Origin of the sequence: Paenibacillus sp. SSG-1, assembly GCF_002224835.1 — a bacterium.
GTDB lineage: Bacteria > Bacillota > Bacilli > Paenibacillales > Paenibacillaceae > Paenibacillus_AQ > Paenibacillus_AQ favisporus.
Genome location: NZ_MBRK01000001.1, coordinates 724,005 through 781,400, shown reverse-complemented (window position 1 = coordinate 781,400; position 57,396 = coordinate 724,005). Strand labels below are relative to the sequence as shown.

General features: G+C 54.3%; 56 protein-coding genes and 1 other RNA gene (2 of these 57 running past the window's edge). 22 read left to right on the top strand and 35 right to left on the bottom strand.

The genetic code is table 11. From position 1 onward, the window contains the following. Positions 1-154 carry the 3' portion of a YhjD family protein gene (locus BCV73_RS03825; protein ID WP_256992728.1) on the top strand. 308 nt of this gene lie to the left of the window's left edge, so only the last 154 of its 462 coding nucleotides appear in the window; its start codon lies beyond the left edge, outside the window; it ends in the stop codon at positions 152-154. Positions 155-212: 58 nt separating this feature from the next. Here BCV73_RS03825 and BCV73_RS03820 read toward each other — a convergent pair whose 3' ends face one another. The 4 genes from BCV73_RS03820 to BCV73_RS03805 form a co-directional block, all read right to left on the bottom strand. Beyond that, positions 213-428 (bottom strand): hypothetical protein, encoded by a 216-nt coding sequence (locus tag BCV73_RS03820; protein WP_076170212.1) that lies wholly within the window; start codon positions 426-428, stop codon positions 213-215. 373 nt (positions 429-801) lie between these two features. Continuing rightward, positions 802-1,131, bottom strand: coding sequence for a hypothetical protein (locus tag BCV73_RS03815; RefSeq protein ID WP_076170213.1), 330 nt, complete (start codon positions 1,129-1,131; stop codon positions 802-804). Positions 1,132-1,249: 118 nt separating this feature from the next. Further along, entirely contained in the window at positions 1,250-1,822 is a 573-nt protein-coding gene (locus BCV73_RS03810; protein ID WP_076170214.1) for a xanthine phosphoribosyltransferase, read from the bottom strand. A gap of 91 nt (positions 1,823-1,913) precedes the next feature. Beyond that, on the bottom strand, positions 1,914-2,504 hold the full coding sequence (locus tag BCV73_RS03805) for a DedA family protein (protein ID WP_089546078.1): 591 nt from the start codon (positions 2,502-2,504) through the stop codon (positions 1,914-1,916). Between the two features lie 183 nt (positions 2,505-2,687). On the opposite strand from BCV73_RS03805, the gene BCV73_RS03800 reads away from it, so the two are divergent. Further along, entirely contained in the window at positions 2,688-3,716 is a 1,029-nt protein-coding gene (locus BCV73_RS03800; RefSeq protein ID WP_089546076.1) for a YkvI family membrane protein, read from the top strand. Between the two features lie 76 nt (positions 3,717-3,792). On the opposite strand, the gene BCV73_RS03795 is transcribed toward BCV73_RS03800, so the two are convergent. Further along, a complete protein-coding gene (locus tag BCV73_RS03795; RefSeq protein WP_076170217.1) occupies positions 3,793-4,920 on the bottom strand; it encodes a glycosyltransferase family 4 protein in 1,128 nt (375 codons plus the stop codon). 134 nt (positions 4,921-5,054) lie between these two features. Here BCV73_RS03795 and BCV73_RS03790 point away from each other — a divergent pair, with 134 nt between their 5' ends. Then, positions 5,055-6,221: a GGDEF domain-containing protein gene (locus tag BCV73_RS03790; protein ID WP_089546074.1), complete on the top strand. Its 1,167-nt coding sequence runs from the start codon at positions 5,055-5,057 to the stop codon at positions 6,219-6,221. 43 nt (positions 6,222-6,264) lie between these two features. After that, positions 6,265-7,662, top strand: coding sequence for an RsmB/NOP family class I SAM-dependent RNA methyltransferase (locus BCV73_RS03785; RefSeq protein WP_089546073.1), 1,398 nt, complete (start codon positions 6,265-6,267; stop codon positions 7,660-7,662). 85 nt (positions 7,663-7,747) lie between these two features. On the opposite strand, the gene BCV73_RS03780 is transcribed toward BCV73_RS03785, so the two are convergent. The 5 genes from BCV73_RS03780 to BCV73_RS03760 all read right to left on the bottom strand — a co-directional run bounded on the left by BCV73_RS03780 (position 7,748) and on the right by BCV73_RS03760 (position 13,121). Then, complete coding sequence (locus BCV73_RS03780) at positions 7,748-8,548, bottom strand: Cof-type HAD-IIB family hydrolase (protein ID WP_089546071.1); 801 nt, start codon at positions 8,546-8,548, stop codon at positions 7,748-7,750. A gap of 78 nt (positions 8,549-8,626) precedes the next feature. Continuing rightward, the gene (locus tag BCV73_RS03775; protein ID WP_089546069.1) at positions 8,627-9,388 is read right to left on the bottom strand and encodes a pseudouridine synthase; all 762 of its coding nucleotides are present in this window, start codon (positions 9,386-9,388) and stop codon (positions 8,627-8,629) included. Further along, positions 9,385-10,947, bottom strand: coding sequence for an RsmB/NOP family class I SAM-dependent RNA methyltransferase (locus BCV73_RS03770; RefSeq protein ID WP_089546068.1), 1,563 nt, complete (start codon positions 10,945-10,947; stop codon positions 9,385-9,387). The genes BCV73_RS03775 and BCV73_RS03770 overlap by 4 nt, the downstream gene beginning before the upstream one ends. A gap of 206 nt (positions 10,948-11,153) precedes the next feature. Beyond that, positions 11,154-12,002, bottom strand: coding sequence for a GTP diphosphokinase (yjbM, locus tag BCV73_RS03765; RefSeq protein WP_076170223.1), 849 nt, complete (start codon positions 12,000-12,002; stop codon positions 11,154-11,156). Positions 12,003-12,026: 24 nt separating this feature from the next. Beyond that, a complete protein-coding gene (locus tag BCV73_RS03760; RefSeq protein WP_089550081.1) occupies positions 12,027-13,121 on the bottom strand; it encodes a quinone-dependent dihydroorotate dehydrogenase in 1,095 nt (364 codons plus the stop codon). 188 nt (positions 13,122-13,309) lie between these two features. On the opposite strand from BCV73_RS03760, the gene BCV73_RS35655 reads away from it, so the two are divergent. Beyond that, positions 13,310-13,444, top strand: a complete 135-nt coding sequence (locus BCV73_RS35655) for a hypothetical protein (RefSeq protein ID WP_256992727.1) — start codon at positions 13,310-13,312, stop codon at positions 13,442-13,444. A gap of 63 nt (positions 13,445-13,507) precedes the next feature. On the opposite strand, the gene BCV73_RS03755 is transcribed toward BCV73_RS35655, so the two are convergent. The 3 genes from BCV73_RS03755 to BCV73_RS03745 all read right to left on the bottom strand — a co-directional run bounded on the left by BCV73_RS03755 (position 13,508) and on the right by BCV73_RS03745 (position 16,820). Continuing rightward, the gene (locus tag BCV73_RS03755; RefSeq protein ID WP_256992726.1) at positions 13,508-14,959 is read right to left on the bottom strand and encodes a L,D-transpeptidase; all 1,452 of its coding nucleotides are present in this window, start codon (positions 14,957-14,959) and stop codon (positions 13,508-13,510) included. 127 nt (positions 14,960-15,086) lie between these two features. Next, on the bottom strand, positions 15,087-15,329 hold the full coding sequence (locus BCV73_RS03750; RefSeq protein ID WP_089546064.1) for a ferredoxin: 243 nt from the start codon (positions 15,327-15,329) through the stop codon (positions 15,087-15,089). A 168-nt stretch (positions 15,330-15,497) separates the two neighbouring features. Next, entirely contained in the window at positions 15,498-16,820 is a 1,323-nt protein-coding gene (locus BCV73_RS03745; RefSeq protein WP_256992725.1) for a DNA polymerase IV, read from the bottom strand. Positions 16,821-16,975: 155 nt separating this feature from the next. On the opposite strand from BCV73_RS03745, the gene cimA reads away from it, so the two are divergent. Further along, positions 16,976-18,595 carry a citramalate synthase gene (gene cimA, locus BCV73_RS03740; protein ID WP_076170226.1) on the top strand — a complete coding sequence of 540 codons (1,620 nt, stop codon included), beginning with the start codon at positions 16,976-16,978 and terminating at the stop codon, positions 18,593-18,595. Positions 18,596-18,724: 129 nt separating this feature from the next. Here cimA and BCV73_RS03735 read toward each other — a convergent pair whose 3' ends face one another. Further along, a complete protein-coding gene (locus tag BCV73_RS03735; protein ID WP_076170227.1) occupies positions 18,725-19,276 on the bottom strand; it encodes a TlpA family protein disulfide reductase in 552 nt (183 codons plus the stop codon). A 239-nt stretch (positions 19,277-19,515) separates the two neighbouring features. Between BCV73_RS03735 and BCV73_RS03730 the strand changes: the two genes are divergently transcribed. Continuing rightward, positions 19,516-19,971: a Mov34/MPN/PAD-1 family protein gene (locus tag BCV73_RS03730; protein ID WP_179231871.1), complete on the top strand. Its 456-nt coding sequence runs from the start codon at positions 19,516-19,518 to the stop codon at positions 19,969-19,971. Here BCV73_RS03730 and BCV73_RS03725 read toward each other — a convergent pair. The 3 genes from BCV73_RS03725 to BCV73_RS03715 are packed head-to-tail and all read right to left on the bottom strand — an operon-like array spanning position 19,957 to position 23,269. Next, entirely contained in the window at positions 19,957-20,697 is a 741-nt protein-coding gene (locus BCV73_RS03725) for an exonuclease domain-containing protein (protein WP_089546058.1), read from the bottom strand. The two genes, BCV73_RS03730 and BCV73_RS03725, sit on opposite strands and share 15 nt — an antisense overlap. Beyond that, positions 20,694-21,773, bottom strand: a complete 1,080-nt coding sequence (locus BCV73_RS03720; RefSeq protein WP_076170230.1) for a DUF294 nucleotidyltransferase-like domain-containing protein — start codon at positions 21,771-21,773, stop codon at positions 20,694-20,696. The genes BCV73_RS03725 and BCV73_RS03720 overlap by 4 nt, the downstream gene beginning before the upstream one ends. A gap of 50 nt (positions 21,774-21,823) precedes the next feature. Then, positions 21,824-23,269 (bottom strand): ammonium transporter, encoded by a 1,446-nt coding sequence (locus tag BCV73_RS03715; RefSeq protein ID WP_076170231.1) that lies wholly within the window; start codon positions 23,267-23,269, stop codon positions 21,824-21,826. A gap of 264 nt (positions 23,270-23,533) precedes the next feature. Here BCV73_RS03715 and BCV73_RS03710 point away from each other — a divergent pair, with 264 nt between their 5' ends. Continuing rightward, on the top strand, positions 23,534-23,968 hold the full coding sequence (locus BCV73_RS03710; protein ID WP_076170232.1) for a MerR family transcriptional regulator: 435 nt from the start codon (positions 23,534-23,536) through the stop codon (positions 23,966-23,968). Between the two features lie 31 nt (positions 23,969-23,999). Next, the gene (locus BCV73_RS03705) at positions 24,000-24,686 is read left to right on the top strand and encodes a zinc metallopeptidase (RefSeq protein ID WP_076170233.1); all 687 of its coding nucleotides are present in this window, start codon (positions 24,000-24,002) and stop codon (positions 24,684-24,686) included. Positions 24,687-24,739: 53 nt separating this feature from the next. Here the strand turns inward: BCV73_RS03705 and gltC are convergent, their stop codons facing one another. Next, on the bottom strand, positions 24,740-25,657 hold the full coding sequence (gltC, locus tag BCV73_RS03700; RefSeq protein WP_076170234.1) for a glutamate biosynthesis transcriptional regulator GltC: 918 nt from the start codon (positions 25,655-25,657) through the stop codon (positions 24,740-24,742). A 48-nt stretch (positions 25,658-25,705) separates the two neighbouring features. Further along, positions 25,706-26,323 (bottom strand): rhomboid family intramembrane serine protease, encoded by a 618-nt coding sequence (locus BCV73_RS03695; RefSeq protein WP_076170235.1) that lies wholly within the window; start codon positions 26,321-26,323, stop codon positions 25,706-25,708. A gap of 121 nt (positions 26,324-26,444) precedes the next feature. Between BCV73_RS03695 and tpx the strand changes: the two genes are divergently transcribed. Then, a complete protein-coding gene (gene tpx, locus BCV73_RS03690; RefSeq protein WP_076170236.1) occupies positions 26,445-26,963 on the top strand; it encodes a thiol peroxidase in 519 nt (172 codons plus the stop codon). 71 nt (positions 26,964-27,034) lie between these two features. On the opposite strand, the gene BCV73_RS03685 is transcribed toward tpx, so the two are convergent. The 3 genes from BCV73_RS03685 to BCV73_RS03675 all read right to left on the bottom strand — a co-directional run bounded on the left by BCV73_RS03685 (position 27,035) and on the right by BCV73_RS03675 (position 28,715). Continuing rightward, a complete protein-coding gene (locus BCV73_RS03685) occupies positions 27,035-27,427 on the bottom strand; it encodes a DUF1499 domain-containing protein (RefSeq protein ID WP_076170237.1) in 393 nt (130 codons plus the stop codon). A 187-nt stretch (positions 27,428-27,614) separates the two neighbouring features. Continuing rightward, a non-coding RNA gene (gene ssrS, locus BCV73_RS03680) (6S RNA) lies at positions 27,615-27,806 on the bottom strand. Between the two features lie 75 nt (positions 27,807-27,881). After that, the gene (locus tag BCV73_RS03675; RefSeq protein WP_076170238.1) at positions 27,882-28,715 is read right to left on the bottom strand and encodes a YesL family protein; all 834 of its coding nucleotides are present in this window, start codon (positions 28,713-28,715) and stop codon (positions 27,882-27,884) included. Positions 28,716-28,890: 175 nt separating this feature from the next. On the opposite strand from BCV73_RS03675, the gene BCV73_RS35345 reads away from it, so the two are divergent. After that, on the top strand, positions 28,891-29,010 hold the full coding sequence (locus BCV73_RS35345; RefSeq protein ID WP_208629305.1) for a YjcZ family sporulation protein: 120 nt from the start codon (positions 28,891-28,893) through the stop codon (positions 29,008-29,010). Positions 29,011-29,069: 59 nt separating this feature from the next. On the opposite strand, the gene cshA is transcribed toward BCV73_RS35345, so the two are convergent. Further along, entirely contained in the window at positions 29,070-30,635 is a 1,566-nt protein-coding gene (cshA, locus tag BCV73_RS03670; RefSeq protein ID WP_089546056.1) for a degradosome RNA helicase CshA, read from the bottom strand. A 323-nt stretch (positions 30,636-30,958) separates the two neighbouring features. Here cshA and BCV73_RS03665 point away from each other — a divergent pair, with 323 nt between their 5' ends. The 4 genes from BCV73_RS03665 (at position 30,959) to BCV73_RS03650 (ending at position 35,220) form a co-directional block, all read left to right on the top strand. After that, a complete protein-coding gene (locus BCV73_RS03665) occupies positions 30,959-31,783 on the top strand; it encodes a YitT family protein (protein WP_481855774.1) in 825 nt (274 codons plus the stop codon). A gap of 187 nt (positions 31,784-31,970) precedes the next feature. Then, complete coding sequence (locus BCV73_RS03660; RefSeq protein WP_076170738.1) at positions 31,971-32,165, top strand: hypothetical protein; 195 nt, start codon at positions 31,971-31,973, stop codon at positions 32,163-32,165. Positions 32,166-32,512: 347 nt separating this feature from the next. Then, entirely contained in the window at positions 32,513-33,685 is a 1,173-nt protein-coding gene (locus BCV73_RS03655; RefSeq protein ID WP_089546052.1) for a putative glycoside hydrolase, read from the top strand. A 176-nt stretch (positions 33,686-33,861) separates the two neighbouring features. Continuing rightward, a complete protein-coding gene (locus BCV73_RS03650) occupies positions 33,862-35,220 on the top strand; it encodes an MATE family efflux transporter (protein ID WP_076170242.1) in 1,359 nt (452 codons plus the stop codon). A gap of 135 nt (positions 35,221-35,355) precedes the next feature. Here the strand turns inward: BCV73_RS03650 and pfkA are convergent, their stop codons facing one another. Further along, positions 35,356-36,324: a 6-phosphofructokinase gene (gene pfkA, locus BCV73_RS03645; RefSeq protein ID WP_076170243.1), complete on the bottom strand. Its 969-nt coding sequence runs from the start codon at positions 36,322-36,324 to the stop codon at positions 35,356-35,358. 17 nt (positions 36,325-36,341) lie between these two features. After that, positions 36,342-37,373, bottom strand: a complete 1,032-nt coding sequence (locus tag BCV73_RS03640; protein WP_076170244.1) for a tetraprenyl-beta-curcumene synthase family protein — start codon at positions 37,371-37,373, stop codon at positions 36,342-36,344. A 327-nt stretch (positions 37,374-37,700) separates the two neighbouring features. Here BCV73_RS03640 and BCV73_RS03635 point away from each other — a divergent pair, with 327 nt between their 5' ends. Then, on the top strand, positions 37,701-38,894 hold the full coding sequence (locus BCV73_RS03635; RefSeq protein WP_076170245.1) for an MFS transporter: 1,194 nt from the start codon (positions 37,701-37,703) through the stop codon (positions 38,892-38,894). A 169-nt stretch (positions 38,895-39,063) separates the two neighbouring features. On the opposite strand, the gene BCV73_RS03630 is transcribed toward BCV73_RS03635, so the two are convergent. Beyond that, positions 39,064-39,261, bottom strand: a complete 198-nt coding sequence (locus tag BCV73_RS03630) for a cold shock domain-containing protein (RefSeq protein WP_068694440.1) — start codon at positions 39,259-39,261, stop codon at positions 39,064-39,066. A gap of 278 nt (positions 39,262-39,539) precedes the next feature. Here BCV73_RS03630 and BCV73_RS03625 point away from each other — a divergent pair, with 278 nt between their 5' ends. The 4 genes from BCV73_RS03625 (at position 39,540) to BCV73_RS03605 (ending at position 43,454) form a co-directional block, all read left to right on the top strand. Beyond that, a complete protein-coding gene (locus BCV73_RS03625; RefSeq protein ID WP_076170246.1) occupies positions 39,540-39,773 on the top strand; it encodes a hypothetical protein in 234 nt (77 codons plus the stop codon). 401 nt (positions 39,774-40,174) lie between these two features. Continuing rightward, on the top strand, positions 40,175-41,965 hold the full coding sequence (pepF, locus tag BCV73_RS03615) for an oligoendopeptidase F (RefSeq protein ID WP_076170248.1): 1,791 nt from the start codon (positions 40,175-40,177) through the stop codon (positions 41,963-41,965). Between the two features lie 84 nt (positions 41,966-42,049). Beyond that, positions 42,050-42,379: a LapA family protein gene (locus BCV73_RS03610; RefSeq protein WP_076170249.1), complete on the top strand. Its 330-nt coding sequence runs from the start codon at positions 42,050-42,052 to the stop codon at positions 42,377-42,379. 37 nt (positions 42,380-42,416) lie between these two features. Continuing rightward, complete coding sequence (locus tag BCV73_RS03605) at positions 42,417-43,454, top strand: M42 family metallopeptidase (protein ID WP_076170250.1); 1,038 nt, start codon at positions 42,417-42,419, stop codon at positions 43,452-43,454. A 195-nt stretch (positions 43,455-43,649) separates the two neighbouring features. On the opposite strand, the gene BCV73_RS03600 is transcribed toward BCV73_RS03605, so the two are convergent. The 9 genes from BCV73_RS03600 to hemE form a co-directional block, all read right to left on the bottom strand. After that, the gene (locus tag BCV73_RS03600) at positions 43,650-45,668 is read right to left on the bottom strand and encodes a M56 family metallopeptidase (RefSeq protein WP_089546051.1); all 2,019 of its coding nucleotides are present in this window, start codon (positions 45,666-45,668) and stop codon (positions 43,650-43,652) included. 2 nt (positions 45,669-45,670) lie between these two features. Beyond that, complete coding sequence (locus tag BCV73_RS03595; protein WP_089546049.1) at positions 45,671-46,060, bottom strand: BlaI/MecI/CopY family transcriptional regulator; 390 nt, start codon at positions 46,058-46,060, stop codon at positions 45,671-45,673. Between the two features lie 196 nt (positions 46,061-46,256). Further along, positions 46,257-48,200 carry an ABC-F family ATP-binding cassette domain-containing protein gene (locus tag BCV73_RS03590; protein ID WP_089546047.1) on the bottom strand — a complete coding sequence of 648 codons (1,944 nt, stop codon included), beginning with the start codon at positions 48,198-48,200 and terminating at the stop codon, positions 46,257-46,259. Positions 48,201-48,403: 203 nt separating this feature from the next. Beyond that, positions 48,404-49,213: a DUF92 domain-containing protein gene (locus BCV73_RS03585; protein ID WP_089546046.1), complete on the bottom strand. Its 810-nt coding sequence runs from the start codon at positions 49,211-49,213 to the stop codon at positions 48,404-48,406. Positions 49,214-49,219: 6 nt separating this feature from the next. After that, a complete protein-coding gene (locus BCV73_RS03580; protein WP_076170255.1) occupies positions 49,220-49,843 on the bottom strand; it encodes a fumarylacetoacetate hydrolase family protein in 624 nt (207 codons plus the stop codon). A gap of 82 nt (positions 49,844-49,925) precedes the next feature. Next, a complete protein-coding gene (locus BCV73_RS03575) occupies positions 49,926-50,654 on the bottom strand; it encodes a glycerophosphodiester phosphodiesterase (RefSeq protein WP_089546045.1) in 729 nt (242 codons plus the stop codon). Between the two features lie 29 nt (positions 50,655-50,683). Beyond that, positions 50,684-52,174, bottom strand: coding sequence for a CapA family protein (locus BCV73_RS03570; RefSeq protein ID WP_089546043.1), 1,491 nt, complete (start codon positions 52,172-52,174; stop codon positions 50,684-50,686). Positions 52,175-52,327: 153 nt separating this feature from the next. Next, positions 52,328-53,278, bottom strand: a complete 951-nt coding sequence (hemH, locus tag BCV73_RS03565; protein ID WP_076170258.1) for a ferrochelatase — start codon at positions 53,276-53,278, stop codon at positions 52,328-52,330. Between the two features lie 54 nt (positions 53,279-53,332). Continuing rightward, positions 53,333-54,373 (bottom strand): uroporphyrinogen decarboxylase, encoded by a 1,041-nt coding sequence (hemE, locus tag BCV73_RS03560; protein ID WP_089546041.1) that lies wholly within the window; start codon positions 54,371-54,373, stop codon positions 53,333-53,335. 201 nt (positions 54,374-54,574) lie between these two features. On the opposite strand from hemE, the gene BCV73_RS03555 reads away from it, so the two are divergent. Both BCV73_RS03555 and BCV73_RS03550 read left to right on the top strand, forming a co-directional pair. Then, on the top strand, positions 54,575-55,786 hold the full coding sequence (locus BCV73_RS03555; protein ID WP_089546039.1) for an MFS transporter: 1,212 nt from the start codon (positions 54,575-54,577) through the stop codon (positions 55,784-55,786). Between the two features lie 446 nt (positions 55,787-56,232). Then, positions 56,233-57,396: the 5' portion of an asparaginase gene (locus BCV73_RS03550; protein WP_089546038.1), read on the top strand. The gene runs 99 nt beyond the window's last position; only the first 1,164 of its 1,263 coding nucleotides appear in the window; its start codon is at positions 56,233-56,235; the stop codon falls past the right edge of the window.

Here is a 57,396-nt window from a genome sequence, read left to right as displayed (position 1 = left end):
GGCTTTTCGTAACGAGATGCTCGTTCGGATGAGAGTGTATCTCGGGCTGGATCCTTTCTCTCCCGAAGACCGTTCTCTCCTTCCCGTCTCTTCTTTTACTCACCATATGGACCATCCCGCTGCTCCCTATTTTCAGGAGGGCTCCAAACCATAAGAGCCGCCTGGAGTCCCCCCATATGAACCAAGGGGAACCGAACCAGACGGCTCTGCTATTATTCCAGAGGGCTTTGACGCGGAGCGCTCGCAGGCTGGAACAAGTAGTTCCGGTCCAGCTTGACCACTTTGCGGTTGCGGCGGCGGATCAGCACCTGGCTGCCGTCCCAAGCCACAACAATCCCTGTCACATCATTGCTTTCGATGCCGTCGCGAACCACCCGGACCTGCTCTCCGGATTGGCGGTACGCATCCAATTCCTCATCGCTGATCATCTCCAATCCTCCTTTGGTTTTGAAGCAATCTCTTCATGTAGTGAACATGGATAAGTATATGCTTTTCCCGCATATCTTACAATGGAATCGGTGTGTACCGACCTTTATTAGACACAAGACTGAGCGGGTTCAATGGCATTTTTCGTTAAAGTCATCCGGCATGATTAAGAAAAACGTCTATCGACGTACCTTCAAAGAAGACAGACCGCGTTTAAAGGTAATTTTTCTTGCAATATCAGGAAGCAATGCTCTGGCGTTTATACTTTTCTGATATTATAAGAAAGGACCAGCAGCCAATCGGCCGCTGATCCTGAATGTGTTGGTATAAAGGTGTGTATATTAATCAACTGAACCTCTCGGTGACGCTCAGCAATTAACGTTGTGCGTGTTCTTTACTGTCGTTCTTCTCGTACCAATAATCGAGCACCGTCGACGACATCACTCGTTTTTCCAGATATTCAACTTGATGAGGGGTAAACAATTCCTTCCAGGAGAAGTCTAGCTCATCACACATGCCCACGATGGTCAGCAGTTCTGACCAGGCCACGTAACGTTTATACCAAAAAAACTGAGGATGCTCTATAATATAGGGATAGAGGTCATCGAATTCGGTATGCTTGCAATCAAGCGCTCTTTCAAAGTGATCCTTTGCTTTGGCCAATTTATCAATGAAATACTGTTCGGTTACCGGTTCTTTCCCCATTGTGCTGCCTCCCCTCATGATCATCTAATACATATTATAAGCCAAAAGACGGCCGGTTGAAAGAAATTGTTTCGATTTATCCGCGGAAAATGCGGCGAAACGGGCTTTCATCCCGGGCTTAATCGGCAAAAGTGATGACGCCGCCTTCAAGCGACTGGATACGGACGAGCGGTTCAATACTTATGCCCTGCTCCCGGATGGTCCGGGCCCCTGCCTGAAAGCACTTCTCTATGACGACACCAAGGCCGACCAATTCCGCGCCGGAGCGTTCGATAATTTTGATAAGCCCCCGCGCAGCATCTCCGTTTGCAATGATGTCATCGATAAAGAGCACTTTATCCTGTTCGCTGATATAATGACGCGACAGCATAATATCCGTCACGATCCCTTTGGTAAACGAAGGAACCCGTTCGCAAAGAGCGTCCGGATCGGCCAGCAGCGTCTTCTTGCGGCGGGCGAACACCAGCGGCACGCCAAGCTCGTAAGCCGTCGCAAAGGCCACCGCAATCCCGGACGATTCCACGGTAACGACCCGGGTCACACCGGCTTCGGCAAACCGGGATGCAAACTCTTTTCCCATCTCCATTGTCAACTGCGGATCCACCTGGTGATTAAGCAGACCGTCCAAGTTCAGCACCTGATCCGAAACGATGACGCCTTCTTGTAAAATTCGTTCTTTTAACTTATCCATTTCAATAGCCCCCCACGCCGTTCCTTTGACGTAAAAGTAACATATCTTGGGCTCCCACTTCAAGGGGAAACTCCATACATAACTTCAAATGTCAGCGTTTCTTCCACAGAAGCAAACCAATGGCCGCTCCGAGTGCAAGAAGAGCCGCAAGCAGCGCGATCCGGATCGTGGTGTGCGTCATCCTCCCGGCAATTTCGTTCCAATGATATCCAACGGCATGTCCGATCAGCATAAAGATGGTGCACCACAAGGCGGCACCTGCTCCCGCATACACCACATAAGCCCTGACAGGAAGTTTCGTCGTCCCCGCGATATACGAAGATAAATGCCGAAGTCCAGGCACGAAGTAGCCGACGATAATGCTTAGTGATCCATAACGCCTGAACCACTTCTCCGCCCCAGCCAGCCGCTCCGGAGTCATTCTTACCCATTTTCCATACCGGTGAAGCAGGGGTTCCCCGACCAGACGTCCAAGAGAATAGCTGATCATCATCCCGGTCATGCTTCCCAGAAAAGTGACGGCCAGCGCGCCGGCAAAGTTGAACTCCCCCCTCGCGGCCATCCCCCCGAAAGCAACAATCAGCGTTTCGTCAGGCACCGGAATACCCAGAATGCCCAGGGCCAGCAAAAAGTACATGGCGGCATACCCGTAATGGGCAATGTAAAAGGTAATCCCTGCCATACCAAAGCCTCTCTTTCCTATCGGTGTCTATTCGTCCATTCGAACGCAGCCGCTCACGGGAACCGCCTGATGGACTGCCTTCATGAGACATGGACAGGTTCCAGTCATGTCCTACCTCTAATCATCATAACCTGTAGTACAGGCAGGACACAAACCGGACTGCCTGCAGCAGGGAGGAGAACGATGAAGAACGCGATCAGGGTGCTTCAAATTGCTTTTACATATATCGGAACCATTGTGGGTGCAGGCTTTGCGACCGGACAGGAGATCCTGCAGTTTTTTACCCAATACGGCAAATGGGCGACGCTGACGATTCTGCTGTCTACCGCCCTGTTTATTTGGCTTGGGACCAAGATTATGATCATTTCACGGCGGATATCGGCCAGATCCTATGAGGATTTCAACAAGCATTTGTTCGGGGACCGGGCCGGGGGAGTGATCAGCATCGTGATGATGTTCGTGCTCATCTGCGTAAACAGCGTCATGTTGGCGGGAGCCGGCTCCGTTTTCGTCGAGCATTTACACCTTCATTATCAGACAGGCCTGATCATCACTCTGGTCGGATCCTATGTCTTGCTCACCCGGGGAATGAACGCCATCGTGCAGATGAACAGCATTGTTGTCCCCTTGATGCTGACTTTGTCTTTGGCCATTATTTTCAATACGATCCGCATGCCGGGGGCAGACAGCTTCCTGCGGATTACGACCGACCATCATTTTACGGCGGTATGGACCTCTCCGCTCCTGTATACAGCCTTCAATCTCGTTATGGCGCAAGCGGTGCTGGTCCCCCTTGGAAGCAAGACGGACAGCCATACGGTGGTTAAATGGGGAGGCATTCTGGGGGGCGTCGGCGTCGGGTTCATGCTGCTGGCCGCGCATGTTGCCATGTCTGCCCACATGCCGGGCATCCGGCAGTACGAAATCCCGATGGGCAGCATCGCCAGCAACCTGGGCACCGCGATCCAGCTGATTTATGTGATGCTGATCTTTTTAGAGATCTTCAGCACCTTCGTCGCCGACATCTACGGGGTCACCCTTCAGCTGCAGCAGCATCTTCCTTTGCCGCCAAAGCTTCTGATTGTCTGCGTCATGTTCATCTGCTTTCTGCTGAGCCAGATCGGATTCAGCTCCCTGCTGTCCGTGCTGTACCCGATTATCGGCGCGCTGTGCCTGATATTGGTGCTGAAGCTGATGTTCATATCCAAATGACAGAGCCATGAAATAGAAAAAAAGGCGGGAGCTGAAAATCTCAGCACCTGCCTCTTTGTGTTGAACGGCCAGCACGCTACACCTTTTGATAAGATAAATAAATTTTCTTCAGTTCATTCACCGCATGCGTCAGGGAATATTGGCTCTTCGCCTTATCCCAGGCCGTCCGGGCGAGATCGTAGCGGTACATCGGGTCGGTGATGACCTTCTCAAGCGCTTCGCAGAGCGCGATCGGGTCCTCCGGCGGCACCAGCAGGCCGTTCACTCCGTCTTCGATCTGCTCCGGAATTCCGCCCACGTCGGTTCCTACCAGGGCCAGGCAGCTGAGCGCCGCTTCCGCAAAAACCGAACCAAAGGCTTCCGCTCTGGAAGGGAGCACGAAAATATCAAAAAACGGCATAAACTCTTCCGGATGCAGCGTGTATCCATAGAAAATAGTTTCGTTATAGATGCCAAGCTCTTTGGCAAGGCTCTCCAGCTCCGTGCGGAACGGTCCGTCTCCGATGATATGCAGCACGTAGTCATGACCCTTCTTCTTAAGCTCGGCGCAGGCCTTCAGCAAAATATCCAGCCCTTTGGCGGGTACCAGGCGGCAGACCGTAATCAGCTGCGGCACCTCGTTTTCATGGGGAACCGGCTTGAACCGCTTTTCGTCAAAACCGTTCGGAATGACCCCAATCTTATCCGGATGGTCCACATAGTCCGACAAATAGCCGGCGAACGACCGGGAAACCGTCAGCATGCGCTGGCTCTTCTGCTCCAGCTCCCGATACAGCGATACGAGGAACCGATGCTCCGGCCCACCGTTCTTAATGCGTCCGTTCAATATTAATTCCCGTTCATAACTGGAGTGAATGGTCTGAATTAACGGCGTATCGGGAAAAACCTGCTTGGCGGCAAGCCCGGCGATGGGATGGTGCGCATGGATCAGGTCATACGGCTTCTGGATCCGCAGACGCGTCCACCACAAGTAATCCTTGTACGTCTGAATATATTTTTGAACGACAGGGGAGTCCTTGAACTCGGTCCAATCGAAGGTGTCAAACACGACCTCCTCGTGCCCCTTGTTGCGGATCCGTTTAGGAAGCCAAAACAGCTCCATATCCCATCTTGATGATTGGAATCGCTCCTGCATATACGGAATCATGGAGGATACTCCGCCCGGCTGCTCGGGTGGGAAAAAGAGGGCCTGTAACAATCTCATAATGGGAAAACCACCCCTTTCTGTAGGTCTCTTAGCTTTTCGGCATCTTGTAAATTATGATATATTAGAACATATGTTTCAGTAAAGTAAAACCGCTGATCCAAAGAATATTCAAGAGAGCAGGAGAACGATCCATGCCCTACTCTTCATTCTTATCCCCCATTGTACCGGGGATTGCCGCCGCATCAGGTTTATATATCATACTCATCATGCTGCTGATTTGTCTCACGATGTACAGCAGGCAGCGCAAAAAAGCCTATCTCTACATGGTGGCGGCCTTTCTGTTCATTATGGCATACGAAGGGGTGAACATCCATTTCGCCTTCTCCGGATCGCTGAGGCAAGGGAATTATCCGGAAGGTGCCGATTGGCTCCAGGCCTTCTCCCTCCTCCTCCTCAACTTCGCTGTGTACCAGCTGTACCACCGGATGAACCGCAGGCTGCGGGCGCTCCTGATCGTCATGGCGCTTCTGTATGTCGTTCCGCTCCTGTCTCCCGGGTTTCTGGAAGGGGCCGGAAGCTGGCAGGCGGGTTATATAGACCTGTGCCAATTGGGCACCGTAATGATAGGGCTATTCGGCATGGCGCCGCGGGTCGGCCAGCGCAAGAAATATACCGCCGGATTGGCCGTCTATTTCATCTACATTTCGGTCCATCTGCTGAACAACCTCATCCCCCTGGAAAAGACTTGGATTCCGGCGATCTGGATCTGGCTGCCGCTCTTGTTTTACACGCTCCTCTTTTTTATTTTGTTTACGCGGATCGTGGAGCAAATGCAGTCGATCTACCGCTCATCCATTACCGACGGCTTGACCAATTTATACAACCGCCGCTTCTTTACGAGGCAGCTGAACCGTTACGTGGACCAGGGGCTGAAGGTCTCGCTGATCTTCTGCGACATCGATAATTTCAAGAAGCTGAACGATACCGAAGGCCATGCCAGAGCGGATCAGGTGCTGAAGCAGGTGGCCGCTATTATCGAGGAGGAAGTCGACGAAGCAGGCCTGGCCGGGCGGTACGGGGGCGAAGAACTGGTTGCCCTCATCGTGGACAAAAGGGCCAAAGTCAGCCGGATCGCCGAGCAAATCCGGGCCCGGGTCGAAGCCGAAACGATCGTGACCCTGAGCGTCGGATACAGCGTCCTTCGCGCCGGCACGAACGCCGGTACGCTCATTTCGCAGGCGGATCAGGCAATGTACCGCTCGAAGACGACAGGCAAAAATAAAGTGACCGCATACCGGTCTTCAAATCCGCCGGCAGCCGCCGGGACGGCCCCTTCGGCGGAAAGCGCGAATACATAGAAACCGCATCCATGATGATGTTGAATAAAGGAGTATGTAACGAATGGGTAAACAGGAACTCCCCGCAGCTTTTGTCAGACAGATGGAATCCCTGCTGGGAAGCGATACCGAAGCATTTCTTGACAGCTACGAGCAGCCGAGAACGCATGGGCTGAGGTTCAACGGCTTAAAGCTTGCGGGCGTGCCGCAGCTCAAGGAGGCCGTCATCCGGAAGTTTGGCTTGACCCCGGTTCCTTGGTGCAGCACCGGCTACTATTACGGGGAGAACGTCCGGCCCGGCAAGCATCCGTACCACACGGCCGGCTTATATTACATCCAGGAACCGTCCGCTATGTCGGCTGTGGAGCTGCTCGATCCGCAGCCCGGCGAGACGATCCTGGACCTGGCCGCGGCGCCAGGCGGCAAGAGCACCCATATCGCCTCGAAAATGAAGGGCGAAGGGCTGCTCGTCTCGAACGAAATCCACCCGGAACGGGCGAAAATTTTGGCCGAGAACATCGAGCGTATGGGCGTTACTAACGCTGTGGTTACCAGCGCGGCGCCGGACGAGCTGTCGCGCCGTTTCCCGCAGGCTTTTGACCGGATCATGCTGGACGCCCCTTGCTCGGGCGAAGGTATGTTCCGTAAAGACCCTGGAGCGATCGCGGAATGGACGCCGCAGCTGGTCGAGCTGTGCGCCGCCCGGCAGTGGGATATTTTGCAGGAGGCATACGCCATGCTGAAACCCGGCGGTACGATGGCTTATTCAACCTGCACGTTTAACCGCAGCGAGAATGAAGACATGATTCAGCGCTTTACGGCTCATTATGCCGATATGGAAATCATCGCCATGAAGCGGCTGTGGCCGCATCGCGAGGCGGGGGAAGGGCATTTTGTCGCCCTCCTCCAGAAACGGGGCGAACCCAGCGGTGGCGGGCACACCCTGGAGGCCTCGCCAAGCGAGCGGCAGCGGCAGCGAAGAAAAGGCCGCAGCGGAAGCGGCAAGCCGGGAGCCGGCCTCCAGGACGCCCAGTCTGCGCTGAAGGCGTTCCAGGCTTGGGCGGATGAGGAGCTGCCGGACTTCGCGCTGCCGGCGGGTACGCCGATTCTGTTCGGCGAATCGCTGTACCTGCTTCCAGGCGGGGAGCTGCTGCAGGAACAGCAGCTCCAGGGCCTGAAAGTGCCGCGGGCGGGCCTCCACCTGGCCCACCTCAAGAAAAACCGGATCGAGCCGGCGCATGCGCTCGCCATGGCTCTCTCCCCGCAGCAGGCGGCCAAGCGCATCACGCTGGCCGCGGAGGACCCGCAGGTCTCCGCCTACCTGCGGGGCGAGACCCTTCAGGTCGATGCCTCCCTGAAGGGCTGGGTGCTCGCGGCCGTGGACGGCCTGCCGCTCGGCTGGGGCAAAGCCAGCAGCGGGCAGCTCAAGAACCACCTGCCCAAAGGCCTGCGGCAGCACTAGCCGCCCCGTACCGGCCATCAACAGCAAAGAGCCTTCCTACGCCAGCGTGTACCAAGCTGAAGCTGTAGGAAGGCTCTTTTTTTCATTACGACAAACAGTATTTCAGCAGCGCCGCGTGCACGCCGTCCTCATTGTTCGAAGCCGTCACCTCATTAGCTGCGGCCTTAACCTCCAGCGGCGAGTTATCCATCGCCACGCCAAGGCCGGCGTAGGTGAGCATCGTAATGTCGTTATAATAGTTGCCGATTGCCAGAATCTCCTCCTGCCGGTAGCCGCGCCGCTCAGCGAGCTGCTTTAGGGCGTTCCCTTTGGACGCTTCCGGATGCATCAGGTCGACGAAGTATTCGCCGCTCCGCAGGATGTTAAATTCCGGCGTCCACGCCGCGATGTCCTGATGTACCCGGTCCATCGTGTCCGGCTGCCCAAACGCGGTGACCTTGACGATCGGATCACTCAGGTCATGCAGCGGCGGCAGAACCGACGGCAGCATCAGATAGTTTTCATACATGCTGCGTACTTCCACGGCCAGTCCCTCAACGTCGTCGACAAACATCTGAAACGCCGTATTAACGTCAAAATGCACGCCTTCCTTCCGGAAGTAATCCAGGTAAGGCACGATCGCCTTGGCGTCCATCGCGTATTGGTGAACCACTTCCCGGGTGTCCACCTTCACCGTCGCTGCCCCGTTATGGCTAATAACGTAGCCGGAGAGCCCCATCTGTTCCATAAACGGAATGGAATTTTGCGGTCCTCTCCCGGTGCACAGCACGATTTCAGCGCCTTGACGCGCGGCCTCCTGAATCGTCCTCTGCGTCTGTTCGGTTACTTCATGCTCATCATTAAGCAGTGTGCCGTCGACATCCAATGCAATCAGTTTGTATTTCATGCTCCATCCATCCTTTGCCGTAATATCTCTATCTGTTCTAAAGCGAGCCGGTCTTTGGTCTATTGTAGTATGCCAATGTTATCGGGATGTTTCATCCTTCCCGAGCTGCAGCAGCTCATCCTCCGTCAGCTCACGGTAAGTCCCGATGCGCAAGCCTTCATCCAGTTTCAGTTCCCCCATTTGCACGCGCTTGAGGTAGGTAACCTTTTTTCCGACAGCCTGGAACATCCGCTTCACCTGGTGAAATTTCCCCTCATGGATCACAAGGGAGATGTGGGAGACGACTTCGTCCCCCTGCTGCTCTTTGCGCAAAATGGTGAGCTCGCCGGGCAGCGTAACATAACCGTCGTCCAGCGTTACCCCGGAGGCGAACTGATGTACATCGGCTTCGGTCACGTCGCCGGATACGACGGCCTCGTATGTTTTGGGAACATGCCGCTTGGGCGACAGCAGCTCATGCGCCAGCTTGCCGTCGTTGGTGAGCAGCAGCAGGCCTTCCGTGTCCTTATCCAGCCGCCCGACCGGAAACGGCTCGAATGCCAAATGTTCCGGTTCCAGCAGATCCAGCACGGTCCGGTCCCGGGTATCCTCGGTCGCCGATACGACGCCAGGCGGCTTATGCAGCATGAGATAGATAAATTCCTTATACTGCACCTGTTCCCCGTCAATCCGGATGTCATCCTTATACGGGTCGACATGCATGCCGCTGTCCTTGGCCCGGACTCCGTTGACGGTAACCCCCGCCTGTTTGATTTTCTTCTTGATATCGCTCCGGGAGCCATATCCCATATGCGTTAACACCTTGTCCAACCGCAGTGTCGTTCTGCCCTGCTTGCTCATGCGGATGTCCACCTCCAGCCTGCCGGATATTCGTTCTTCAGCATGCCCTCCTGCCACTTGCCCCATCCGGCCGAATAGCCGTCGATGCAGACCAGGGCGTAGCCCTTGGGCGAAGCTTCGCCGCCGCATTCCACGCGGTCCCCGGGAATGCTCAGCGTTTCGCCCTTCAAATAACGCACGGCTTCGCCGCTCCCGGAGTCGAGCCGGATGACCCGGATGAACTCACCGGGATGCAGCGCCGTCGCCAGCGGATGGGCCGGAACGAAGCGGCCGTTCTTGGCATCGCCCATGTACCAGCCCGGGCGGACGACCTTCAGCCCGTCGAGAAGGCTTGGCGGCAGCGGCGATTGATAAATATGGGAGCCGTAGACGACCGTATGGCCCCCCGGCACGAAGCCAAGGAGATGTTCGCGGATGAAAGCTTCATACGCGGCCGTTGGTGCGGCTTCACCCTGGTTCCCCGCACTTTTTTTCGGCGGTTTTCCTTTCACGGGCTTGGCGTTTCGCGTCGGCCGTTCCTTTCCCTTAGGCCGGTCGGCGGACTCCGCCGGAGCCGTGCTGCTCAGCAGCGTATCTCTGGCCCGTTCCGCTTCGGCGGCAGACTTAGGGTCCACCTCATGCTGAAGGACAGCCAGGAAATGCCCTTCGCCCTCAATCCGGTGCGGCCACAGCCGGGCTGTGCCCCGAACCTGCTCCCAAACCTGATCCGGAATATGCCCGAATCCGGAGCCTTGTTCCTTCAGCCAATCCGTTTCCCCTGCGGCAAAAGAAACGGTACCTCCGACCGGAAGCACGCGGAATTCAGGATGACCTGCCACGAATTCCGCAATCATCCCCTCGTTTTCTTCCGGAGAAAACGTACAGGTCGAATACACGATCCGTCCACCGGGTCTGAGCATCGTGGCGGCTGCCCTAAGAATGCCACGCTGCATGTCCGCATACTTCAGCGGCGAATCCCCGTCCCATTCCTTGATCATCGCTTCGTCTTTGCGGAACATCCCCTCGCCCGAGCAAGGAGCATCGATCAGAATTTTATCGAAAAAGGCCGGGAACTTCTCCGCGATCCGGTCGGGATGCTCATTCAGCACGACCGCGTTGCGGACGCCGTACAGCTCGATATTTTTGGCCAGCGCCTTGGTCCGGTCGGCATTCAAATCATTGGAGACCAGCATGCCTGTCCCCCGCAGCTTGGCCGCAATTTGCGTCGATTTGCCTCCAGGGGCGGCGCACAGGTCCAGTACGGCCTCTCCCGGCGTTACGTCAAGCAGCTCCACCGGAGCCATTGCGCTTGGCTCCTGGATATAATAAAGGCCCGCATGGTAATACGGATGCCTGCCGGGCCGTTCACCCGCTTCGGTATAGAAGCCTGTCCCACACCAGGGAATCGGCCGCAAATCCCATGGGGCGATAGACAGCAGGTCTTCTGTGGAAATTTTCAGCGTATTGACCCGGATGCCGCTGCGCGGCACACGGTCATACGAATCCATAAAATCGGTATACTCCTCTTTCAGCAAGGAACGCATCCGTTCCTGAAATGCAGCCGGCAGCTTAAGTGCCATGTGCTTCATCATCCTGTCTTTAATATAAAATCGTTGGCCGGACCCCATTGTATCAGCCCTCGACCATACAAACAACCCGCTGCGCATGATCGGCAGCGGGCTGAATCCGAATGTTATGCCTCATCGGAAGGATCGTTTTTCTTTAGATCATGGCTGTAAGATTTCAGGGATACTGAAACATCCCATGATCGCAAGAAAAATTTCCGCTAATCTCGGTCTGTCTCCTGTGAGAAGACGTCGATAGAATTTTTCTTATAGGCCGCCATCAGTTCCCGCACCTCGTCGAGGAGCTGTCTCATGCTCTCCATGTCATGGGGCTTGCCTGGCTCGGTCTGGGACCAGATTTGATTGAACCGTTCCTGGAACGCCATCGCCTCGTTCACCAGATGATAGAAGTAGAGCTGATGAATCATCGCCAGCACCGTAGAGGTCACGTTGGAATCGTCCTCAAACTGCTTCTGCGCCTCAAGGATATCCTCACGGATGCTCGACATTTCGTTATCCAGCACGGATGCCGCTTCGGCCGCGGTCTGCAGCCGCTTGCGGATGTTCTCCGGAAGGCTCTCCCGGTACTTATAGCTGAGCGAATGCTCGATCGTCGCCCAGAAATTCATCGCCAGCGTGCGGATTTGGATCTCCGCCAGGACCGGTTTTTGACCAAGCGCCGTCTGAACCGGGTACTCCACGATCATATGAAAACTGCGGTAGCCGCTTTCTTTATAATTCGTAATATAATCCTTTTCATACAGCACCGTAAGATCCTTCCGCTTGCGGATATATTCGGCCACGCGGCGGATATCCTCGACGAACTGGCACATGATCCGGATGCCGGCGATATCCTCGATCCCTTGCTCCAATTGATCCATTGGAACGCTAAGCCGCTTCGCCTTGTCCAGAATGCTCGATATTTTCTTGACGCGTCCGGTCACGAACTCGATCGGGGCATATTCCTCTCTCTTCTTCAGTTCCGCACGCATCGTCTTGAATTTGACCTTCAGTTCCTCAACGGTTTGTTCATACGGTAGTAGAAACAATCCCCAATCTCTGCCGTCCATTCACATGCCTCCTGTCTGTCTCCCTCAGTGATGGTCTGCCCCCACAGCCTCGGAGATATGGGCAAAGCCGTCACGACGCAAAAGCTCTCTCAGCCCGGCGTTGATTTTCCGGTTGATTTCGGGTCCTTCATATATAAGGGCAGTATAAATTTCCACCAGGCTAGCACCTGCCCTGATCTTCTCATAAGCATCTTCAGCCGTAAAAATGCCGCCGGAACCGATAATCGGCAGCTTGCCGCCCGTCTGGGAGTATACCCGGGATACGACCTCCGTGGAACGGATACGCAGCGGTTTGCCGCTAAGTCCCCCGGTTTCCTTGGCATTCGGATGGCTCAGCCCTTCCCGCCCGATCGTGGTGTTCGTGGCGATAATGCCGGAGATCCCGCTCGGAGCCAGCGCGTCGACCATTTCTTCCAGCTCGCCGTCGCTCACATCAGGCGCAATTTTCACCAGAATATGCTTGGACTCCCCGTGCTTGGCGGCTTGTGCCCGCATCTCTTCCATAATATGCCGGACCAATGTCGAAAGTTCGCTGCCGTACTGCAGATTGCGCAAATCCGGAGTGTTCGGCGAACTGATGTTAACCACAAAAAAATCCCCGTACGGATACAGGGTACGCAGGCATTCCTGATAATCCTTATAGGCTTCCTCGTTCGGAGTTACTTTATTTTTGCCGATGTTCACGGCAACCGGGATCCGGCGGTCCTTGACGGCCGCTAGCCGCTTGGCCATGGCCTCCGCTCCCTCGTTGTTGAATCCCATCCGGTTCACAAGCGCCTCGTCGGGCGGAAGGCGAAACAGGCGGGGCTGCTCGTTGCCCGGCTGTCCCTTCGGCGTCACCGTGCCAACCTCCATAAAACCAAAGCCGATGGAAGAAAAACCGTCGACCGCTGCCGCATTCTTGTCCAATCCTGCTGCAAGTCCAACCGGTGTCGGAAAATGTATGCCGAACAGATCCACTGCGAGGTCTGCCGTCTCGTTCACGCCGTACATGCTTCGCAGTAGGCCCGTTCCTCCCGGAAACGCGCCCGCGGAATGAAGTCCGCCGATGACCAAATGGTGAGCTTTCTCCGGATCCATTTTAAAAAATATCGGTTTTGCCAAATTTCGGTACAGCACCAGCCAATCTTCCTCTCCATGCACATTGTTGTCTCTATCCTTCAGTTTATCCTTAATCGGTATAAAAATAAAGTTTTTTGCCTGATCAAACCGGCTGGCTCCAAGCCCTTCCCCTGCTGGTATTTTACATTGAAAGCCATTACAATGAGGGTAAGATTGAATCTGATTAGGAAAGAAGGTAGAACGCCATGGCAACCAAGCGCAAACCGCCGACGCTTCAGCAGAAGAAGGACGAAGTCAACCGGAGGGCGGTGCTTTGGGTCGGGATCGGCCTGCTTTTGCTCATTCTGCTCATTTCGGTTCTGATTATTTTCAACGTGTAAATTTTTAATTCTATAATCTAACGCATTTTCGTTTGGGACAAGCCTTTCTGCCAGGGCTGCGGTTCACAGCCAGTGATACGTCTGATGGGGGTTCGTCTGATCCTGCTTCGGCTTCGTAAGGAATCTTTCCTTCGGCACGAGCGGCAGATCAGGCAGAACCCCCTTGCTGATGAGTACAGGGGTGCCTAACGGTACGAGATCAAAAAGCTCCTCAATGTCCGCCCTGCTCATGCGGATGCAGCCTTTGGATTCGTCCTTACCCACGCTGTCCGGTTCGTCCGTGCCGTGAATCGCGTAATTCGTGTCCGACAGCTGCATGCCCCTGCTCCCAAATTCGCCGTCATCCCGGCCGTTCGGATTCATCACCTTGATCGAAATTTTGTATTTTCCCTCCGGCGTACGCTCTCCCCCCAGTCCAACCTGATAACTGCGAATGAGCTTATCCCCGCTGACTACGGCCAGACGGTGCGCCGCTTTATCGACGATAATTTCGAGCCGCTCCTGCAAAAAGGGCTCCTGCCCCCATGTCGAAGCAAACGAAGACGACGGCGTATTGGCACCGGATGCCGTTTCACCGCTCCCGCCTTCTTGTCCCTTAGAGGAACTTCCGCCGGATTGCATCCATTCGGCCATCGGGGCAAACGCCTCCTGCATGCGCGACGTCCGCCCCGAAACCCAATTTTCCGGAAACGGCCGCGTCAGATCGTTCACGGACTTCGGCAGGGCTCCGTTCTTGTCCCGGTAGGCAGCCATGGCGCTGTACAGCAAAGCCAGCTCCTCCTGCTCCAGGGTCCATTTCGCGGCAGCGGACTGCAATGCTTCCTGATCCTCCGGTTTGCATGCGCAATCTTTGGCGTTATAGGACTGATAGGTCATCTTTCCTTTCCCGCCGGAAAGCATCGTATAAGAGACTGGCAGATCGCGCGACCACAGCAGCCATTTTCCCTGCCGTTTCATGGTCAGGACCGCCAAGCGGTTCCTGGATTTCTGCGCGATTAACATTTCACCCGCTAGCAGGTGCGCCTTGCTGTCCCCATCGTCCTCGCCCAGTGCGGTAAACACCGTACCGGATGCAGGCTGTCCGGCTTCAGCTGCAGCCCCCTCGCCCTTACCCGTATCCTTTTTCTCCGGCATATCACCTGCTGCTGCAGCCGCCTGCACTTCTTCCCCGGGGTTCGCCGATTCTTCGGCAAGGCTCTGCCGCTGCGGCGACTCCACCGAAGGAATCAGCACAAGAAAGAGAATCATCAAGGCAACCGCCGCCCGGCGGATCCGCCGCCGCTTCCGCTCCGCATCCTCGGCCTGCTTCAGCAGCTTCTGTTCGTATTCCAGCCAAATATCCGAAGGCACCCGGCTCGTTTCAAAGGCTTCATAAATTCCGCCCGACTGGTTAAAGCAGTAGTTGGCTTTCCCCTGCTGCCCGCTTTTTTCATATTCCTTCCCCAGCAAATACCATCCCATTTTATTGTCCGGATGCATCTGAACGTATTTTTTGAGATAGAGCGAATTCTTCAACGGTAACCTCCATGCGCAAATGTTCTTTCTATTTATATCGGCACGCGGAAAACAAAAAAACATCCCCCTCGAGGCCTATTCAGCCGGGGGATGCTTTCAGACATAGGCGTAAGCATGCAGCGTTGCTTCAGCCTTCTTTATGAAAAGGGCAGTCCGCGATCTTAATGGAATCGGTCGGGCAGCCGTCAACGGCATCCTGCAGGTCATCGTACATCTCTTCAGGAATTTCGGTGTTGCCTGTGTTGTCGTCGCCGCCGTACACGACTCCCGCCAGCCCCTCATCGTCGTAATCGTAAATATCCGGAGCGGTTGCGCCGCAGGCGCCGCACGCGATGCAGGTATCTTTCTCAACCCAAGTATATTTGGCCATGGCTCTCCTCTACCTTTCTATTTATCTATATAAATGATCTATCCAAAAAAAAAACGAAATGTTCTCCACTATAGCAGCAAAACCATATTTCTATGGTAACGCAAATTTCACCGTCTCTTCAATGACAAAAATCACATATTTTTGTTTCGTGACTTTCGCCCTAGCCCCCTACGGAAGATCCTCGTCGCGCTTATCGGCAAAATCCATCTGCAGCGACGTTCCCCGCACCCGATGGTTGCGCAGCAGCGCCGACGGATCGTCGCCGAGCATCCCCGCGGTAACGACGGCGTTCTCCCCGAACTTGTTCCGCAGCTCGTCCATGATCTTCGTCAGGTTTTCCTTCTTCGGCTGCTTCTCATAGCTGAACAGATCAAGCTGGATCGCCGATTCCTCCTTCGGCACCAAATGCTGAAGCGTCACGCCGAGCAGCCTGACCGGCTTGTCCCAGCTCCAATGCTCCGCATACAGCTTGCGTGCCGCCTCGTAGATGTCCTCGGCATTTTCGGTCGGGGCAGGCAGCACGCGGGCACGCGTGATCGTCTTCATGTCTGGCGTCCGGATCGTGATCTGCACCCCGCCTGCAACCAGTTCCTTCCTTCTTAAGCGCCGGGCTACCTGATCGCTTAAATTGAGCAGCACCCGGTTGACATCTTCCTTGGCGCTGATGTCGTGAGGCAGCGTCGTGGTATGCCCGACCGATTTGCTCTGCTCCCGATCCTCCACCACCGGAGAATGGTCAATGCCGTTCGCCGCCTGCTTCATCCAGGCTCCCACGACCCCGAACACGCGGATCAGCGCTTCTTCGTCCGTACGCGCCAGCTGGCCGATCGTATGGATGCCGATTTTGCGCAGCTTCTCCGCCGTTTTGCCGCCGATCCCGAACAGCTCGCCGCAGGGCTTGCTCCACAGCACGTTCGGCACATCGCGGATGCGAAGGACCGAGATGCCGTTCGGCTTTTTCATATCGGAGCCCATCTTGGCCAGCAGCTTGTTCGGGGCGATCCCGATAGAGCACGGCAGCCCGAGCTCCTCATAGATCCGCCGCTGGATTTCCTCAGCGATGTGCTGGGGCGTCCCGAACTGCTTCGATCCGGTAATATCGAGATAGCATTCGTCAATCGAAGTCGCCTGCATCAGCGGCGTATAGGAATAGGCGATTTTCATAAACGCCTTGGAGTATTTGCGGTATAAATCAAAATCAGGCTTGATGACGATCAGCTCCGGGCATAGCTTCAGCGCCCGGGTGACCAGCATGCCTGTTGAAATGCCCCGTTTCCGCGCAGCATAGGAACAAGTAACGATAATTCCCTTACGCAGCTCCATGCTCCCTGCAACCGCGGTGGGCATGCCCCGGTATTTCTCCGGCTCCTCCGCCTCATGGACGGAGCAATAAAACGCGTTCATATCGACATGCAGAATGACCCTTCCATTCTGCGGATAATAGGCATCAACGCTTGGCTTGTCCATCTTTCTCACCCTTACCAAATTCATAAATCCAGCATACCCCTCGCCAGAAACGAGGTCAAGAACCCTGGGAACCTACTTGCACGAGGAATTCTTTGTTACATTCCCGCGTAAAAATGATATAATAATGAATTATACAAATGACGTAGTGATCATTCCAAGACTTCCAAAGGAGGACTCCCATGTCTAAGTCCATTTCCATCTTCGATACGACCCTGCGGGACGGCACCCAAGGCGAAGGTGTCAGCTTGTCCGCCGACGATAAACTGAAGATTGCCAAGAAGCTCGATGAGCTTGGCGTACAATATATTGAAGGTGGCATTCCGGGAAGCAACAGCAAGGACATCGAGTTTTTTAAAAGGGTTCAGCAGCTGGGCCTGAGCGCCAAAATCACCGCTTTCGGCAGCACGCGCCGTAAAGACAGCAAAGCTGAGCAGGACGGAAACTTAAAGCGCATTCTAGAATCCGGTGTACAGGCCGCCACGCTCGTCGGCAAATCCTGGGACTTCCATGTCCATACAGCGCTGCAGACCACGCTGGATGAGAACCTGGCCATGATTTACGACTCGATCGCCTTTTTGAAGCAGCAGGGGCTTGAAGTCATTTTTGACGCCGAGCACTTCTTCGACGGCTATAAGAACAATGCGGATTATGCCGTGTCCGTGCTGAAGAAAGCCAAGGAAGCTGGCGCCGATTGGCTGGTGATGTGCGACACGAACGGCGGAACCCTCCCGCACGAAATCCACGGGATCGTCACCAGCCTGACATCGCTTATTCCTCAGGCCCAATTCGGCATCCATACGCATAATGACTGCGAGCTCGCCGTGGCCAACACGCTCAGCGCGGTGGAAGCCGGCGCCCGCCAGGTTCAGGGAACGATCAACGGCTACGGCGAACGCTGCGGCAACGCGAATCTCTGCTCTATTATTCCGAACCTGGAGCTCAAGCTCGGTTACGAGTGCATCGGGGAAGATCGCCTGAAGCAGCTGACCAACACCGCACGCTTCGTCAGCGAAATCGCCAACGTCAACATGCCGGTGAACCAGCCGTATGTCGGTAACGCGGCATTCGCCCACAAAGGCGGAATCCACGTCTCCGCCATTCTTCGCGACTCGCGCACGTACGAGCATATCGTGCCCGAGCTCGTCGGCAACAAGCAGCGCGTGCTGGTGTCGGAGCTGGCCGGCCAGAGCAATATCGTGTCCAAGGCGCAGGATATGGGCCTGGACTTCGACTCCACGAGCGAGCATTCGCGCAAAGTGATCGAGAAGATCAAGGATCTCGAGCACCAGGGCTATCAGTTCGAGGCGGCCGACGCGTCCCTGGAGCTGCTCCTGCGCGAAGCCGGCGGCGAAATGAAGGAGCTGTTCACCTTTGAATCCTTCAAAATGCTTGTAGAGAAAACCGCCGGCAGAGCCGTCGTTTCCGAGGCGTTCGTCAAGCTGAACGTCGCCGGCAACAACGTCTATACTGCGGCCGAGGGCAACGGTCCGGTCAATGCGCTTGACAATGCGCTGCGGAAGGCGCTTGTGCAGTACTTCCCGGCGATCAAAGAAATGCACCTGTCCGACTATAAGGTCCGCGTGCTCGATGAGAAGGATGCGACCGCGGCCAAGGTTCGCGTACTGATCGAATCCCGCAACATCAACCAGTCCTGGAACACCGTCGGCGTGTCCGAGAACGTCATCGAGGCGAGCTGGGAGGCGCTGGTCGACAGTATGCGCTACGCCCTGCTGGGACAGATCCTTCAGACATCGGAACCTGAAGCGGCTTCACCGTCGCAAGGGCTGGTCAATCACTAAACCATTCATATCAGCTTAACTGAAGCAGACCGTCCGGGAGCTATCCTGGACGGTCTTTTATGTTCTACAACAAATTCACAAAAAAAAGAAGACCTCCGTTCACGCAGAGGGTCTTCCATTCAACCTAAACTAGGACTCGATCAGATGCTTGATCTTCTTCTCCAGATCCTTGGACGGCAGAATGCCCAGGATCACATCCTGCACGACGCCGTTCTTGTCGATCAGCACGTTCGTCGGGAACACGGCTCCTTTGTACTGGTCGTAAATGGTTCCTTTCAGGTCCAGCATGACCGGAAAGTTCACGTCGTATTTCTCGACGAAGCTTTTGGCGTTTTTCTTGTTGTCGTATTTGGTGACATTGATGCCGTAAATATTCAGGTCATCCTTGTATTTCTCCGCCAAGGCATGCAGCTCGGGCGCTTCCTGCTGGCACGGATCGCACCAGGAAGCCCAAAAATTCACCAGAATAGCCTTGTCCTGCGCCCCGCCGACACGGTATTCCTTCCCGTCGAGCCCCGTGGCCGTGAAGGCCGGTGCCAGATATCCCGCTTGCGGCTTCGTTTCGGTCGGCATCGGCTTCTCCTGCTGAAAGGCAGCCTGGATTTTGTCGCCTGCACTTTGGTAAACTACAACACCCGCCAGCACCAAAAAGGCGAGCAGAATATACAAATTACGTTTCATTGATGTCGTCCCTTTTTTTCATAAAGTGGTATCCCTTATATTTTACCCTCTTTTCACGGGAACTTACAAATGAACTGCAAAATTTTTCCCAACGACCTATTTGGCTTGGCCCACAGTGCAATCTCCCGAACACGTCCCTTGCGATTGTACGGGCATCCCGCTACACTTGACATGATATGAATGCACAAAAAAAGAGCCCCTGCCAAATGCAGAGGCCAAAGTGAGAGGGGAGAATACGGTTGACAGAGCTTCACATACACGATGAAGAAATATGGCTGGATGCTGCTTGCGCCCACGGATTGGCGGAGCAGCTATTTCTTCATCGGCCTTATGAAGCCTGCGGTGTACTGCGGGGTAATGCTGCAGCGGGCGGCATGCGAATCGAGACGTTGATCCCGATCCGCAACGTAGCGCCTGACCCGCTGCACCGCTTCGCCCTGGATCCTCAGGAGTGGGTCCAGCAGTGTCTGAACCCTTCCGGACTGCTCGGAATCTTTCATACGCATCCACACACCGTTCCCGCTCCGTCCGAGGAGGATTTGCGTCAGCTCCCGCTTTTCGGAGATTTGCTTCGTATCTACTTGATCAGCTCCCCCGACCAATCGGGATCTTCCATCCTGACTCAGGCTTACTTCATTGAACGATCAGCGGCAGGCGAGTTTCATCTCCGCCCGGCCCGGTTACGCATGGCTTAAATAGGCGTACAGGTCGCCCAGCGTCTCTACCTGTCTCCTGCGCGATATGTCCCACAGGTACATAACCCACAGCTTTGCGGTCATCTTGGCATCCTCCAAAGCGTGATGCCTTCCCTCGATCGGAATATTTTTCGCCATCAGCAGGTCGTCCAGCGCAAAGCTCGCGCGCTGCGGCTCCAGCCAGCGGGCAATCATCATCGTGTCGATCACCCGGTGGCTGAGGTTCACCTTCGAGGTTTTCCACAGTGCCGCATTCAAAAAGGATTTGTCATGGGCGCTCGCATGGGCGACCAGCACCCTTCCCCCAACAAAATTCATGAAACCGTGCAGACCGTCCATCAGCGGCGGCGCTTCGTTGATCATCGCCTGCGTAATCCCCGTCAATCCGGTTATGTGGGACGGCACCGGGCGCTTGCATTGAACGAGGCTGTAGAACGACTCATCCTCTTTGATTTCGCCGCCTTTGACCCGAAGCGCCCCGATCGACAAAATTTCATCGCCCTGCTGAACGTTAAATCCCGTCGTCTCCAGATCAAACACGACGGTTTCCAGCTCGCTGAGCGGAGTATGCAAAACCTCCGGCCGCCGTTGTTCTCTCATCAGCGAGCGGATAAACGCCATCTGCTGTGCGGAGGATCCTCCCATCACTGAAGCAATCGCAGAGGGCATGCCTCCCTGCCGAAGCAGGCTCCAGAACCCGCTGTTCCCCCGCTCCGGCGTCTTCATGGTCTTCTCCTCTCCGCGAAACGGAGCTGACGCTGCAGCGCCCGGTGTGTCCGCCTGACGACGGTCAGGCTTTCGCGAAGCTCATACATCAGCGGCCTTTTCTTGAGCTCCTTCTGCGGAATGTATCCGCTGCTCATGAAGATGCCCCTTTCTTCGCGGTGGGGGGCGGTCGACCTCAGCATCAAGGCGGTAAGAAAGGCGCGCTGCACGTTCTCCAGCAGCATGTTGCCCCCGTCCAGCACCATCAGCCTCTCCAGCCGTTTCAGCGTGGACGATTCCTTGACTCCCTGTTGGAGCGCCATATATCGGACGCTGTTGACGATCGGGATGTACACCCCGTATTTCACGTCAAAATCTCCGGCATGTTCTCCAAACCGTTCGGTAACGACCTGGCCGAGCAGATTTAGCGTTGCTTTATGTCTGACCGTATTCCGCAGAATCGCGATCGCCAGTTCCGGCGTCTCATCGAGACATTTTCCGAAAAAAACCTTCCACGACTCAGAAAGTGTGCGATCACCAGAAATATAGCGCATATCTGTAGCGATAATCAGGTAGCGAACCGGTTCCCAGCTGAAGTCATTGCGCCAGCGGGAGAGCTGCGTTTTCCAACCCTCCAGCGTTTTGCGCCACAGCGGCTCGGAGCACATGACTTTCCCCTTGCATTTTTCATAGCCCAAATATTCAAACAGGTCCGACAGCCGTTGACCGAAGATTTGAAAGTAAGCTTCCTTATATGCATCCGGCTCGTCGCTGATAATAAGGCCGTTATCCTGATCGCTCCACAGCGTCGACTCCCTACGGCCCGCACTGCCGAATACGACGAAGGCGTAGGAGACGGGAGGCAGGCCGTAACCGGCCTCCTCCAGTTCCCGCTCGCAGATGTCGACGGCTCTGGCCGCGATCAAATCATGCATTTCATTGACGAGTGCAGACCAGGCCCCGATCGGCATGTCAGCGAACATTTCCTGAAGCTGTTCCTGGCAGTCCAGCCGCCGACTCCGAAGCTCTTCACGCGAGTTCGCATAAGCGATCGTACCGAGGTCCAGATCACATGATTCCGACTTCAGCGGTTCCATACGGTTCACCCCCTCCATGGTGAATTATATTCATTCATATTTCTTAAGACTTAGGTAAAGGACTCGTTGGTTCCCGCAGATGGCTTAGGAGCCGATGCGGAAGACGCCGATGGTCTGATCTCGGAATCAACGAGCAGTCTCATTTGCTCCGGATAGCCGTAAGTGCCGTGTTCGCTGATGTCCAGACCCATCATTTCTTCTTCTTCGGTAACGCGAATTCCCATCGTTGCTTTCATAATAGCGATGACGATGAAGGAGATCACGAGAACGAATACGAACGCCCCGAGGACACCCAGCACTTGAACGCCCAGCTGCGAGAATCCACCGCCATAGAACAGTCCGGGTTTTCCGACGCCAGTAATCTCAACAAGCTTCGGCGTTGCAAACAACCCTGTGGAAACGGCACCCCAAATCCCGGCAATACCGTGTACGGAAAAAGCGTAAATCGGATCGTCAAGGCCCGCTCTCTCAAACCATTGAGCCGTGAAGAAGGTAATGATACCAGCAACCGCACCGATCACGATTGCTGCCCACGCATCCACGAATGCACAAGAACCGGTGATAGCAACGAGAGCGGCCAAAACACCGTTCAGCATGCTAGGGATATCGGCTTTGCCGAATATTGCCCAGGAAATCAGCAGGGCGGCAACAGCACCGGCAGCTACAGCCAGGTTGGTGGTCAAGGCCACATATCCGAAAAATCCGTCCATCAGCGGTGTCAGCGCACTGCCAGGGTTAAAACCGAACCAGCCGATCCACAGAATAAACACGCCAAGTACCGATAATACCTGATTGTGACCCGGAATGCTGTTAGGCTTGCCGTCCTTGTTGTATTTGCCAAGGCGCGGCTTCAGCATGTAAGTGATGACCAGGGCTGCGGTCGCACCTGTCAGATGCACGACGGTCGATCCGGCGTAGTCCTGCATACCCAATTGGCCCAACCAGCCTCCGCCCCATACCCAGTGGGCAACAACCGGATAAATCACGATCATAAAAATGGTTCCAAATACGATATATACGCTTAATTTAGCACGTTCCGCCATGCCGCCGCAGGCGATGGCCAGCGATACGGCCGCAAAGGACAGCTGGAACAAAAACTTAACCGTCAACGACGCATCCGATGCGGATAAGGAATCAAAGGACGCTGCCATAGAATCGCCGGTCAGGAAAAATCCCGTCGTTCCGAATAAACTGTTCCCATTGCCGAACCCAAGGCCAAAACCGACTGCCCAGAAAACGACGATGGCAATTCCGAGTGTCAGTACAGTCTTCCCTGCGATATGACCCGCGTTCTTCATCCGTACCGTACCAGCTTCCAAAAGCGCGAAACCCGCTTGCATAAAAAACACGAGCATAGCAGCCATAAATACGAAGAAGGTGTTCAACCCAGCCTGTAGTTGAACGTTGGTCGCCCCGTCATCGGCTGCAAAAACCGTTACGGGAAACGTCAACAATGTAAGCATTAATAACATGATTCCTAACCATTTTCTTTTCATGTACCCCATTCCCCCAATGTCAATATTTCTAACACAAAGTGAAATTCTTAATGACATTATAAGCCGATAGTCCTGAAATTGACAAGATATTTTTTGAAAATACTGAAAAAATGTTTCTGATGTAATATTAACTTACAATGTCAGCTTTACAGGAAAAGCATGACGTTTGACTGTACGGTTCGGATTCATGTATCATAATTTAAGTAATATAATATGGAAACGAGCATTCGTTTAATTTCCTGCGAGGTGATATAGGATGGGGATATGATACTGTATCGGATCGGTGAATTAGCTAAGGCTGGTGGTGTCAGCGAGCGTACAATTGATTATTACACCAAGCTGGGATTGATTTTTCCAGAGAAGCGCACGCTTAAGAATTACCGTTTGTACAGCCATGAAACCTTGGTCCGGCTTAAACGTATTAATGAATTGAAACAAGAGAAATATAGTTTGGATGAGATTAAAGAGATGCTTGAGAAGTGGGATTCGGTTCCGGAAGAGAAGCAGGTGTCCGACAAGCTGTCTCACCTCGAGCTTCATATGCAGCAGCTGCAGCGCGAAGTGAAGGAACTCGAACCGCTGATTAAGCAAATGAAGCCAAGCCATGCGCGGCTGGTGCTGCTGAATCTCCTCCCGCAAGGTGCGGCGTGCATCGAGGCCATCCGCCTCTTCCTTGAACAGCACGGCCCAACCCTCTAGTTTCCCGCAAAATAAAGCAGGAGGTATGGAAATGTATTTCGACGGAATGTATATACTTATCATTATTGCATTTCTGTTTTCGCTCTGGGCACAGTTTCGAGTTCAGGGTACCTTCAAGAAGTGGTCCACGGTTCAGGCGAACAGCGGCATGACCGGATATGACGCGGCCCGGCACATGCTGGATACCCACGGGCTGCATGACGTGCCGATCGAACCGGTACGCGGAGCCCTCTCCGACCACTACGACCCGATTAACCGCGTCGTCCGCCTGTCGGAACCGGTGTATTACGAGAGCTCCATCTCGGCGATTTCCGTTGCTTGTCACGAGATCGGCCACGCCATTCAGCATAAGGAGCACTATCCGATGCTGGTACTGCGCCACCGGATTTTCCCGATCGTCAACTTTGCATCTGGACTTGCTCCGATCCTTCTGATTGCCGGTTTCCTTTTCCAATGGCTTGGACTGATCGGACTCGGCATTATCTTCTTCTCCGTTGCGGTTGCTTTCCAGCTGATCACGCTGCCGGTCGAATTTAACGCAAGTAACCGGGCCCGCGAGATTATGGTTTCGGAAGGATACATCACGAACGAAGAAGAACGGGGCGTGGCCAAGGTGCTGAACTCCGCAGCCCTGACCTATGTTGCAGCGGCGCTGGTTTCCCTGCTCGAACTGCTCCGGTACATTTTGATCTTTACGAACAGCAACAACCGTGACTAATACAAACAAGTATGTAAATATCCGGCTTCAAATATAAAAATACCCCGTGTCGTTTAACCGACCGGGGTATTTTTATTGTTCTGGTGTAAGCCGAAATATTTAAGCAGAAAGGTGCGGAAAGACTGGGCCACCAGAGGAAGCTTATCGTCCGAACGATGAATCAGCCCGATCGTGCGGGTGACTTTCGGCTCCGAAATTTTAACGCGTGCCGGCTGCAGCGGATTGGTCTGGAACAAGGCCAGCTCCGGCAGGATGCTGACACCCATGCCAGCGGCCACCAGTCCGCGGATCGTGTCGGTCTCCTCACCTTCGAAGGCAATCTTCGGCGTAAAGCCCGCCTCGAGGCAAGCATGCCAGACAATCGGCCGCAAAGAATAGCCTTTGCTGAAGAGAACGAACTTCTCATCCTTCAGCTCGACGAGTTTGATGCTCTCCTTCTCGGCCAACGGGTGGTTCGGCGGCAGAATCGCATACAGCTCTTCGGTCAGGATCACTTCGCCTTCCACATGTTCATGCTTTTCCGGGAAAGGTGAAATGAAGGCCAAATCGACTTCCGCCGAGATCACATCACGGATCAAGGACGGGAACATCCCCTGCTTGAAACGGAATTTCACGTTCGGATACCGGCGTTTAAATTCGGCCACCACGGAAGGGATCAAATGAATCCCCAGGCTGTGCGGAAATCCGATACGAATTTCTCCCTGCTCCGGATCCAGAAATTCATGAACCTCCATGACCGCCTTATCCAAATCCTTCAGGATACCCTCCACCCGTTTGCAGAACAACTGCCCTACGGGGGTTAACTGCAGGTTTCTTCCTTTCTGCATGAATAAGTGGACTCCGAGTTCCTCCTCCAGCTGATGTATCTGCCGGCTCACCGCTGACTGGGCGACATGCAGCTCCTCTGCAGCCTGCGTGACATGCTCCTTCTGTGCTACCTTCAAAAAGTATTGCAACTGTCTTAATTCCACTACTTTCGCTCCATTCTGCTTATACGATACCTGTTCATCCGAGCTTGGCTAGCGGCGCCTTCTCAGCACCCTCGCCATCAGTCCATAAATAAAGAAACCGCCGATCAATCCGCCCATATGGGCCACCCAGTTGATGTTGGATTGTGAAACCCAGGTTACGACGACACCCACGATCAATATGCCGTACACGGTTTTCCGGGAGGCGTCGTCCATCCACTGCCGCTGAAGCAAAGCGATATACAGATAGGCGCCGTAAATGCCGTAAATCGCTCCTGAAGCGCCTATGGAGATCAGAATCTCTCCGGTACGGTTGTAATGAGCCACTGTCATCAAATTGCCCAGAATACCGCTTAACAAGTACAGCAGCCCGTATCGCCAAGAACCAAGCAGTCTCTCCAGAGGCGGGGCAAATACGAGCAGCGCGAAGCTGTTAAACAGCAAATGGGAAAAACCCGCATGCAAAAACATGGAGCTGACATATCTCCACCACTCATTATATTGATCGATGTTCGTCAGTGCTCCAAACCGGATCAGCGTTTCATTGTTGGTGGAGCCCCCGTTAAAGGCCATAATGAGAAACATCACCAGGTTGATGACAAAGAGCAGCGTCGTGATCGGGTAGTACTTCAAATAACTTTTCAGATTCTCATAACGTACAAATAACATGTTATCCTTCCTTCTATAACCGAGTAAACCGCCGACGAAATTGGACAATGCCTTTTTAAAAAGATTATAATGGACTTTGTCACGAATCACCAATTTTTGATAACCAGGAAGGAGATTTCATATGGCACAAGAACGTACCAATGCAGCTACATTCAAAGGCAATCCGATTACCCTCATTGGCCCGGAACTTCATGTGGGCGACGCCGCTCCGGATTTCAAGGTCAGCAAAAATTTGCTTGAAGAGGCTACTCTTAAGGATTATGCCGGTAAAATCAAATTAATTAGTGTCGTTCCTTCTCTTGATACGGGAGTATGTGACGCCCAAACGCGCCGTTTCAACGAAGAAGCCGCCGGCCTTGGCGACGACGTGATCGTGCTGACCATCAGCGCCGACCTTCCATTCGCCCAGGAACGCTGGTGTGCCGCTGCCGGAATCGACCGTGTCGTGACCCTTTCCGACCACAAGGAGATGTCGTTCGGCGACGCATACGGTGTTCATATCAAGGAATTCCGTCTGGACATGCGCTCCATTTTCGTCGTGGACAAAAACGACAAGATTACATATGTCGAGTACCTGAAGGAAATGGCCGAGCATCCGAACTACGAAAATGCCGTAGCAGCCGTTAAAGAACTGCTGTAATTCGGCTTAAACCGCCATGTTCCCATAAAAAGCGGGAGAAAGAGCTGATCTTTCTCCCGCTTTTTCCTTACTCATTGTGTTATTTTGTATTTAGCCAGTTTCTTATCCAATATGCCGAACAAGTTCAAAATAATCCGGTAATTATACCCCAGATCCCCCAGCGAGCCCCGGGAGGCGGAATACATATCAACAGCGGTGCGGACTGGACCAACCGATAGCACCGAAATGGTAATATCCACGGTACGGCCAAGCGAGGTTCTCTTCTCCAGCGTGATTTCCCCGACGGAAGACACCTCGTGCAGCACTTTGTAGCCAGGAATTTTTTTAAGTGTCGAGGAGATTTCCTCCCATGCCTTGTCTTTCGATAAATTGTAATAGCGCGTTTTCATTTTAGGATCCTTCGCGCGGTCGCTTGTTCCTTCTTGACTGCGAATGACCCCCACTAGAACTCTCTTTAGCGACAAGACCTTTCCTCCTTTATAGTAAACATCATCAATACTTAACAGTTTATCATTGTTACGGTCAGAACAAAAGAGTAAGTACGGATTGATGCCGGAGATTCAACAAAAAAACACCCCAATCCGGAAATAGAACCGGCTGGGATGTTCTCTATTCTGCACCATAATGGTCGCAATGGGTTCATCGACAAAATAAAAACCCGCCTATGCCGTCCGGTTAAATTGTCTTCTGAACCTGCTCTAGCAGGTGGGTGATCGCATAAGCGGTTTTGAAGTCCCCATGTCATATAGACAGGGCGTTTCAGCTGCGCTTCATATAGATCTCCCTCAGACATTATCATTGGTTCAAAACAACGATTAACCGTGGCGAACATCGCAGGATGTAGTCTTATTATAGACCGAAATCGTCAGCATGTAAACGAAATGGTAAAAATTTAGAAGAAAATTATCGCTTGCTGGCTTAGTTTCTTTTACCCGGCTCATCGCCATTTGAAACGCTTTCTTCATACCATTCATCTCTCTTGTCCGGATCGCCCTGCAAACTTACGGAATCATCTGCGTCAGCGGCTTCCTGCTGCGCCTCTTCTTCCTTCTGTTTGAGCCGCTCCGCTTGCTCCTGCATCTTCATGTAGGTGCCGTAGAAGTTGAAAAACGCCCACAATGCGATGACGCTACCGCCAAAGAAGAAGATCAGCGCAGGATACTTAGACCCGATAAACAGGACGACCGCACTCCCGAGCACGGTAGCAAGCACCCGGAAAGGCCGGATGATCGTAATCAGAATCGCGTTCTTCAAAATCTGTCCGATGGACATATGGTAATGAACGATCATCGAGAAAAAGTTGAACATCGACAGAAACAGAACGATCAGCAGGATCAGCATCACAATCCCGATCAGCTGCATATTGCGGAACTGGGTCATATAGACCGTATAATCCACCATCATAATAACCAGCAGCAGCACGTAGAAAATGCCGCCGACCATGCTTTGTTTGTAGTTTTCCTTGTACGCTCTGAAATAGGTGCTGAAAATTTTAATATCGGTATCGCCCATCACCCATTTACGCACCACTGCAAACAGCGCCGCCGTTGCAGGGAACAATGTAAACGGTGCCACGATTCCCATAGCCCAGTTCATCTGCAGCGACTCGTTAGCCCCCGTTACCAACAGCTTCGTTACGAGAAAAAAGAAGAACGGGATCGAACACAGCATCCACAAGATATTGCTGTAAGCTATCCGGGTAATCCACTCTGTAATTTTGTAAATTCCACCCATTGCACCTTTGAATTCCAAGTAAAAGTCTCCTCCTCCACTAACATGCCTGTACCTTAATAATACCGCATTAGGGACATACATTGCCAGAGCCTAATTTCCGGCATCTGGGTGTTGGTCTATACATGCGGGCGAAAACCGTCATAAGATACACCGTAATCCAAAGAGTTCAACTTTTTGAAGGAGGTTATGTTCAATGTCTCACGCTGTAGGCGGAGTTGGTTATGGTTACGGTCATGGCCTTTGGGGTTCCACAGGCGCCATTCTGGTGCTGTTCATCCTGCTCGTTATCATCACTCGCGCATTTATCTGGTAATTTGATGATATGAAAAAAGAGGCGAAGTGCACGCGGCACTTCGCCTCTTTGTTATGTTCTTACTTCTCGTAAGAATCTTCGCGTTTCGTAGTACGGCGTCCCTCGCTGCTGCTGGTCCGCGGTTTGCGGTCGCCGCGGTACGAATCCCCGCGTCCGCTGTAGCTCTTGCTGTAACCTCCGCGTCCGTCGCCGCGGTCACGGTTATACCCTCCGCCGCTGCGGCTGCCACTGCTGCCGCCGCGATAGCCGCCGGACGGTTTGCGTCCGCTGCGCAAGTCTGGCTTGCCGCTGTGACGGCGCTTGACGCGGATCGGGTCTTCCGGCGTCAGCTGGATATCCGAATCCTTCTTCTCGCCTGTCAGCATCTTCAATGCCGCAGACAGCAGCTGCACGGAGTCGTACTGCTCCAGCAGTTGGATGGCTAGTCCTTTGTATTCGTTCAATTCGCCCTTCTCCACGGTTTCAAGCAATCTTTCTGCTGTCACGCGCTGTTTGCCTTCGATGGCTTCGGCCAGCGTAGGGAGCGGCTTGCGCGGAATACGGTGGCGGGTTACGCGTTCGATCAGGTGCAGATGATCCATTTCGCGCGGAGTAACGAAGGTCCACGCGGTTCCTTCTTTCCCGGCACGGCCGGTACGTCCGATCCGGTGCACGTAGCTTTCCGGATCCTGAGGAAGGTCAAAGTTCACGACATGGGTAACGCCGGATACGTCCAGGCCGCGGGCCGCAACGTCCGTAGCTACCAGCACGTCGATGCTTCCGTCACGGAATTTGCGCATCACGGTGTCGCGCTGGTTCTGGGACAGGTCGCCGTGCAGGCCGTCCGCGGAATATCCGCGCTTCTGCAGGGCTTCGGCCAGCTCGTCGACACGGCGCTTCGTACGTCCGAAAACGATGGCAAGCTCCGGAGATTCCATATCGATCAAGCGGCTGAGCGCTTCAAACTTCTGGCGTTCCGGCACTTCGATATAAGCCTGGTCGATCAGAGGTGCGCTGACTTGTTTCGGAATAACGGAAACATGCTCCGGATTTTTCAAAAATTGCTGAGCCAGCTTCTGAATGTTCGGAGGCATCGTCGCGGAGAACAGCATCGTTTGGCGTTCTTCCGGCACCAGCTTCAGGATTGTTTGGATGTCCTCCATGAAGCCCATATCCAGCATTTCGTCGGCTTCGTCCAAAATGACGGTTTCAACGTCGTCCAGGCGGATCGTTTTGCGGTTAATGTGGTCAAGCAAACGGCCTGGTGTACCGATAATAATTTGAGGCTTCTTCTTTAGCGCCCGGATCTGGCGTCCGATGTCTTGGCCGCCGTATATCGGCAGCGAGCCAATTCCTTTGAAACGGGTCAATTTTCCAATTTCCTCTGCGACCTGAATCGCAAGCTCACGGGTAGGTGTCATAATGAGGGCGACGATTTTATCCGTATCTTTGGAGATTTTATTAATCAGCGGAATACCAAAGGCAGCGGTTTTGCCTGTACCCGTCTGTGCTTGGCCAATCATGTCCCGTCCGCTCATTGCGATCGGAATGGATTGTGCCTGAATCGGTGTCGCTTCCTCAAATCCAAGCTCCGTAATGGCCTGCAATACCTTTGGTTCGAGGCCTAATTCTGCGAAATTTTTCAAATTTTTCATACTCCTTCTATAAAGTGGACATACCACAATCTTGTCTGTATTCTTAAGTAGCGGTAAACATTATATAGGGTAGCCAAACTTCGATCAAATTTTTCATGGCTTCGATTCTCTATAGCGTTTATCCGGGCAAACAAAACAGCCTACAGAATTTAGTAAACGGTAATTATTCTCCTGAAACAATGCAAAATAATACTATTGTACAACCGTACTCAAGAACATCTAATACATTATATCACAAACCAAATTACAAACACCAGTCAAGCTGAAACAACTTTCACTCGTCTTGCAGAAAATTACATAATGAGGTGATGAGCTTGGAGCTCAAAAATATTTGGAAGTATGTGGTTGTGGTCCTTGGTGCGGCTTTTATTGCCTGCGGGTTCAATTTATTTCTCGTACCGCTTCATTTGCTGAGCGGGGGCGTGTCGGGCCTGTCCATGCTCGTGAATTATTTTACACCGATCAGTCTCAGCGTTCTTTATTTCGTGTTTAACATACCGATGCTTGTCGCCGGCTGGTTCCAGCTCGGCAAACGTTTCATAATTCTGAGTATTCTTTCGGTCGTCGCCACGACGTGGCTGATCGCGGTAGTCCCCGAAACGTCCCTCGTGTCCGATACGCTGCTGGCTGCGGTATTCGGCGGCGTCCTCGTCGGGATCGGGGCAGGCATCTCTTTCCGGGCCGGCGGCTCCTCCGGCGGGTTCGATATTATCGGGTCCATCGTTACGCGTTACCGCGACTTCCCGATCGGAAACATACTGGTGGCCATGAATGGGGTCGTCATCCTCGCAGCCGGTTACTTGCAGGACAATTGGAACCTGGCGCTCGCCTCCATCGTTTCCATTTTCGTCACGGGCAAGGTCGTGGACATGATCCACGTCAGCCATTTCAAGGTCACTGTGTACATCATCACGAATGAGACGGAAGCCCTTCTTCAACAGCTGCTGGAACGTCCGCGCGGCGTAACCAAGATCAAGACGCAGGGCGCTTTTTCCAATGTGGAAAAGGATATGCTGATGACCGTTACCACACGGTACGAATTGGCCGAGCTGAAGCGCATCATCAAGCAGACCGACCCGAAGGCGTTCGTCAACATTGTCGAGACCGTCGGGGTCATGGGTTCCTTCCGCAGAAGCTGATTTTTGTATGCGCTGTGTAAAAAAAACACCAAATGTGGTATATTAATAGTGCGCGCTTCCTACAATAGTTCCATGAGATTAGGATAGACCCGAATTTCCCAAAGCACCAAAACGCTTTTCCGATTCGCCTTGCGTTGGATCATCTGACTGTGAAGATTCGAAGGAGGAAAGGGTGATTTTTGTGGAAATGGAAATGGAAACGGTAAAGTTGTCCCAAATCGTCATGAAATGGTTCCCGGATATGATGCCATTCTTGAAGCAAAATGAACTGAATTCCCTCATTGTGCTGCGGGACGGACTTAGCATTCTGGAACAAGAAGATGCCATGGAGATCATCCAGTACAGCATCTGTGAACATCAGAGCTCCGCGCTGCTTCACTGATTTATAGCAAGTAGCAAGTGCTTGAATAACATGCCATTCGCGAATGGCCGCTTTCGGCGGCAGCGCGGGTGGCATTTTTATTTGGCCTGAAGTGGCCACCGGGCAAGGGAACTGCAATTTTGTCAAAATGTTGGAAGTCGCTTTTCCTGCAAGTATTTAAGCATCACGGTGGCAACCCTACGGAAGAGGGAGACCGTTTGATTCCAAGCTGATCCGTTTAAGAAAAGGAAAAGCGCCTCAGATTCCAGCCGCGCAGCCTTCGCCAAATGATTACAAAGCTGTTGCACCAAACAGGAGGTCGTTCCGATATAATTGACATGTAAAGCCATTCAAGGGGAGAGAGTATTATGAATATTATTTGGGCGCTGCTGCTGTTGCTCGGCAGCAGTGCCGGTCACCCGCAGCAGGACAGCCATCATCCGTTGAGCCAATTGTTTCAGGCAACCGTTCATTCCGCAATGATCGCATCCCAACAAGACGTTCCGGTCAGCGCAGACCACCCGCCCGTCAAGGTAGATCCGCAGGTCACGGCTCCCAAAGTCAAAGGGATTTACGTTACCGCATACAGTGCCGGCGGTTCACGCATGAATCAACTGCTGGATCTCATCGACAAAACCGATTTAAACGCCATGGTGGTCGACATCAAAGACGATGCAGGATACATAACCTATAAGACGGACAATGCCACGTTGAAGCAGATGGGCAAACCGCAGCCGTTCATTCCCGACATCAACCAGCTGATGCAGCGCCTGAACAAGCATAAGGTGTACCCTATTGCCCGGGTGGTCGTATTCAAAGATACGGTCCTTGCCAAGAAGCGGCCGGATCTATCGTTTAAAAATCCGGACGGAACCCTCTGGGAGAACGGCAAAGGAGACAGCTTCGTCAACCCGTACAGCAAGGAAGTATGGGATTACAACATCGCGATTGCCAAGGAAGCGGCCAAGCTTGGCTTTAAAGAAATTCAGTTCGATTATGTACGGTTCCCGGAAGGATTTGAGAAGCGGGCCGATACGCTGAAATACGTTAAGAACGATAAATCCCGCGTGGATACGGTCGCAGAGTTCGTCCAGTATGCCCGCAAGCAGCTGGCCCCTCTCGGCATTCGCGTGTCGGTGGACATCTTCGGTTATGCGGCGTCCGTTCCGGCAGCCGAAGGGATCGGTCAGGATTTCGGCAAAATCTCCGAAAACGTGGACGTCATCAGTCCGATGGTGTATCCGAGCCATTACACGACGGGCTGGTTCGGCGCCCAGGATCCGGACAAGGAGCCTTACAAGACGATCAAGGGCTCTATGGCCGATACGCACAAAAAGCTGGATCCGCTAAAAGACCGCAAGCCCATCATCCGTCCGTGGATTCAGGATTTTACCGCAAGCTGGCTCGGCAGCGGCCATTACGAGAAGTACGGCAAGCAGCAGGTACAGGATCAGATTCGCGCCTTAAAAGACGCCGGCGTGGACGAATACTTGCTGTGGAACGCTTCGAACCGGTATTCCCAAGGGGTGGCCTACAAATAAGAGGTACCGTCTAGATCAAACGGCATGATTATAAACGCACTTCTTTATCCCGGCGGCTTTCGCCGGGTTTTATTTATTTGAACAGAGCCCTGTTCAAACCGGTGTGCCATGGTTTACAATAATAGTCTTGTCACCTTTATGTCAGAATTCCAGAAATCTGTGAGGCTCATTTTATTATGAAAACAACCATGTCGCTCAAGCAAAAAACGATGCAGTTTCTCGTCATCCTGCTGCCGATTCTGGTCACGCAAATCGCGCTGTCCGCAATTACGTTTTTCGATACCAACATGTCCGGCCGGGCCAGCTCGACTGATCTCGCCGGTGTAGCGATCGGCACAAGCCTGTGGATACCGCTCCAGACCGGTCTGAGCGGTATCCTGATGGGCATGACCCCGATCGTGTCGCATCTGGTCGGCGGCGGCAGCCGCAATAAGGTAGCGTATCACGTCGTGCAGGGCCTGTATCTCGCCATATTGCTGGCCCTTGTGATCCTTGGAATCGGCTCGCTGCTGCTTCCCGTTATTTTGGACGGGATGAACCTGGAAGGGAATGTCCGGGACATCGCTTTCCGCTTTTTGAGCTACCTGTCCATCGGCATCGTCCCGATGTTCGGTTATACCGTGCTGCGAAGCTATATCGATGCCCTGGGACAGACCCGGATTTCCATGCTGATCACGCTGATCTCGCTGCCGATTAACGTCGGCTGCAATTACCTGCTGATCTTCGGCAACTGGGGCTTCCCCCGCTTGGGAGGCGCAGGCGCGGGAATCTCATCCGCCATCACTTATTGGTGCGTGTTCCTGATCGCGATCCTGTTCATCCACCGGCTCCATCCGTTCACCGATTACGGCATTTTCCGGAAGCTGTACGGTGTATCGCTTTCCGTGTGGAAGGAGCTGCTGAAGATCGGGGTGCCGATCGGCTTCTCGATCTTTTTTGAAACCGGGGTATTCTCCGGCGTCACCCTGCTGATGAGCCGTTTCGACACGGTGACGATCGCAGCCCATCAGGCGGCGATGAATTTTGCGTCCACACTCTATATGATTCCGCTCAGCATCAGCATGGCGCTCACTATTCTGGTCGGCTACGAAAATGGGGCGGGCCGGCTGCGGGACGCCAGACAATACAGCAGGCTCGGCATTTCCACTGCGGTGGGCCTTTCGCTGATTACCGCCGTCGTCCTGCTCGTAGCCGGACGTTATGTCGCCGGATTTTATTCAGAGGAGAGCCATGTGATTGAACTCATTCAGCATTTTCTGATCTATGCGATTTTCTTCCAAATCTCCGATGCCGTAGCCACCCCCGTTCAGGGCGTACTGCGCGGGTATAAAGACGTCAATCCGGCATTCATCATTACGTTTATTTCGTATTGGGTCATCGGCCTGCCCGTGGGCTACCTTCTGGCCGAGTTCACCCCTCTTCAGGCCTATGGCTATTGGGTCGGCCTGATTACGGGACTCGCGGTCGGCGCGGCCCTTCTGCTCGGACGGCTCGTTAAGATTCAGCGGCGGTTCGCTGCCCCAAGCCGAGCGTAGCCCGCCCGGGTTCCCCCGAGCGGTTACTGAAACTGCGGAAGCGAAACCGGCATACCGCTCTCCCACTTTCGGCTCACTACAAAAAGGCGCTGCAGGGTTAAAACCCGCAGCGCCTTGTCTGTGTTACCGTTATGTTTATTGCGAAAGCCGTGAAGCGAGCTCATACAGCTCCCGGTTAAATTCCTTCTTCGTGTTGACGACCTTATCAATGTCCGTGAGCACGAGCTCGCCTTTAATGATCCCGCACGCCTTGTCGGATTCACCCGCGATCAGCATACGCACCGCAAAATCGCCCAGACGGCTCGCCAGATTCCGGTCCGCCGGAGTCGGCGTTCCGCCCCGCTGGATATGTCCAAGAACCGTTACCCGCGGTTCCAGAGTAGGGCAGCGGTCGGTCAGGGCTTTGGCAACCTCTTCCCCGCTTCCCACACCTTCCGCCACGAGCACGATACTGTGCCGTTTGCCATGAGCAAAGTTCTGCTTCATCCGCTCCGTAATTTCATCCATGTCATGCGGCATTTCCGGCACGAGGATCGTCTCCGCACCCGAAGCGAGGCCCGCATGCAAAGCGATATCGCCGCAGTGTCTTCCCATGACTTCCACAATCGAGGACCGCTCGTGCGAGGACATGGTGTCGCGCAGCTTGTTTACCGCATCAACGACGATGCTGACGGCGGTATCGAATCCAATGGTGTAGTCCGTAAACGCGATATCGTTATCGATCGTTCCGGGCAGCGCCATCGTATTGATGCCGAGCTTGCTGAGCTTATTGGCACCCTGGTATGAGCCATCGCCGCCGATGACGACAAGGCCGTCGATTCCGTGCTTGCGGAGGATTTCCGCACCCTTCTGCTGGCCTTCCGGCGTCATAAATTCCTTACAGCGTGCCGATTGGAGAATGGTGCCGCCGCGCTGGATAATATCGCCCACGCTGCGCAGATCCATCGAAAAGATGTCGTCGTTCAGCAGGCCGTGATACCCGCGCTGAATGCCGTAAACCTCAAGTCCGTGATACAAGCCGCTGCGTACGACGGCGCGTACGGCTGCGTTCATCCCTTGCGAATCTCCGCCACTGGTTAGTATTGCGATTTTTTTGACTGCCATGTTATTTCCTCCTCTTATCACTCGTACAAATGCTTGCGGATCCACCGGCTGTTGAAGAAGAAGAATAAGCGGGTAAGCGGGCTTCCCTTCATCAAACGTTTGGATACGGAGCGAACTTCCTGCTGCTCGCTGACTTTGGGATCGGATAAATAGATTGCCAGCAGCCCCTCAATGATCATCCGATGGAACGGGGGCACCGGGATGGCTGCAACATCCTTCCGGGCCGATTCCACAATAAAGGCAATCCGGTCCAGCATGACTTCGGGGCTCTCATAGTAATTGCAAAAATTGAGGTCTCCGCCAAGCCGATCCTCTTCCTGATCAATCAGGTAATCCAGCATAATATGCAGACAGCAAACATGTGGAAAATATGACGCATGAATGGAGGCGGCGGCAGTGCTGCTCAAATGGCGGTCGCTTGCGGCCAGAAAGAGCATGAACACGCCCAAGGTCGAACCGGTTGCTGCGGCGAACTCGTTCCATTGAAGCTGGGGAGTCCGTTCACGATGAAGCTCCCACCATTCAAGCAGCGCCGGTTCTCTTAACTCCGGTTTGATGTGCTTGTAAACCTGCAGGTCGGTATACAGGCCCGCTAAATCCCGGATAAAGGGCATCGCGGCAGCGTATCCGGGCAGCTGGCGTATGCAGCTTTGGCAGGTTGTCACCAACCCATGCAAATAACCTCCGTCATTCTGCTCCTGACGAAGTGCATAGTAATTGACAGGTTCAGCCGCCGGGTCGATCGCATCCAGCATCGATTGGTGAAGCAGGCGGAAATCTTCGGCTTCCATGGATGTGCTGCGGTCACACAGGTTATCCAGATAGTCGCTGATCGTCTGATAGGCCACGATGAGCTTGGTAAGTATAAGCCGCTCCGGCAGCGGAACGGCGGCATAGACGCCTCCGCCCTCACAGTGAAATTGCTTCGTCTCTATACTCGCCAAGGCTTGCTTTCTCAGCTCGGGATCAGGGATGTTCCCTGCCTTCCTCCGCCATCCGTCCAGTTCTTTTCGCACTTCCGGCAATATATGCTTGTACACCCGGCTCATTAAACTGACAGGATTCCGGGGAACTTGATATCGAGTTTGCCTATTTTCATTCAAGACGGTGCCTCCACATTGTTGTCTACTTGTATCGATCCTAATGTCTTTTATTATAATATGGTCCTGGAATTTGCACAAATAAACCGTACATGAATCCTCCCTTTTTTTACAACAATATGTGTCCAATTAAAGGAGTGTGCCCAGATCTCCTCGAAAAGGTAAGCTGAAAGATTCCACCGCAGCAGCATATGCTCATCTATAGTATAGCGGGCGGCATCGTGCTGCAGGGTGACTTTTTGCACAAAAATCACAAAAACATCGGGGTATTTGATCATGAAACTAGAACAATCGACGCCAGACGTCAATTGGCAAAGGGCTTTCACCTTTACCATCTATGGGACCAGCGTCCTGGTCGCCTCCTACTTCCAGCTTTACTTCAGCTACTTGGGCTTCAGCAGCTCGCAGGTCGGCTATTTGTACGCCGTCGGGCCCTTCATCTCCATCTTCTCCAATATGTTTTGGAGCATGGCCAGCGACCGCTACCGGACGACCAAGAAGATGATGATCCTGCTTTTTGCCGGACAGCTGGGTATGGGCCTACTCCTGTCGGCCACTTCTTCCTTTTATGCGGTATTCGCGTTGATTACGGTCTTCTACTTTTTCTACTATCCGGTATTTCCGCTATCGGATACGATGTCGATCCAAACCGCCCAGAGGCACGGGAAAAACTTTATCGTCATCCGGGTCTTCGGTTCGATCGGCTATGCCTTCTTCGCCCTATCCATTGGCTATGTCCTTGGCAACGTCGGTATTTCCCGAACACTGCTTCTGGCCATAATCATTGCTGGAGCCTGCCTCCTGCTCGCTACAAGGCTCAGAGACGGCGTCAAAACGAACGGTCAGAAGATGGAATGGAGGGGCTTGTGGAACGTGCTTCGGCAAAAAGAAGTGCTGTGGTTTTTCGCAGGTGTATTCTGTCTCGCCCTCCCCTACCGGATGAATGAAGCGTTCCTGACCCTGACGCTCAAAAGCATGGGCGCGAGCGAGGGGCTGATCGGCTGGTCCCTGCTCGCGGCAGCCCTCAGCGAAATTCCGGTCTTCTTCCTGCTCAGCCGCTTCGGAGAGCGTTTCAAGGAGCTGCCGCTCCTCACCCTGGCCGCGCTGATGTTCGCTCTGCGCTTCTTCTTAATGTCGATCGCCGATCACCCCGGAACGGTCATCGCGGTTCAGACTTTACACAGCGTAACCTTTGGCATCTACTATGTGACGGCGGTCCGCTACATCACCCGGATCATTCCGGATGAATTCCGGGCGACGGGACTTGCGCTGTTTACGATCGTATGGTCGAGCGCAGCCGGGCTCGTCAGCGGAACGTTCGGCGGCGTGCTGTATGAGCAGACCGGGCGCACAACCTTCTATTTCATCGCCGCAGGGCTGGCTTTGGTCGCCTGCGCCGGTTTTTTGGCGCGGCACCTGCTCGGAAATGCCAAGATTCCGGGTGCTTCAATGGACAGCCGCAAGATGTAACCCTTCAAAAAAAAGCCCATTTTCTAACCGCGGAGAACGGAAGAAAACGGGCTTTCCCTTTATACACAAAAATATATGATAACAAAAAGGCACAGTCCCCGCATGAGAACTGTGCGTAATAAGCAATTGTTAACCAAAACTTATAAGAAATCCGTTACCGGAGTCAATCTTATAATTTGATTACGTTAGCAGCTTGAGGGCCACGGTTGCCTTCAGTAATTTCGAATTCAACTTCTTGACCTTCGTCCAAAGTTTTGAAGCCGTCTCCTTGGATTGCGGAGAAATGTACGAATACGTCCTCGCCGCCTTCAACTTGGATAAAGCCATAGCCTTTTTCTGCGTTAAACCATTTAACTGTACCTTTCAAATGAACAACCTCCTAAAAATACCGCCATCTGTGGCGAATAAGTACATTATACTTCATGAACTTTGACAATGCAATCGCTCTTTTTCGTCCGAAGCTTCTTTTTAAGGAATGGCATTTGTAAATCTCATCCAGGCTGCACCATTCCGTTATCGCAAGAAAAACTACCGCTAATTGCGGCCTGTCTTTAATGAATTATGCATGGATGACGTTTTTCTTATTTGCTTTTACACAAGCCTCTGCGGTATCATTTTACCAAAAGACCAAACGGAGAATGCGACATGATCAAAAAACATGAAATATACAAAAAAGACAAATGGAACATGATGACTGTCGAGGTCCAGGGCCGCTACATCGTCCTGCGGGAAATTTCCGATCAATGGGGCGAAGAGACCCACACCTTTATGAGCCGTCCGGCCATGATGCAGTGGGTGAACAACCGCTTTCCGAAGGAAGATTACCAGGGCAACGAGGATGAATGGCGTCAAATCATGAATGCGTTTAAAGAGGTATAATACAGGATGGAATACGGCAGCGTCCTGGTCTTTGTTATTTTGGCCTTCTGTTTAGGCGCAGTCTTGATCATGAGGAAGGATACGATCCCGCCGAAGCTGAAGCGCGGTATGGCCATCTTCGCCCTTATCATGATCCTGGTTGCCTTTTTCCTTATTGTATACAATTTGCTTACCATGGGTTCCAGCCCTAATGGAGGATAAATAATCTTTTTCGGGTAAGGTCATACTAAGGGGTATATTTCTTCAAGACAGACCGTCAGAGGAGGCCCCCTTTCGTGAAATACTCGAAGACCCTGAAGCTTGCCGTCGCCATCAGCATGCTCTCGGTCCTATTTGTTCCTCCTGCGGCTTCTTCACACGGAGCCCGATTCATATTAACCCAACAGTCAAGGAGGATTCCGATGGAACAATTACCGAAACGTTCAGAAGTACCCGCCGAGCACAAATGGAAGATTGAGGACCTGTTCGCCAGCCAGCAAGCTTGGGACGAAACGTATGCCGAGCTTCAGCAGGAAGTGAAAAAGGCCGCCGATTTCCAAGGCAAACTGGATAATGCGGCAGCGGTGAAAGACTGCTTCGCCCTCGAGGATGAAATCTCGCTGAAGACGGAACGTTTATACGTGTACGCTCACCTGCATCACGACGAAGATACAGCCAACCCTACATACCAGGCCCTTTCGGCCAAAGCCAAAAAAATGAGCGTACAGGTGGGCGAAGCCCTCTCCTTCATCACGCCGGAAATTTTGTCGCTGCCGGACAGCAAGCTGGACGAATTTATTGCCGATCCACAGCTTGCCGAATACAAATTTACGCTGACCGAAATGAAGCGCGAGAAAGCGCATGTTCTGTCCAAAGCGGAAGAAGCGCTGCTTGCCCAGGTCGGAAACCTGTCCCAGGCACCGCAGACGATCTACGGCATGCTGAACAACGCCGATCTGAAATTTCCGAAGATCAAGGACGAGAACGGCAAGGAAGTTGAGCTGACTCACGGCAGCTATATTCAGTTCCTGGAGAACCCGAACCGCGAAGTCCGCGAGCGGGCGTTCAAAGCGGTGTACGAAACGTACGCCAAGCAAAAGAACACGATCGCGTCCACGCTGAGTGCCAACGTCAACAAGAACATGTTCTACGCCAATGTGCGCAAGTACCCTTCCGTGCTGGAAATGTCCCTCTACGGCGACAATATTCCGAAGGACGTGTATACGAACCTGATCGACACCATCCATGAAAGCCTGCCTCTGCTGCACCGTTACATGAACCTGCGCAAGAAGCTGCTGGGCGTGGATGAGCTGCATATGTACGATCTGTTTGCTCCGCTCGTCGACGAGTACAAAATGGACATTACGTATGAAGAGGCGAAGAAGACCGTATCCGAAGGCTTGAAGCCGCTCGGCAAGGACTATCTGGCTTCCCTGCAGGAAGGCTTTGACAACGGATGGATCGACGTTTATGAAAATGAGAACAAGCGCACTGGCGCTTACAGCTGGGGCGCCTACGGCACGCACCCTTATGTGCTGCTGAACCACAAGGAGAACCTGAACAGCATGTTTACCTTGGCGCACGAGATGGGTCACGCGCTGCATTCCTATTATTCGGACAACGCGCTGAAATATCGCGACGCGCAGTATACGATCTTCCTGGCGGAAGTGGCCTCCACCACTAACGAAGCGCTGCTGATGGATTATCTACTCAAGAAATCGACCGATCCGAAGGAAAAAATGTACCTGCTGACTTATTATGCAGACCAGTTCCGGACAACGGTATTCCGTCAAACGATGTTCGCCGAGTTCGAGAAGCTTGTCCACGAACGTGCGGAGCAGGGCGAAGCTTTGACGCCTCAGGCGCTGTCGGAGATCTACTACGACTTGAATGTGAAATACCACGGCAAGGACATGGTCGTCGACAAGGATATCGAGATGGAATGGGCTCGCATTCCCCATTTCTACACCAGCTTCTATGTGTACAAATACGCCACCGGCTTCTCGGCGGCGACCAGCTTCTCGAAGCAGATTCTGGAAGAAGGCCAGCCGGCCGTCGACCGTTACCTTGGCTTCCTGAAGAGCGGAGGCAGCGACTTCTCGATCAACATTCTGAAGAAGGCCGGAGTCGACATGTCTTCGCCGCAGCCGGTCCGCGAAGCGATGAGCGTCTTCGAGAGCGTCATCGAGCAAATGGAACAGCTGACAAAATAAGTTGAACGGCCAGGCTTATGAAAATCCCTTGCCCGCGGGGGCGGGGGATTTTTCTACTGTCTGCCGGAGAGGGTGTTTTCAAAAGTGAAAATGCAGTGGTCACTCATATTCGGGCTTCTGTTTGCGCTGCTCACCGCGATTTTTGCCGTGATCAACGTCGATCCCGTGAAGGTCAACTTTATGTTTGCCGAGGTGAACATTCCGCTGATTCTGCTCATTCTCGGATGTACGCTGATCGGCGGGATCATCGTCGGATCCTACGGAATTTTCAGGCAGTACAAACTTCAGAAAACAGTCAAACATCTGTCGGCCCAACTGGCTCAGGTCCAGGCCGAAACGGGGTATACTTTCCCCGATCCTGCCGCGAACAAGGCGGGCTCTGAGGAAGATGCCGGCGGCTTGAAGCCGTCGTAAATGAGGAATGCAATTCTAACGGAGGAGAACCGTGAATATGTCGATACAACCCAATGAACAATACGTTTTAACCTTTTTGAAAAAACTGCTCGACACACCGAGCCCCACAGGATTTACGGGACACATTATGAAATTCATCGAGGAGGAAGCGGCTAGCCTGGGCATTCCGCTGACCCGGAATCATAAAGGCGGGGCGATTCTGGAGGTGCAGGGTGAGAATACTTCCCGGACGGTTGCACTGAGCGCCCACGTGGATACCCTCGGGGCGATGGTCCGAGCGGTCAAGCCTTCAGGCACGCTGCGGCTGACGTCCGTCGGCGGCTTCATGATGCACAGCATCGAGAACGAATACTGCGTCATCCACACGCGCAGCGGCAAAACCTATACTGGCACGATCCTCAGCACCCATCCGTCGGTGCATGTCTACAGCGACGCACGCGATTTCAAACGCCAGGAGGACCATATGGAGGTCCGCATCGACGAGCTGGTGGAATCCAAGGAAGACGTGCTGAAGCTGGGCATCGGGGTCGGCGACTTCGTCTCCTTCGATGCGAGAGCGACGATTACGGACAGCGGTTATATCAAGTCCCGTCATATCGACGACAAAGCCAGCGTCGCGGCGCTGTTCGGCCTGCTGGAGTCGATGAAACGGGAAAACTGGAAACCGTCCACCAATGTCAAGCTGCTGATCTCCAATTACGAGGAAGTCGGACACGGCACCGCCTATATTCCTTCGGACATTGATGAGATGATCGCCGTGGATATGGGCTGCATCGGCGACGACCTCAGCTGCAAGGAGACCGACGTCTCGATCTGTGCGAAGGATTCTTCCGGTCCGTACGACTATGAGATGACAAGCCGGCTCATCGAGCTGGCCAAAGCCGAAGGCATTCCTTATGCCGTGGACGTGTATCCGCACTACGGCTCGGACGCTTCCGCCGCCCTGTCCGGCGGGAATAACATTCGTGCCGCGCTGATCGGGCCGGGCGTTCACGCTTCCCACGCGATGGAGCGCACCCATAAACAGGCGGTGCTGAATACGGTCAAGCTGCTTGCGGCTTATATCCGCGGGTAACGCCCTAGCAACGCCACAGCCATTTTCATCAGCCATATGCCGGGCTCACGCCCGTCAAAGCCAAACCGGCTGTCCACTCGGACAGCCGGTTTGTTCTGTATGGTGCTGAATCACGATATCAGCAGCGTTTATACATTGATTTCGCACACGCACACTATGCGAAATCTCGATCCGCACGCCAGGCTCACGCCTGTATCAGCGTCCTCCGCCAGAAGGTACGGCTGCCTGTACGGGGCCGGATTCCGAGACCGGGCTATTGCCGGGTGCTGCCTGCTCGGAAGGCGCCGAAGCGTTTCCTGCTATCTCAACCGGGACAGCAGCAGCTTGAACACTGGCCCGCGCTTGCGTGGAGATTGGTGCCGTCTCGGCCTGCGCCCGTACCGAAGCGGCGTTTTCGCTTGCGCCGGATTGCGCAGTCGCATCGCCGCCCATGGTGGAGCGGGCCGCTTTCGGCGAATAGACCGAAATGTGATCCAGGCGCTTGGTGGCATGCGGCCCGACGAATTTCAGCTCATAATCGCCTTCTTTATAGGTAAGCACATCATCCGATCCGCTTGTCTTGACGGAGCTTGGTTTGCCTAAGGTATCCTCGATTTCCTGGAAGCTGATTTTGCTTAGATCGGTGCTCTCATCCGTACCCGATCCGAAATAACGGATGTCGTACACCACTTCACCCTGCCCGATGCCAAAAGCGTAGCTGCCCCGTCCCGCTCCCGGCGAGTAGGAATCATAGGCGTAACGGTCGGTCGGCTGCCATGGCCGGTCCGGCTCACCCCATGCGGTATGCACGTCCTCAATCGTTGTTTTGCCGGATACAAAGTCAGCACCCTTTACTCTGCCCTTCTTGGCTAAAGTGGCGATATCCTTGATCTGCTGCTGGTGTCCGCTTGTTGCACTGCCGGTCCCGGATGTGCCTGGGCCGCCACCCGCAGAACCGGTGCTGTCACCTGTAGTGGAGCCTGTGCCTGCGCCATTGCCGGCATTGTCAGATCCGGAATCCGTCTGGCCGCCCGACTCATTCTGGCCATCCCCGTTGTGGGTCTGCCCATTCGATCCGTTCCCGTCATCCGAGGGAGTCGTGCCCGAATCCGTATTGGTGCTTCCAGTCGGCGGAGACGCCTGATCCTGTGTGGATTTTCCGTCGGTCAGGGCACATCCGCCCAAGGCGAGCACAAGCACCAAACCGATCACCGTCCAGCGGATCGAAGCCGGTTTAAACGTTTTAATCATGAGTATCCTCCTTCTCAGCTGCCTGCGTGAAGCAGATAGTCTTGCGGTTCCCGGAACATAGGCATCCGTCCGGTATTGTTCCAAAAGCGTCAGAATCGTATGCCCATACTGGGTGATTTGGTTCGGATCCATCCGTCTCAATGCCAGCGCATCGGCGGACAGTTCCTGATCCTCCCGCATCCGGTAGAACCCGTACCACAGCAGCGGATTATACCAATGAAAGGCGAGGAGGATCTGCGCAACCCAATTCAGTAAAATATCCCATCTTTTCGCATGCGCCAATTCGTGCAAAAAAATATGCTTTTGCTGTGCCTCGTCAAGCTCCGCAACGCCCAGCGGCATGATCATCCGCGCACGCAGCACCCCAAACAGCGTGGGCGAGGAAACGGCGGGCGATATCTGCAGCCCGATGCTTCGCCTCACGCCCATGCTGGCTTTAGCCTCTTCAAGCATTTGAACCATTCCCGGGTCTGCCGCTTGGGCATGTCTGCCGAGCAGCCGTGCGTAACGGATATTCGAGATGGCAAGCCGGATCAGCAGAAGAGCTGCCCCTGTCAGCCAGACCGTCATCAGGATCGATCGGACGGATAACCGACTTTCCTTTTGCGTCGGAACTAAAGTACCGGAGGATTCATGGCCTTCCGAGAGTTCGCCAGGGAATAAATCGGCCTCGTCCCCCACCTTCACTGGTGGCTGTGCTTTGCCGGAAGAAGGGGGTTCCGGCGCCTGCTGCCCAAACAAGGCGTTTCCCTGCCCTGCCATGGAAAAAAGGTTCCCCATGCTGAATGAACTTTCAGGCCCGGCCGGGATGATCAATCGCAGAATTAACAGCAGCCACAAGGCGTAATGCCACTCGGGCTTCAGCCATCTGCCGAACACCCGCTTCATCAGCAAAATGAGGACCACCATCATACCGGCCAGTAGCGTCGTATGGATCATCCAGTCAAACAAATCGTTCAGCAGAGGGTTCAGGTTTCCCGGCATGCTTACCCCCTCCCTTCCGGTCTGCTCGTCTCATCCAGCAGTTTGCGCAGCTCGGCGATCTCCTCCTGCGACAGCTTCTCCTCTTTGAGAAAATTCACGAGCAACGGTTTGAAGGATCCGCTGTAAATGCGCTGCAAAAAGCTTTTCGTCTCCGCCCGCTGGCATTCTTCCTCCGAGACAAGCGGGAAGTATCGGTATGGGCGGCTGTCCGGATCGAATGAAGCGGCTTCCTTCGCGACGAGACGGTTCAACAGCGTTCTGACCGTCTTCGGGCTCCAGTCCATGCGGCCGGCCAGAACGTCAATGACCTCACCAGCCGTCAGCGGGGAGCTGGCCCACAGCACTTTCATGACCTCCCATTCGGCCTCGGAAATGACGGGAAGTGATTTCACAGTTTACTCTCCTTTCTAGTGATCACATTTGTAATCATCATATACATCCAATATTACACATGTAATCCAAGATGTCAATCCGTTCTTTGCCCGGAAAAATGTCATTTGCTGAAAATGAACAGAAAAAGGGCGTTCCCGTAAACTTTTATGGGAACGCCCTAATATACTAACCTTCAGCTCCTTGAGCCGCTTCAATCTAAGCCTTGCTCTGTTCAATTTTCTCCGCCAGCTCGTTCAGATACGTCCAGCGGTCCATCAAATGCTCCAGCTCCTGCTCGGCTTCCTGCTGCGCCTGCAGCAGCTCCTGCAGTCTCGCCGAGTCGCTGAACGCGGCTTCCATCTCCTTCTGTATGCCCTCCAGCTTCTGCTCACAGGCTTCGATCAGGCCGTCGATCTGCTCGTATTCGCGCTGCTCTTTATAGCTGAATTTCAGCTTTTCCCGCGGCGCTTCTTTCGCCTGAGCCGAAGGCTGGGCCGCCTCCTGGGAGGCGCCGGCCTTCTTCGGACCGTCCGCAGGGGAGCCGCCTGCGGCAGACGGCGCATTTTTGCTTATCCATTCCGCATATTCCGTGTAAGCCCCCACATGGACGCGAATTGCCCCTTCGCCTTCGAAAGCCATAATCTTCTCTACGGTGCGGTCAAGAAAGAAGCGGTCATGAGACACCACAAAGACTACGCCCGGAAAATCGTCCAAATAATCTTCCAGCACGGACAGCGTTTGAATGTCGAGATCGTTCGTCGGCTCGTCGAGCAGAAGGACGTTCGGGGCTGACATCAGCACCCGGAGCAAATACAGGCGGCGCTTCTCTCCGCCGGACAGCTTGGAGATCGGTGTCCACTGCATAGCCGGCGGGAACAAAAAGCGTTCGAGCATTTGGGAAGCAGTGATCTGGCTGCCGTCATCGGTCCGGATCACTTCCGCTCCTTCCTTGATGTACTCGATCACCCGCATATTGCCGTCCATCTCCTGATGCTCCTGGGTGAAGTATCCCAGCTTGACCGTCGGTCCAACCACGATTTCGCCCTCATCGGGCTCCAGCCGCCCGACAATCAGGTTCAGCAGCGTCGATTTGCCGCTTCCGTTCGGGCCGACGATACCGACGCGGTCGCCGGGCACGGCAATATAGCTCAGATCGCGGATCAGCGTCCGGTCACCGGCTTTTTTGGCCAAATGCTCGATCTCGAGGATTTTCCGGCCCAGCCGGGTCGAAAGCGCGGCCATGTCCACATTCCCGGCACGCTGCGGCCCCTTCTGATCCTTCAGCGCCTCAAAGCGTTCGATGCGCGCCTTCTGCTTCGTCGATCTTGCCTTGGCCCCGCGCCGGATCCAGGCGAGCTCCGTCCGCAGCAGGTTCTGGCGCTTCTGTTCGGAAGCCGCCTCCCGCTCTTCCCGCTGGGCCTTCAGCTCCAGAAAGGCCGAGTAATTGGCCTCATAGCGGTACAGTCTGCCCTGGTCCAGCTCCAGCATGACATTCGCAACACGGTCCAGGAAATACCGGTCGTGCGTAATCATCAGCAGCGCGCCGCGGCGCTTCTGGAGGTACTGCTCCAGCCAGGCGACCGAGTCGTTGTCGATATGGTTGGTCGGCTCGTCCAGAATGAGCAGCTCGCACGGCTGGATCAAGGCGGACGCCAGCGCGACACGCTTCCGCTGGCCGCCGGACAGCGTCCCCATCAGGGCATCGAAGCTTGAAATGCCCAGCTTGGACAGGATGGTCTTGGCTTCGCTCTCAAGCTGCCACGCCTGAAGGGCGTCCATTTCCTGATTCAGCTTAAGAAGCTTCTGCTGCAGCGATTCGTCCGAAGGATTCAGCTCGACCCGTTCCATCGTCTCCGTATAGTCACGGACGATCTTCATCTGCGGGTCCTGGCCCTGGAACACCTGCTGAAGCACCGTCATGCCCGGGTCAAAATCGGGATTTTGCGCCAGATAACGGACCCGGACGCTGTTGCCGATGGAAATCTGGCCTTCGTCCGGAGGCTCAAGTCCGGCGATGACCCGCAAAAAGGTGGATTTGCCGGTGCCGTTGACACCGATGATCCCGATTTTATCCTGATCCGCCATCCCGAAGGACGCGTCCTCAAACAATACCTTCTCTCCGTAGCTTTTGGAGATATGTTCAACTGTCATTATGTTCATAGCTAATTCCCCTACTCATCCAGCGATTTTCTGCTTCCTTATATATTAACACAAAAACCGCCCAAAGGCTGGGCGGCATGTATGCTGTGCTTCTGTCAGATGTTGAGAGCGGGTTGTCCAGGATGAACTGCGCTTACCCCAAACGCGGGGTAAACGGAGAGCGGGGCTGCCTTGAACGCTTTAAGCCCTTAAACTCCCGAAAATCATGGGAAAAGCAGCAGCGCGGCCGCGAGGGCCGCTCCCCCTCCGATGAAGGAAGAGACGATATTGACGGCGTCGTTGTTCATGAACCGCCATCCGCCCATACGGCGGGTCGGGCTTCCGCAGTGCGTCATGACCTCGACCTCTTTGCCGCACACCGGGCACTGGTACATAATCTGCACGGATGCGCCAAGGATGGAATCGGCGAAAGCCCCGGCCAATCCGCCGACTATGCCCAGCACCAAGTCCAAGGCCAGCGAATGGGTGGCCGGCCCGGACAGCCGTTCAAACAGCCAGGCGAAGAGGCCGATCAGCGCTCCTCCTCCCGCGGCGGCGGTGCTGCCGAGCAGCGACACCCCTCCCGACGTGCCGGGAGGGAGCACGCGCCCGTTCAGGACCGAACGGGGCGGCTTGCGGCTGAGGCTGCCGAGCTCCGTAGCCCAGGTATCGGCTGTTACGGCCGCCATGACGCCGATGAAGGCGAACACCCAGCCCTCGTGCGGCCAGAAGGCATTCAGCACGCACAGCAGCATGCCGGCGCCCCCGTTGGCCAGCACTTGTCCGGCGTCCCGGTTGCCCGTTTTGGCGTAGGATTTTTCCAGCTCAGCCTTCCGGCTTGCCTTCACCTTCGACAGCGCCGAGGAGCTGATAAAAAAGACGAGCAGGGTGCCGAACCACAGCAGATTCCCCGCTCCGAAATAAATCGTTCCCATAACAAAGGCGCAGATCGCTCCCGATATGGTGAGCGACCGCTTCCAGTACGCAGCCCCGGCAACAACGAGCGCGCACAGCGCCCCGATGATCCACATCATGGCGGTTTAGCCGATGCGGCAGCTTCCCAGCTGCTCTTCGCCCCAGCCTAGAGCGAACGTATCGCCTTCGGATGCCGGGCCGACGCCAGCCGGCGTACCGGTAAAAATCACGTCGCCTTCGCCCAGTCCGTAACGCGCGCCGATATAATCCACGATTTCCTGGAGGGAGAAAATCATATCCCGCGCATTGCCGCGCTGCACTTCCTCATTATTTTTCAAGACGGTAAAATCCTTCTCCGTCACGCTGCCGGTTCCCGGAAAAGGAATGAAGCCTGTAATGGGAGCGGAATTTTTAAACCCTTTGGCCGCTGTCCACGGGTGGCCCTTCTTTTTGATGACCGACTGCACGTCCCTCAGCGTAAAATCGATGCCAAGCGCCATTTGGTCCACCAGATCATCCACCACGGCTCCAGGCTCATAATCACGCGCGATGCGGATGACGATTTCGCCTTCATAATGAACCTCCCCCTGATCCTTCGGGAGGGCGAGAACGGCGTCGTCAAGCGGAACGACCGCATGGGACGGCTTCATAAAGATCATCGGCTCGGTCGGAACCTCGTTGCCGAGCTCGGCGGCATGCAGTTTGTAATTTCGGCCAACACAGTATACGTTACGAATCATCTCGATCATCCTTTGCTAAGATGGATTGGGTGTTGCATCGAGCAAGGCTACAATGGTTGCCGAGTTCGAACATAGCCGTTTCCGGCAGGGTTCAGCCGGGAAAGGTATTCCGCCAAACGTCCGGCCGGTTGGTACAGATCAATATTTCGGGCGACATTGCTGCGATCCTTTTCATGCCTCTGGCGTCATCGATCGTCCAGGCCATGACCTTAATGCCTTCGGAGATCAGCAGCGACGCGAGGCCCGAATCGAGATTAGGGTGACCGATCGACAGGAACGAGCACTGCAGCGCCTTGAGGCGCGATGGCAGATCCTTCGGCCTTCCGTCAAGGATCAGCCCCGTCTTGAACGCCGGGTTGATCTCCTTGACCCGCTGCAGCGCACCGGTGTCAAACGAAGTGATCACCACGTCCTGCTCCATATGATAGCGCGATACACGTTCGAGCACCGCCTGCTCCAGTCCCGGGTACATATTGCCGGATGTTTTCAGCTCGATGTTCAAACGGACCCTGCCGCAGCTTAGGCGCAGCACTTCGTCCAGCGAGGGAATGCGTTCTCCTTGAAAAGCGCGCCCTTTCCAGCTCCCGGCGTCCAGCCGCTGCAGCTGCTGCCACGTATGGGCCTTGACCTTGCCGCTCCCGCTGGTCGTCCGGTCCAGGCTGAAATCGTGAATAACGACGGGAATGCCGTCGGCGGTCAGCTGCGTGTCGATTTCCATCCACTGGACGTAAGGCTCCGCCATCGCCATCCGAAAAGCCGCCATCGTGTTTTCCGGCGCCTTGCCGGAAAATCCCCGATGGGCCACACACAGGTTGTTCATTCCCTCTCCCTCGCTCTCCTGAGTTATGGTCAACGTGCCGAGCCGGACGTTACGGTTCCGTCGCCGGATACCCGAACGCCCCCAATGGACAGCTGCTGCACTTCCTGCAGCAGCTTCTTCCCTTCTTCGGCGTTCATCGGAACCGGCTGTCCCAGCTCCGTCTTGTACGGGATCAGCTTCATGCCGCATCCGCCCTTCGGACCGCATGACGCCTCAAATACCGCGGTCTTCCAGGTCGCCGGAACGGTTGATTTGGTGAAAATGAAGTTTCCTGTGCTGTAAGCAATCCATTTGCCCTTGTACTGCTCCAGCCCCTGCAGCACATGCGGATGCGCTCCGATGATCAGATCGGCTCCCGCATCAATAAAGGCGTGGGCCAGCGCCTTCTGGTTGGCATCCGGCGTGCTCTGCCGCTCGATGCCCCAGTGCGCCATGACGATGACCAGATCGGCGTTGTTGCGGGCTTCGGCAATGGATTTTAGCACCTCGGGAGCCTGCCCGTAAGCACTGGCCACACCGGGTTTATTGGTACCCGCGGCCCAGCTTGATTCCGGGTACACGCGGCTGGCACCGACCAGCGCCACCTTCATGCCTTTGATAGAGAAGTATTCCGGCGCGTAGGCACGGGCTGCGTTCTTCCCTGCACCGACATACTTAATGCCGCTGGCACCCAGGTGAGTGATCGTATCCAGCAGCCCTTCCTCCCCCTGGTCGAGGATGTGGTTGTTGGCGAGCGTGACGGCGTCCATGCCTGCGGCTCGCAGCGCATTGAGCGCCTTAGGGGATGATTTAAACACAAACGTTTTGTTTTTGGCCCCGACGCCGCGGGTGGTGACCGGTGTCTCCAGATTTCCCAGCGTCAGGTCGTCCTTCTTGAACAAATCCCCCAAATATGTAAAGGGGTATGAATAGCCCTTGCTTTCAAGCAGCGTTTCCACTTTGCCTGAAAAAATCATGTCGCCCACAAAATGAATGCGAATCGTTTGGCCGGATGGCGCATCCGACGTCCCCCCGGAAGCCGTTTTCTCCGGGATTTGATCCTGCTGCGGCTTGGCTTTGCCGGAATCGGGATCCTTTCCCGTCTCCTGCTTTCCTTCTTGGGCGGCCTGCTCCTTCCCGCTTCCAGCAGGCTGGTCCTGCTGCACGCCGGCAGCCTCCTGATCCGGCGGAGTTCCTGCTTGATCCGGCGGAGTTCCCGCTTGATCCAGCGGAGGCGGGTCCGCAGCTTCCTCAGCCGCTTGTTCCGAAGATGTCTCCTGGCCGGAACCCCCCGCCTCTTCTCCGCTTCCCGGCACCGTTCCTTTCGGGTCAGCAGGCGGCTGCTCTGCGGTCTGCTGTGCAGGCTTGTGGGACTCCTGCGCAGAGCCGCCCGTATGCGCCTTTTGCGTCAACAAATAATATCCAATAAGTAGTGCAATGACGGCAAGCAGGCAGAGATTCACGTATCCCCACTTCCGCCCCTGCCTTTTTCGCCTGGCTTTTTTTCCAGCCTGGTGTTTCTGTGATCTTGGCGGGTACATGATTCACCCCTCATAGCGATTTTTCTAAAAATGATCCGGCCCTCCCCTGAAAGCCCACTCCATTATATCAGGTTCCCGGGAACAAATAGAACCCCCGGTCCGTGACACGGGGGTTCATCATCGTATATAGAGATGCAGCCGTATTCGAGAGTTTTACTCCGCCTGGGCCATTTCCCACTGCCCGATCACCGCGTCGGACAGCGTCTGCATATAGAGCGGATCGCTGTTCAGAGAATCGATGCGCATCAGGCGCAGATCCAGCTCCTTCGCTACCTGCTGGGCTTCGATGTCCAGATCGTACAGCACTTCGAGATGGTCGGACACGAAACCGATCGGAGCGACCAGCACGTCCTCGACTTCCTCTTTGCTCAAGTTGCGGAGCGTGTCCAGAATGTCCGGTCCGAGCCATGGCTCGGCGGTACGGCCCGCACTCTGCCAGGCAAACTGCCAGGAAGTGACATCGGCCTTTTCCGCCACCGCGCGGGATGTTTCCAAAAGCTGCTCCGGATACGGATCACCCAGCTCCAAAATTTTCTCAGGCAGGCTGTGCGCACTGAAGAGGACGCGCACTTTGCTGCGGTCCGCACCGGCTTCCTCGAACAAAGCCAGCTTTTCGTTCACACGGCGGGTAAAAGCCTCGATCAGCTGCGGATGCATATGGTAGCTCTGCACAAAGGTCATCTCAACCCCGACCTCGTCAGCTTTCGCTTTGGCCCGCTTCATATAGCTTCCGACGCTCATAGTCGAGTAGTGCGGCGCCAGTACGATCCCGACCGCTTTGCTGATACCGTCTTTGGCCATCGCCTCCACGCCGTCCTCGATGAACGGGGAAGCATGCTTCAAGCCTTGATAGCAGACGAATTCCACCTCGGGGTGGCGGCTGTCCCGGTTCAGGGTCTCCTGCAGGCTCGCCACCTGCCGGTTGGTGTTCTCACGAAGCGGGAATACGCCGCCCACGATCGCCTCATAACGGTCGGCCAGCTCTTTGAGCTGCTCCGGCGAAGGGGCATGCCCTCTGCGGATATGCGTGTAATACGCCTCAATGCCTTCCATGCTCTCCGGTGTGCCATAGGACATCACCAGTACGCCTACTTTATTTTTCACGAAACGCTCACCTCTTCTATATATATATCGGTTCTTCTATGAAGAAACAGTCTCCTAGCGGAGAAGGGTTGCCGAATATTCATGAATATATTCCGTCAATTCCTTCAGCTTATCCAATGAAGCTTCGGGGAACAAGCCGTGGCCAAGGTTGAAAATATACCCCGGCTCCTGAACGCCTTGATCGATAATCTCTTTGGCGTACCGCTTGATGACGTCCATCGGCGCCGTCAGCACATAAGGATCCAGATTGCCCTGAACGGCGAATTTCCCGCCGGTCCGCTTCCGTCCCTCGGCAATCGATACTCTCCAGTCGAGCCCGATCACGTTCGCCTGCAGCTCCTTCAGCGTCGGCAGCAGCTCGCCTGAGCTAACGCCAGGGAAATAGATTTTCGGTACATGTAAATCTGAAAGTTCGGCAAAGATACGGGTAATGGTAGGTAGTACGAATTTCTCGAAATCCTGCGGCGCCAGCGCCCCCACCCAGCTGTCAAACAGCTGGAACGCCTTGCCGCCGTTCTTGATATGCGCACGCACATAGGTTATGACCATGTCGCCCAGTTTGTTCATCAGCTGATGCCAAACTTCGGGCTGGCTGTACATCATCGTCTTGGTGAGAATATAGCTTTTCGAAGGACGTCCTTCGATCAGATAGCTGGCAATCGTAAACGGAGCTCCGGCAAATGTAATCAGCGGAACGTCCAGCTCTTTGTCCAGGATGCGGATCGTCTCTATGATGTGGCTGAGATCCTTGTCTACGTCGATCGGACGCAGGCGCTCTACGTCGGCCGCGGTCCGGATCGGATTGCCGATCACAGGCCCGACATTTTTCACGATATCAAAATCGACTCCCAGGGATGCGACCGGATTCATGATATCCGAATACAGAATGGCCGCATCCACACCAAGCTTGCGCACGGGCATCATCGTTATTTCGGCAGCGAGCTCGGGTTGACGGCAAATTTCCAGGAGCGAATATTTCTCTTTAATCTTGCGGTATTCCGGATCATAGCGACCCGCCTGTCTCATATACCAAACAGGAACATGGCTCACTTCCTGCTTGTAGCTGGCGCGGATCAACGTATCGTTATAGGTCACGAACAGGCCTCCATATCTATAAAATTCTCTGCTTTCTATTATGCCCTTTTTAAAAGTAAGTAACAACCGCCGCGCCCTGACATCTGATGACAATCGTATGACATCTTTAACATAAGACATTTAGAAATTGTGCTATACTGGTAAAACTGTGTTTTTTTCAATCATTCATTTCAGTCAACTTAGAAAGGAAGTGAAAGCACATTGAAACCGTGGAAGGTCAACCTCATTGTGCTTTGGTTCGGCCAATTTCTGGTCAACTCCGGGATGACGATGATCACGCCGTTCCTGTCCCTGTATCTGGCTAAAGATCTGGGGGTGCAGGGCGAGCATGAAATCGGCCTCTGGGCGGGCTTTATTTTTGCGGCCAACTTCATGACCTCATTTATTTTTCAGCCATTATGGGGCAAGCTGTCGGACCGGTACGGCCGGAAAATCATGCTGCTGCGCTCCGGCTTCGGGATGGCCATCGTCATCGTGCTGATGGGTTTTGCCCGGAATCCGTGGGAGCTGCTGCTGCTGCGCCTGCTGAACGGCACGATCTCCGGCTTCAACCCGGCATCCATCTCGCTCGTATCGAGCACGACCCCGAAGGAACGGATGGGCTTTGCAATGGGGATCATGCAGTCGGGCTCGGTGGCCGGAACGATTCTCGGACCGCTGATCGGCGGCGGCTTGGCCGACCTGATCGGCTTCCGTCCGATCTTTTACATTATCGGCATGCTCATCTTCGCCGCTTCCCTGCTGGCGCTGTTCCTGGTCAAGGAAAACTTCAACCGGGAAAAGGCCGCCCGTGCGCCGCAGGTGTCGGTGCTTGAAGGCTTTAAGGAGCTGGCCCGTATCCCGCAGCTTCCCGCGCTGTTTGCGGTAACGTTTCTGCTGCAATTTGCGATGATGAGCCCCATGTCGCTCCTGCCGCTGTACGTGGAGAAGCTGCACCGCTCCTCGGTTGACATCGCCTTCTGGGCAGGCGTGGTCAGCGCCGTGACGGGATTGTCCAATATGATCACCTCCCCGATCCTTGGGCGCTTCAGCGACAAGGTCGGCGCCTACCGCATTCTGACCTACGCTCTGATCGGCGCAGGACTGTGCCTGATCCCGCAGGCGTTCGTGCAGAGCGTATGGCAGCTGATCGTCGTCCGCTTCCTGATGGGCATCTTCATGGGCGGCCTGCTGCCCAGCGTCAATGCCCTCATCCGCTCTTACACGCCTGGAGGCATGGAAAGCCGGGCATTCGGCTTCAACACAAGCACGCTCGCACTCGGCAATATGCTGGGCGCGCTCGTCGGCGGATTCCTGTCGGGATTTATCGGCATCGAAGGACTGTTCATCATTTCCGGCAGCCTGCTGCTGCTGAATATGGTCTGGGTGCGGCTGAAGCTGTACAAGCGCAGCAACACGCCGCAGTACCGCTAAACAGCCGCCGTTGGCGGTAAAGGGACGGCCGCAGAGTCACATTAGTGACCCTGCGGCCGTCTTTTTTTCTTGCCGTATGACCGCAAGGAACAAGTTTTCATCGAAAAATGTTCTGATGGAAAGTAACCTCCCGTGACAAATGACAAACTCACCGATATGTATTCCGTTTCCCTAACTATAATCCCAAATTTAATATACGTAATATATTCTAACATGAAATAAGATCCACAGGACTGTTTCCCCTCCATTCACATTGTAAATCAACCCCTGATTATTTTATAAATTATATCAAATCACCAACAAAAAGGGCTATTATCTAGCATTTTCTTCGATAATAAACGCTTACACGCTGATCCTTTTAATTTGTCATATAACCTAACACCATATATGATCATCTTAGATTTCATTACATAACCATTACATGCAAATGAGGAGCTGATCGATTGATGGAGAAAAGAAAATTCGGCAAGTGGTCCCTGATTCATGCATCTGCGCTGACGGCACTGTCCCTCTTCGCCGCACCCGCAGGCAGCGTTTTCGCCGACGCGGCAGCGGTAACAAGCAGCTCGGTGACAGCGGCGGCAACCGCAACGACAAGTCCCGCTGTAACGACAACCGCACCTGCAACCACAACGACAACCGGTACAACGGCCCCGGTTCGCAACACGGCCATCCCGCCGATCACCGATGCCGACAAGGCCTCCAAGCTGCCTAACGTGCTGGTGATCGCCACAGGCGGCACCATCGCCGGGCAGTCCGTCGACCAGACCAGCTTCCAAAATTACAAGGCGGGCAGCATTCCTATCGCGCAAATGGTGAGCGAGCTCCCGGACAAGCAAAAAATCGCCGACGTCGAAACACTCCAATTCGGCAACTCGGGCTCCTCCGCCTATTCGATGGCCGATCTGTACGACCTGTCCAAGGCCGTGGACGAAGCGCTCAAATCCTACGACGGCGTCGTCGTCACTTCCGGCACCGACACGATGGAGGAAATCGCCTACTTCCTGGATCTGACCGTTCAAAGCGATAAGCCGGTCGTCATTACGGGATCCATGCGGCCGTGGACGGTCGTCGGCTCCGACGCCAAAGCGAACCTCTATAACGCCATCAAGCTGTCGGCAAGCGGCCGGACCGCCTCGTTCGGCACCGTCCTCATGCTGAATGACACGATCAACCTCGCCCGCGGGGTCACGAAAACGAACGATTACCGCGTCGACACTTTCGAGACGCCGATGCTCGGGGCCGTCGGATATATCGATGAAACGACGATCCGCATCTACCGTGCACCGGAGCGGGCCCTCCTTGGGCCGGGCAAAGGCAAGCCGGTCTTCGACCTCGCCAAAATCAAAAAGTCCGATCTGGCAAAAACCGAAATCGCCTATTCCTATCAAGACGCGGGCGGCGAAGCCATCGAAGGGTTTACCGCTGCCGGAGCCAAAGGCATCGTTACCGCAGGCACCGGAGCCGGAGGCATTTCATCCGCGATGAGCAAGGCGCGCAGCAAGGCGGTCGAGCAGGGTGTGGTCTTCGTCACCACGACCCGGACCGGTTCCGGCAGCGTCTACGGCGGCGGAAAGGGCATCATTTCCGGGGACAACTTGAGTCCCCAG

Excerpts from the sequence above, each read along its gene's own strand:
- BCV73_RS03775 (WP_089546069.1), bottom strand. The coding sequence starts at position 9,388 with ATGAGCAAGCAGGGCAGAACGACACTGCGGTTGGACAAGGTGTTAACG.
- BCV73_RS03635 (WP_076170245.1), top strand. The coding sequence starts at position 37,701 with ATGAAACTAGAACAATCGACGCCAGACGTCAATTGGCAAAGGGCTTTC.
- BCV73_RS03580 (WP_076170255.1), bottom strand. The coding sequence starts at position 49,843 with ATGATCGAGATGATTCGTAACGTATACTGTGTTGGCCGAAATTACAAA.
- BCV73_RS03805 (WP_089546078.1), bottom strand. The coding sequence starts at position 2,504 with ATGGCAGGGATTACCTTTTACATTGCCCATTACGGGTATGCCGCCATG.
- BCV73_RS03570 (WP_089546043.1), bottom strand. The coding sequence starts at position 52,174 with ATGTACCCGCCAAGATCACAGAAACACCAGGCTGGAAAAAAAGCCAGG.
- BCV73_RS03705 (WP_076170233.1), top strand. The coding sequence starts at position 24,000 with ATGTATTTCGACGGAATGTATATACTTATCATTATTGCATTTCTGTTT.
- BCV73_RS03770 (WP_089546068.1), bottom strand. The coding sequence starts at position 10,947 with ATGGCACTTAAGCTGCCGGCTGCATTTCAGGAACGGATGCGTTCCTTG.
- BCV73_RS03625 (WP_076170246.1), top strand. The coding sequence starts at position 39,540 with ATGATCAAAAAACATGAAATATACAAAAAAGACAAATGGAACATGATG.
- BCV73_RS03725 (WP_089546058.1), bottom strand. The coding sequence starts at position 20,697 with ATGAAGACGCCGGAGCGGGGGAACAGCGGGTTCTGGAGCCTGCTTCGG.
- BCV73_RS35345 (WP_208629305.1), top strand. The coding sequence starts at position 28,891 with ATGTCTCACGCTGTAGGCGGAGTTGGTTATGGTTACGGTCATGGCCTT.
- BCV73_RS35655 (WP_256992727.1), top strand. The coding sequence starts at position 13,310 with ATGGCAACCAAGCGCAAACCGCCGACGCTTCAGCAGAAGAAGGACGAA.
- BCV73_RS03790 (WP_089546074.1), top strand. The coding sequence starts at position 5,055 with ATGCCCTACTCTTCATTCTTATCCCCCATTGTACCGGGGATTGCCGCC.
- BCV73_RS03735 (WP_076170227.1), bottom strand. The coding sequence starts at position 19,276 with ATGAAACGTAATTTGTATATTCTGCTCGCCTTTTTGGTGCTGGCGGGT.
- BCV73_RS03815 (WP_076170213.1), bottom strand. The coding sequence starts at position 1,131 with ATGGGGAAAGAACCGGTAACCGAACAGTATTTCATTGATAAATTGGCC.
- BCV73_RS03655 (WP_089546052.1), top strand. The coding sequence starts at position 32,513 with ATGAATATTATTTGGGCGCTGCTGCTGTTGCTCGGCAGCAGTGCCGGT.
- cimA (WP_076170226.1), top strand. The coding sequence starts at position 16,976 with ATGTCTAAGTCCATTTCCATCTTCGATACGACCCTGCGGGACGGCACC.
- BCV73_RS03585 (WP_089546046.1), bottom strand. The coding sequence starts at position 49,213 with ATGATGTGGATCATCGGGGCGCTGTGCGCGCTCGTTGTTGCCGGGGCT.
- BCV73_RS03600 (WP_089546051.1), bottom strand. The coding sequence starts at position 45,668 with ATGCCGGGAAACCTGAACCCTCTGCTGAACGATTTGTTTGACTGGATG.
- BCV73_RS03715 (WP_076170231.1), bottom strand. The coding sequence starts at position 23,269 with ATGAAAAGAAAATGGTTAGGAATCATGTTATTAATGCTTACATTGTTG.
- BCV73_RS03710 (WP_076170232.1), top strand. The coding sequence starts at position 23,534 with ATGATACTGTATCGGATCGGTGAATTAGCTAAGGCTGGTGGTGTCAGC.
- yjbM (WP_076170223.1), bottom strand. The coding sequence starts at position 12,002 with ATGGACGGCAGAGATTGGGGATTGTTTCTACTACCGTATGAACAAACC.
- BCV73_RS03785 (WP_089546073.1), top strand. The coding sequence starts at position 6,265 with ATGGGTAAACAGGAACTCCCCGCAGCTTTTGTCAGACAGATGGAATCC.
- BCV73_RS03720 (WP_076170230.1), bottom strand. The coding sequence starts at position 21,773 with ATGGAACCGCTGAAGTCGGAATCATGTGATCTGGACCTCGGTACGATC.
- pepF (WP_076170248.1), top strand. The coding sequence starts at position 40,175 with ATGGAACAATTACCGAAACGTTCAGAAGTACCCGCCGAGCACAAATGG.
- BCV73_RS03650 (WP_076170242.1), top strand. The coding sequence starts at position 33,862 with ATGAAAACAACCATGTCGCTCAAGCAAAAAACGATGCAGTTTCTCGTC.
- pfkA (WP_076170243.1), bottom strand. The coding sequence starts at position 36,324 with ATGGCAGTCAAAAAAATCGCAATACTAACCAGTGGCGGAGATTCGCAA.
- BCV73_RS03780 (WP_089546071.1), bottom strand. The coding sequence starts at position 8,548 with ATGAAATACAAACTGATTGCATTGGATGTCGACGGCACACTGCTTAAT.
- BCV73_RS03590 (WP_089546047.1), bottom strand. The coding sequence starts at position 48,200 with ATGAACATAATGACAGTTGAACATATCTCCAAAAGCTACGGAGAGAAG.
- BCV73_RS03795 (WP_076170217.1), bottom strand. The coding sequence starts at position 4,920 with ATGAGATTGTTACAGGCCCTCTTTTTCCCACCCGAGCAGCCGGGCGGA.
- tpx (WP_076170236.1), top strand. The coding sequence starts at position 26,445 with ATGGCACAAGAACGTACCAATGCAGCTACATTCAAAGGCAATCCGATT.
- BCV73_RS03660 (WP_076170738.1), top strand. The coding sequence starts at position 31,971 with ATGGAAATGGAAACGGTAAAGTTGTCCCAAATCGTCATGAAATGGTTC.
- BCV73_RS03605 (WP_076170250.1), top strand. The coding sequence starts at position 42,417 with ATGTCGATACAACCCAATGAACAATACGTTTTAACCTTTTTGAAAAAA.
- BCV73_RS03745 (WP_256992725.1), bottom strand. The coding sequence starts at position 16,820 with ATGAATTTGGTAAGGGTGAGAAAGATGGACAAGCCAAGCGTTGATGCC.
- BCV73_RS03810 (WP_076170214.1), bottom strand. The coding sequence starts at position 1,822 with ATGGATAAGTTAAAAGAACGAATTTTACAAGAAGGCGTCATCGTTTCG.
- BCV73_RS03575 (WP_089546045.1), bottom strand. The coding sequence starts at position 50,654 with ATGAACAACCTGTGTGTGGCCCATCGGGGATTTTCCGGCAAGGCGCCG.
- BCV73_RS03750 (WP_089546064.1), bottom strand. The coding sequence starts at position 15,329 with ATGGCCAAATATACTTGGGTTGAGAAAGATACCTGCATCGCGTGCGGC.
- BCV73_RS03800 (WP_089546076.1), top strand. The coding sequence starts at position 2,688 with ATGAAGAACGCGATCAGGGTGCTTCAAATTGCTTTTACATATATCGGA.
- BCV73_RS03640 (WP_076170244.1), bottom strand. The coding sequence starts at position 37,373 with ATGAGCCGGGTGTACAAGCATATATTGCCGGAAGTGCGAAAAGAACTG.
- BCV73_RS03820 (WP_076170212.1), bottom strand. The coding sequence starts at position 428 with ATGATCAGCGATGAGGAATTGGATGCGTACCGCCAATCCGGAGAGCAG.
- BCV73_RS03695 (WP_076170235.1), bottom strand. The coding sequence starts at position 26,323 with ATGTTATTTGTACGTTATGAGAATCTGAAAAGTTATTTGAAGTACTAC.